The following is a 57,671-nucleotide window of genomic DNA, read 5'->3' on the forward strand; positions in this document are numbered from 1 at the left end:
TTATATAAAATATTTGGATTTTATATTTAGTTTGTTATATTTGTTTTAGTAAACCACTTATAAATCTCAGTTAGATTGTTGGGATAGGATTTTGGAATTTATAGCTGCTTTTTGGAGAAGTCCGTTGTAGTAAGCTATATAAGATAATTTGTTTATTCGTTATTACAGGTTCCATAATTGTTCAACTAATTTACAGAAAAATTGTGAGATTAGCATCGATAAATAGCTGTACAAAATTACTTACCAGTTAGAAATTTCTTTTTTTTATCAATGTACGTGTACGTACACGTCAATACTTTTTTTTTATAGTTTTTACTTTAATCTAAGTATTTATGAGAAGGGTATTTCACAACAATATTGCTTGCAAAAGACGGTTTATCCAACAGCATGTGATTTATTCGGCGGTCGTGTTACTAATGGTATTGTCAGTGCCCCTAGGGGCTGCTGCGCATTATTTTAGTGAAGGGAATAGGGGGCATCCCCTTTTTTCACCGATTTCGGTTACGTACACGATATTTAATGATGCCGCTCAGGAACTTACTGTTTCCGATGCCTATTCATATGTGAACGATGTGATGGCCGGAACAGCCACTATTTCCTGGATGGTAGTCTGGCATTATAAAAATTCGGGACTAAGGGTTCATATGTTATCTCCTAAAGGCAAGAAAATATTCCATTTCCGTTTCCCGTCAGTCCGATTGGCAGGCGAAGATGAACACAAGTTGGATAAGTTCTACCGTAACAGGATCATGCAGCGCCATTCCGGAAAAGCATCTACGTTCCTTGCGGTACATGAACCTTTCAAGAAAAAACCTTGGATTGAATCGGTGAGGGTGGAAGGAGAAGCTTTGTTAATACGCTATAAAGCGGCATGTGGGAAAGAATCAAAGATTTTGCTAAAGCTGCCGTTTAAACTGCAATTTGTCATGCACCCAATATTTGCATTTAATAATTTATGCGGTTATATTATTTGTTTGTAAAACCGCATGTAAAACGCATTTAATTGTTGTGTGGATTTTCGTAAGTATTGTACAATGCCTGATCGGGGCTTTGGTAGTTTGATAATTAAAATGAAGTTTTAGTATCATGATGATCATACTTATACGGGTTCCAACAAAGTAATTTGGACGGATCCATTCAATAAGCGTAATTATTAATCTTCACCTTAAATAATAAAACCGATGTATTATGAACAAAACACATTACAAAGATGAATTCTATGGTGTAGAAATAGGAAATAAGCTTTCTGTTTTCTTACCAAGATGGACCATGCGGATTTTTTTTTCGCCGCCATTGGGCGCTGCAAATTTGACGGCAGAAATCGTTAAGCATCGAACTACTGGAACGGGGGCGTATGTTTTCTTTTTTAGTGGTATCGGGTACGTGCATGAAATAATAAAAAGGGAGAAATTGCCCAGATGGTTAGACGGCTTTCACCAGTACATGTCAACTCTATTGCGATGAATATTTAACTACTCTATCAACGTTTTAAATTATGAAAAATGAAATTTACAAATACGTTATTTTTGTGATGGCAGCGCTGCTGCCATATCCCTCCTCGATTACACTTGGTGCGATTGAAGCCAACCCAATTCAACAGGAACGCACGGTTAAGGGTCGCGTAACTGATGCCAACGAAGCCGGTATCATCGGGGCCAGCATCAAAGTAAAGGGAACAACCATTGGTGCCGTTACGGACATGAGTGGATGGTTTACGGTCACCGTTCCGGATGAAAATGCCATATTGGAAATCTCGTATGTCGGGTATACGACGAAAGAGGTGCCAATCAGGGGGGTGACCGAGGTGCGGGTAATCCTGGAGGAGGCTGCCTCTGAGATGGAAGAAGTGGTCATCACCGCTTTCGGTACACAGAAAAAGGAAAGTGTGTCAGCCGCCATTACCACGGTAAAGCCTTCCGACCTGAAGATCCCGTCGAGTAACCTGACGGCTGCGTTGGCCGGCCGGGTGGCCGGTGTGATTGCGTACCAGCGATCGGGTGAACCGGGGCTGGACAATGCGGAATTTTATATCCGTGGGGTGACGTCGTTCAGTACGGCCGGTAAACGGGATCCGCTGATCCTGATTGACCGGGTGGAAATGACTGCGAATGACCTGGCGAGAATGAATGTGGACGACATTGCATCGTTCTCCGTGATGAAAGATGCCAGTGCGGCAGCGTTATATGGCGCGCGAGGGGCAAACGGTGTGATTCTGGTCACCACCAAAGAAGGAAGTGTAGACCGCTTAACGATCAGCGTAAGAGGCGAACAGTCCAATTCGTACAATACGAAGATGCTGGATCTGGCCGACCCGGTTACCTATATGCGGCTGCACAATGAAGCCGTACGGACGCGGGATGCGATGGTGCCGTTGCCGTATTCATCCGCGAAGATCCGGGGTACCGAACTGGGCCTGGATCCGCTCCGGTATCCGGCCGTGAACTGGTACGACTACCTGATCGATGACAAGGCCACCAACCGGCGGATCAACCTGAACCTGACCGGTGGGGGCCAGTCCGTGCAGTATTACCTGGCGGCCAACTACCAGAACGACCAGGGTATCCTTAAAGAAAGTGAGGACAACCAGCTCAAGAACAACATCGATATCGACCGGTTGCAGGTCCGCTCGAACGTGACGATCAAGTTTGCACCCACCACAACGGGGGTGGTACGTGCCTACGGATCGTTTGACGACCGGACAGGTCCTTTTATCCCAAATATGAGGGACGAATATGATAGACCCGTGACCGGTGGTGCCGCAGTATTCCGCACAGCACGGAATGCCTCGCAGGTGAGTTTCCTCCCTTATTACCCGGCAGATGAAGCGAACGAGTTTACCAAGCATATCCTTTTCGGCAGGGATACGGAGATGTCCATGACGAACCCGTGGGCTATCCTGGCCAGTTCGTTCCAGGAATCAAGGGAATCCATGATGCAGGTGCAGCTGGAAATGGACCATAAGTTCACCGGGAAATTAGAGGGGCTCACGGCCTGGGGACTATACAACGCGCAGCGGAAAGGCTATTACGACCATACCCGTTCGTCGTTTCCGTTTTATTACAGTATGGCGAATACCATCGATGGATCCTACCGGCTGCTGCCGCTGAACCCGGACTCCGGAACCGAATACCTGAATTATGTGGGCGGCGGCAGGAGGGTCGAAGCCACTCAGTACGGGGAGCTGCGGTTAACGTATAACAAGATTTTGAACGGTAAGCATGATCTCAGTGGCTCCCTGGTCGGTACGATACGGAATGCGACGGGTACGATTAACGTTTTTACGGATGTGGCGGATCTGCTTCAGATAGCCCTGCCAAGAAGGAATATTTCGACAGCCGGCCGGTTTGCTTACGGGTATGATTCCCGTTATTACGCGGAGTTCGCCTATGGACTAAACGGCACGGAGCGGTTTGCAGAACGTAACCGGTGGGGTTTCTTCCCCACGGTGGGAGCAAGCTGGGTGATAAGCAACGAAGCGTTCATGTCCGGTCTGAAGGACAAGATCACGACTCTGAGGCTGCGGGGAACATATGGTGAAGTAGGAAACGACCAAATCGGTTCGGACATCGACCGGTTCTTCTATCTTTCCCAGATCGATATGAATGCTGGAGCATCGTACCCGTTCGGTGTACCGGGTACCGTTAACCATTCCCGTTCAGGCATCACGATCAACCGGTATGCCAATGAACTGATCACCTGGGAAATTGCCCGGAAAGCCAACCTGGGTATTGAGCTGGGGCTATTCAATGACTTCACCCTGATTGCTGATTTCTTTCACGAAAAACGCAGCAATATCCTGCAGACCCGGCAGGATATCCCGACGACCATGGGTATCCGCGGTACTCCGCAGGCCAACGTAGGTGTTGCTGAGGGGCGGGGATTCGAAGCGGAGATGAAATACAACAAAACGCTGGCCAATGGCCTCTGGTTCTCGATAAATGGTAACTTCACCTATGCGACCGCCCGTTTCAAGCAGTATGAGGAACCGGATTACAGCGATGTTCCCTGGCGTACGCGTGTAGGCCTGAAAATCAGCCAGCCGATGGGACTCATTGCCGAACGGTTGTTCGTCGATGCGGAAGAAGTGAATAATTCGCCCGTGCAGGAGTTCGGGGAATACATGGCGGGTGATATCAAATATAAGGATATCAATAACGACGGCAAGATCAACTCAGACGACGTGGTGCCGATCGGCCATCCGACTACTCCCGAAATCATCTATGGAACGTCTTTTTCGATCGGGTATAAAGCATTCGACGTCAACTTTTTCATTCAGGGTTCCGGCAGATCCTCGTTCTTTATCAGCCCGGTTGCCCTTACGCCATTCACCGGTCGTGGGCAGAAAGCCCTGACCCAGCTGATCGCGGACGATCACTGGTCTGAAACCAACCGGGATATCTATGCGTTCTGGCCGCGGTTATCGGAGTATGCTATTGGTAATAACAACCAGCAAAGTACCCACTGGCTGCGTGACGGTACGTTTGTACGGCTGAAGCAGGCTGAAGTGGGTTACACCCTGCCGGAGGGACTGACCAAAAGAGTCCATGTGAACATGATGCGGGTGTACCTGAGCGGAACCAACCTGCTTTACTGGTCTACGTTTAAGTTGTGGGATCCGGAAATGGCCGGACTGGGATTGGGTTACCCGGTTCAGCGGGTGTTCAACGTGGGTGTGAATGTTAAATTTTAATAACTGCTGAAAGTTGGCAATAAACGATTTACGAATGAAGAGTTTAATCAGAATAATGGCAGTCTGTTTCCTATTGGGGATAACTAGCTGTAACTACCTGGATGTAGTGCCGAATGACACCGCCACGCTCGATCATGCCTTCTCGAACCGGTCGGTGATGGAAAAGTTCATGAGAACGTGTTATTCACATTTACCAGACCCCACAAATCCGTGGCATTATCCGGCTTATTTCACCAGCCGGGATGAGTTCGATTGGAGAGGGGAAAGCAGGGCAGCAGTGATGCCCGCAGCCCAGATTTCCAGGGGTCTTCAGAATACGAATACCCCGTATCAGGATTACTGGTCGGGCACAAATGGCGCTAAAGCGATGTACACTGCCATTCGTGACTGCAATATTTTCCTGGAGAATGCACATATACCCCGGGATATTGACGAAACGGAACGGTTAAGGTGGATCTCCGAGGTAACATTCCTGAAAGCATACTACCATTTCTTCCTGGTGCAGCTGTATGGTCCGGTGGTATTGGTGAAAGAAAACCTGCCGGTGTCTACCAGTCCTGACGATGTAAAAGTATACCGGGAGCCGGTGGACGAGTGCATAGATTACATTGTGGAACTACTGGATGAGGCGGCAGCAGGTTTACCGGATGTCCTCCTGGATCCGACAACCGAACGGGGCCGGATTACCAAAATTATTGCGTTGGGTATTAAAGCCAAAGCACTGGCTTGGGCGGCAAGTCCGTTGTTTAACGGAAACCAGGATTATGCCGGTTGGATAGATAACCGCGGAAAGCAGCTGATATCCAATACGTACGATCCCTCGAAATGGGAGCGGGCTGCCGTCGCCATTAAAGAGGCGATTGACCTGGCCGAAGTCACCGGCCACCGGTTGTACGAATTCAATAAGTTTGCCGGTGGTGCCAGTACATTTGCCATGAACGACACCCTCGAGACCCTGATGACCGTCAGGAAGGCGATAACCGAGCAATATGACCAGAATCCGGGCGTGCTGTGGGCCACCCAGGAACAGTTTGCCAGTGGGAAAGGAGGGCCCGGACTGTCCATTCTGGGAAACATGCTGGCCAGCACGTTTCCGGTATTGTACAGCACTGACCAGCCCCTGCTGATCAACTACATGTCTGCCTCCTGGCACATGGCCGAGCTATATTATACCAATAACGGCGTGCCGATCAACGAAGATAAGAACTACGATTATAACAACCGGTTCAGCCTGCGCCGCGCGACACCCGGCGATAAGCATGAATCGTATATCGCTACCGGCGAGGTCACTTCATACTTACATTTTTTTCGTGAACCGCGCTTTTATGCCAGTTTAGGCATTGACCGGGGCTATTTCGAGCTGGTTTCCACCACCATCAACGGTGGCGCATCATTTGGCCCGGTTATCAAGAGCCGGTCGAATGAAGTGGGACCGGCGAACGGGCATGCCGCCTACACCCCCAAGAAAATCATTCCGTTTGAGTCATCAGGCAGCCGGGGCATTGCCGGCCAGGTGTATACGCAGTACCAGTACCAGTTTCCGCTGCTGCGTCTTGCCGACCTGTACCTGCTCTATGCGGAAGCGCTGAACGAAGTGAAGGAGCAGCCTGACCAGGATGTATACGTCTGGATTGACAAGATCCGGGAACAGACCGGACTGGATGGCGTGGTGGAATCGTGGCAGCGTGCAGCCTTTAACCCGGGTGCGCCCAGCAATAAGAATGACATGCGCAGGATCATCCAAAGAGAACGCCTGATCGAACTGTCGTTTGAAGGCCAGCGCTTCTGGGATGTCAGACGGTGGAAACGGGCTGAGGAGTTCTGGATCCTGCCCCCTACTTCGTGGAAGATGAACACCCTGGTAACGGAAGAGTTTTATGTTCCAACCCCCTACGCGGCGCCTCGTCAAATGACGTTCAAGGATTACCTGTATCCGATCAGGCAGTACGACCTGCGGGTTAATACCAATCTGGTGCAGACCTATGGCTGGTAAACACCGGAAGGGATGTATTTGGAATGACTATAAAGATAATGAGTTTTATGAAAAAGTATAGTTTTATAATCACAGCCTTGGCGCTTATGCTGGCTACCTGCACGGAGAGCGACATCAAACGGCCAAGTGGCGGAACCTGGAGCACAGGGCCCCTGACTGGGTATACGGTAACACCGATTAATGGTGGTGCCACAATTACGTATGACATACCCCGGGATAATGATATTCTGTATATCATGGCGGAGTATGAACGGAACGGAAAAACATTTACCGAGAAATCGTCCGTTCACAAAAATGAGCTGACCATTGAAGGGTTCAATACGACCAGTCCGGTGAAAGCCAGGCTGTATAAGGTCAACAAACAGGAACAGCGGTCGGAACCGCTGGAGATTGAATTTGAACCCCTGGAAGGGCTGATCACTATAGCGAAGAACTCCCTGAACATGATTCCCGGATTCGGGGGAATTGTAGCTTCCTGGCAAAATCCCGGAAATACGGAATTCGGTATACGCCTGTTGGTGCCGGACGACCAGGGGGAGCTGGTGACCCGGGAAATGTATTTCTCGTCAACGGAGGATGACCGACGCTCTTTCAGGGGCTTCGAACCGGAGGAGACGACCTTCGGCGTTGCCTTCGAAGACAAATGGGGGAATATATCAGATACCACCTGGTTAACAACAACGCCGCTTTTTGAGACGGTAGTTCCAAAGCCCTATGTGGACTTCCGTGCGAGTATACCGTATGACAATCCGACGAACCTGGCAGGCCGTGATATCAACGTACTTTGGGATAACATTGTGAATACCAGTAGACACGGGTGGTTGACCCAACCCGGTGCGGGGAACGGTTTATCCATGACCATTGACCTGGGGCAGGTAGTGAAGCTCAGCCGTATTGTGATCCATGGTTATCATGTCAATTCTGTGTATGGCCAGGCGAATATGACGCAGTTCGAGCTGTGGGGCTCCGATGACATCGATTTCGCGAAGCTGTCGGACCGACCCTACTGGCTGGATGAGACCAGTGTCCGTGATGGTAACTTCAGTAATGCTGTTGCCAATCAACTTGATGTCATGACGCCCATACCCGACCATACGTTTAAAGACGACTGGCAATATCTAGGATGGCATGCCATTCCGCGTTTTGACCGGATGGTGCCGCCGGACCCGCAGGGCGCATTAAACCTGGCCGCAAACGGCACGGAATATGAGATGCCCCTTGACGCCAGACCGGTACGTTACCTTCGGCTGTTCGTTCGCGAGATCACCGGTTTAATGCCGCCGGCACCTAATAACTATTGGTCTATGGGAGAATTCACAGCCTACGGGGATAATACGGTGCCACAAAACTGATTATGGGAGTGAAATTCAAACAGATGAAACCTGCATGAACTGCTACTCACAAGTAAAATAAATAAGAGCTCATGCAAGCTTCATTGCCATTTTAAAACACAATTCTAATGAAAAAGATAGATAAACTATTTCCGGGCGCGCTGAGCTTCCTCGCATCCGTTATCCTGCTGTTTTCCTCATGCGATAAAATGAATGATATCCAGCAGGAGTGGGCGGGGCTGGCGGAACAGGTGTATTTAGGGAAAGTCGATTCCGTTAAGTATTTTCCGGGGTTTGGCCGGGCCAAAATTGTCTGGTATATTGGGTCTGATCCCAAGGTAGAGCGGACGATCATCTATTGGAACATGCGGCAGGATTCCATTGTGAAAGAGTTCGTCCGTCAAGGCCCGGGTGTACAGAAGGATTCGGTTATCCTGGACAACCTGCCGGAAGGCTCGACGCTTTTTGAGTTCCGCAATGTGAACGGCAACGGGGAAACATCCTTGTATTCAACTGCCACCGTAACCGTGTGGGGATCTGAATATGCGGGTGGCCTGCGCGCCAGGACGGTGAACGCATTTGATTTTGATTATAGTCAGTCGCTTTTTGAACTTGGATTTTCTCCCGCTACCGTGGGTGACAGCGTGGTGTATTCGCAGATTATTTATACCAATTCGCTGGGTCAGGAAAGGACACTCCAGGTTGAACGGGAGACCAATAGCATTGAGCTGACGAATTTTCCGGATGGGGGCGAGTTTCGCTTCCGGACGGTCTTTTTCCCGCCGCAAGGGATCGATACGGTTTTTAATGATTATAGTACCTTCAGGGCACCTACGGCTGTCAATGAAAGGGGTATGAAGCTTTCCCTTGTAGGAAATATGGCAAGCAAGTACTTTGAACGGAACGGCGAAAGCCTGTACGAATGGACGGCGTCCGGTGCGGTGCTCGCCTATCCACTGGCTGCCGACGGATCGCTGGCAGCTACCGGCAGCCAGGCGGGGATCGTGTCCCGCGCCACCTACCGGGATCTCTTCTTCTACGATGACGATAAATTTATTGGAATAACAACGGGCAATGCGGTACATCTGCTCCGGATTGAGGGAGATGGCGCGGTCATTGTTAAAACACCTACGGGAGCCGATGTGATGGGATCAGGCTTCAGTTTTCCGCTGTTTATTCCGAGCCGGGGGTACTTCTTTTCCCTGGATCCGGGTACCTCTTCGGGAGAGCTGAAAACCTGGCTGGCGCAGAATAATGCAACCTGGGGCGCGCCTAACGGAACGACGGCAGGAACGGGATTCGCGGTATATGAGCCGCTCATGTTGTTTAATCACCAGGCACTTTTGGGTATGGATGCGGATGGCTATTTATGGAGTATCCCTGTTAGCGTGAGCGGCACCATTGGCTCCAAAAGCCGGTTGGGTAGCGGTTGGAATCGATTCAAAAAGATCGTCAGTATTGGAACGAAATTGTTGTGTATGGAAGAGAACGGTGATTTTTACGTGTTTGATGATTTCAATACGACCGATACGTTTTGGATTGTAGATTAAACGACAGGGAATGATACACGCGTTGATATGAAAAGATTAATCTTATTCTTCTTTATTCCACTTTCTTTGACCGGATACGCACAGTATGTTCCATTCACAGCAGATTCAATTCCTACGGTTGACGGGAAAGTTGTTTTCAGCGTCGATTTTGACTTTGATTTAAATAAGGAAGAGTTCCATAAAAGGGCACATGCTTTTTTGAATGACGAATTGAATCCCTATTCTGGAACCTTTCGAATGGATAGCGATGATCATACCGTTTGCCGAATAACTGAATATATCGGTATCAGTGCCAGTTTTTTCCAAACGTTCGGTATGTATATGACCTATAGCTTGCAGTTGGGGTACCGGGATGGATCTTGTGCGATGGTGATTCACGATATTACGTATATGGAGAAAGAGTATTTTGAAGCGCAGGAAAAAGCTCAACGCAAGCTCAATATGCCGGCGTATTCGGGAGAAGATGTTATGATCGATAAAAAATACACATTGATGCTGATAGGCGGGGCTTCGGATAAAGTTGCAGAAGCATCGGTTGCGCGGATCAATGAGATCGTCAACGAGTTGGAAGCATCTTTTGCAGACAAATGATTTTGGTGTCGATACGGTTGGAAGTTTGCCCTAAAGGGTGGCAATAACAGGTAGCATGAGATTCCTTTTGGGGATGATTTTTTTTATATTTATGTTAAACGGATATGATGGATAAAAATGAATTAAGCCGCCGAAATTTTATCGGGAAAGTGGGATATGGCACATTGGCAGCACTTGCGGCGACGTCTGTGCCATCCTATGGTACTGTATTTTCTAAAGACGCCGGTAAACTGGCTATATTGGGAGGGAAGCCGGTCAGGGCCAACAAAGCATGGCCGAAATGGCCGCAGCCGGATGAAAAGATTGTAGCGAAAGTGCTGGAAACCACACGGAGCGGTATTTGGTGCCGCATCCAGTCAAAAACAGGTACCGTACCTACTTTTGAAGAGGAATACGCCAAGCTCCTTAATACGAAGTACTGTGTGGCAACCGGCTCCGGTACGCAGGCGTTGAGTACCTGTATGGAAGCGCTGGGTATCGGTCCTGGAGATGAAGTAATCACGTCTCCATATACGGATATGGGTACTGTTTCTGCAATCCTGACGAGCCGGGCACTGCCGGTATTGGCCGATCTGGATCCGGAGGCCTATCAGCTGGATCCGGACGATGTGGAACGTCGCATCACTCCGAATACCAAAGCCATTATGCCGGTCCATATGATGGGGCAGCCTTGCAACATGGGCCGTATTATGGAGATCGCCAGGAAGCATAATCTGAAAGTGATCGAGGATTCCTGCCAGGCGCAGCAAGCCATCTATCGCGGTAAAAACGTAGGAGCTATCGGAGATTTAGGGTGTTTCAGCTTCCAAAGCAGTAAGATAATGCCCTGTGGAGAAGGTGGCGCTATTATTGGAAATGATTTCGATCTCATGGAGCAGTGTTTCACGGTGCAGAACCACGGGACGAACCGGAAGGGAAAGCACGTAACGATCGGCCCGAAGTACCGGATGAATGAATTTGAAGCTGCTGTTTTATTAGGGCAAATGGACAGCATCGTAGACCGCTTCCATAAGCGGAATGAAAATGCCAGGTACCTGAACAAACGATTGAAGGACTTTCCAGGGTTGCGGTCTCAAAAACTATACGAGGGAACTGAAAGCGGTTCGTATTACCTGTATGCGATGTCATACAAGAAAGAGCATTTTAATGGGATCAGCCGCGAACAGTTCCTGAAGGTCATGGCCGCAGAAGGTATCGGTCTAAGTCCGTATATTCCGAACGGACTGCACCGGGAAGCCTGGATCGATCACATCGTTAACCTGAAATCATATAAGCAACTGTTCGGCGAAAAACGCCTGAAAGAATACCGGGAGGCCATGGATCTGCCGAATTGTGACCTCGTCTGCAGTGAAATGGCGATGATCTGGGCTTCCGGCCCGTTGCTGGCTGAAAAAGAGGATATGGACCACATTGTGAATGCGATTGAGAAGGTGTATGCAAATCGTGATCAGCTGAAAGCGATATAGTCGTTGTCTAGGAAGCAATTTCGCCAGATGAAAAGATACTCAAGACGACAGTTTGTTGCTGCAGCTGCGGCAGGGCCGCTGATGGCAACCATCGCCGGCACCGCTGTAAGAGCCGAACGGAAGGGGCATTTAGAAGCAACGCCCTGTCAGCAGCCAACCTTTATGAAGGTGAATAACCGTATATTTGGTGCAAAGCCTGATGATCGGGGCGATATAGGCGGATTCAATTATACGCAAACTTTCACAAAAGGTAATTACCTGGTACAAAGCCCAGAAAGTTTAATAGAGACCTTATCAAAAGCGAAAGCAGGGGACGTTGTTTTTATCCCCTCAGCTATAATCATTGACCTGACTACCTTCATTTATATTGATGGGTTTGTACTGGAGATACCGCAAGGGGTAACGCTTGCCGGAGATCGTGGTTACAACGGTTCAGAAGGGGCGCTGCTCTGCAGTGATGTGCTGAAAACAAAGGTGATGATCAGGGCTGCCGGTCCAAACGTACGTATCACCGGTCTCCGGATCCAGGGACCTAACTCAAAGCGGCATTCAGCGCATCATCGGAGAGCATTTGGGCCGGATGGACAAGGAAGTGAATATTATTATAAATTTCCGGTTTCCTCAGGAATAGAATCATCATATGATGGCTTAGAGATAGATAATTGCGAGATTACGGCTTTTTCTCATTCGGCTATCAGACTGGGCGAAGGAGTGAACCATCATATTCACCATAACTATATTCACCATTGCCAGTATCATGGGTTGGGATATGGTATTGCACATATTAAAGCATCCTCCCTGATCGAGTATAATCTTTTTGATAGTAACCGCCACTCCATAGCAGGTACCGGCGTACCCGGCTGTAGTTACACAGCACGTAACAATGTGGAGTGCGGGGTCTCGTTAAGCCATTGTTTTGATATGCACGGAGGGAGGGACAGAAAAGATAATACGGACATTGCCGGTACATCCATTAAAATTTACAACAATACGTTCAGGGCCCCTCAATATGCCGTAGCCATACGCGGCGAACCGGAAGAAGCATGTGAAGTCTTTTGCAATTGGTTTTCCCGGCATACGGAAGCGGCGAAGGCTGTGCTGGGTTATGAAAGGACCCATGTGTACGATAATTTGTACGGAACCGGGAACAGCGTAGTGAAATGAAAGAGTTTAACCACCTATATTTTTCCGACCCTGTATTTTGCAGCCGGATTATTGACGTAGGAGCGAAAGCTGGGTACGAAACTACTGAAACAAACAGATATAATGAGGATCATTCGTATTATTTTAATCTTAGGAATTTTTAACAGCTGCTTGCTTCACGCATCAGGCAATACGACATCGGATACACTGCGGGTTGCCGCATTTGATGTGGATGCAACACCACCAGTCGGCAGTTATCTGACATACGATCGCATGACCCACACCTGGGATATGGGGTTACGGGCGCGGGGCCTGGTCTTGCTTGGTGCCGGAAAGCCGATCGTGCTGTGTTCGGTTGACTGGATCGGGATAGCCAATGAAGGACAGGATGAGTTTAAGCGTGTACTGGCCGCGGCCGCCGGAACGGTTGCCGATCGGGTGGCGGTACATACGGTTCATCAGCATGATGCTCCAACCTGTGATTTCGGTGCCGAAGCACTGCTGAAAACAAAAGGGATGGACCTCATTAACTATGAGGGAAGTTTTGCCAGAACGGTTATCTCCCGCCTGGATTCGGCGGTGAAATTCGCTGTACAGCATAGTCAGCCTGTTACGCACGTGGGTCTGGGAAAGGCGGAAGTCATTGACGTGGCTTCCAACAGGCGGATCCTTGACAAGAATGGAAAGGCAACCATCAGCCGGACATCGTCTGCCCGCGACGCAGCCATCAGAGCAATGCCCCTCGGACTGATTGATCCGGAGGTATCGCTGGTCAGTTTCTGGAATAATGAAAAACCCGTCGCCGTGCTGAGCTATTACGCTGTGCACCCGCAAAGTTATTACCGCACAGGGAACGCTAACCCGGATTTTCCGGGAATAGCCCGGTTTATGCGGCAAATGGAGGTTCCTGATGCCGTGCATATCCATTTTAATGGTGCTGGAGGTGATATTACGGCTGGTAAGTACAACGATGGCTCGAAGGAAAACAGGTTGGAGCTGGCAGAACGTCTGGCTAATGGGATGAGGAGAGCGTGGGAAGATACCAGGAAGGAAAAGGTCAGCTCAGAAGATATTACCTGGGCTTCAGAGCCGCTTAAGCTACCTATTGCCGAATCTGCTATTATACTGGAGCAGCAGCTTGCCGAACATAACCCTATCTTTCTGGCCAACAACGTATATAAGCTTGTTCTTTCAAAGCGCCAGGCTGCCGGCAAATACATTCCGTTGGCGTGTCTGGGGATAGGTAAAGCCCGTATCCTGCATCTGCCCGGAGAACCATTTGTTGCCTTTCAGCTTGCGGCAAAGAAAATGCGCGAGGATTTGTTTATTGCGGTAGCGGGTTATGGGGATTATGCCCCGGGATATATTTGCACGGCCGAAGCCTATGAGGAGGGGGGCTATGAAGCAGGACCTGCATCGGGCGTCACCGCCGAGGCCGAGAAGGTGGTGCTGGATGCCATGGAAAAATTATTGAAAAACGAATAGAAAATTACTGGAAATATGTCTGATCAACACCAATCAAGGAGGAGTTTTATCAAAAAGACTGCTGTAGGCGGTATGACGCTTGCCTTAGCTAATTCGCTGTCATTGCCGGTCTGGGGAGCTGATGAGCAACCGTTGATGTTTTTTGATGGGTTTACCAACATAGGCCCTAAACGAAACAAACATCCTGCAGAGCGATGGAGCCTGAAGCATTTGGTAGACGAAATGGAACACTGTTCCATTTCGGGAGCATTAGTAGCCTCTATACTTTCGGTTACCTACGATCCGATGTATTCCAATCTGGACTTGAGCAGGTTGTTGAAGCCTTATCCTTATCTTTTTCCCATATGGAATTTAATGCCTGCCATCACCGATGAGTTTCCGGTTACGCAAGAGTTGGAAATATTGATGAAACGGCACGATGTACGGGCAGTGACCGTCCATCCCGCGGGCAATAATTGGGACTGGAAAACCGATGAAGCGGTTGAATTATTCCGCTGGTTGGAGAGCAGGCGAATATTGACGATTATCCGGGCGGAACAGTTCGGTGGATTGGGCGGGGTAAAGCAATTGCTGAATACCTATCCCAACTTGACGGTATTGTTGACCGGGGTCACCTGGAGTTTCCAACGGACAATCCTGCCCATGCTGGGCGTTTATAAAAACTTACACATTAGTTTTGATAACTTCCAGATCAATGAGGGGTTGGAAACGTTGTACCAAGATGGGTATATCGACCAGCTGGTTTTCGCTTCCAACGCTCCGACGATGTCTGCGGGCGCGCATCGAGCCTACGTGGATTATGCGGCGATATCCAAGGAGGCCAGGGATAAAGTTGCCGGCGGCAACCTAATCCGGTTACTGCATGGACAGCACCCTCCGGCAATCAGGGAGAACAAATCAGAAGACATCCTGATGAGCGCCGTTCGGCACGGAAAACCCGTTCCGACACCGGTCATTGATATGCACATACATATTCTTCACGAAGGCTTGAATGGAGCGGGGTGGCACTACCGCATGCATAATGGCGGCCCAAGTGGTGTGTTTAAATTGATCAAGCGACTGGGCTACGTAGGGGGAGGGGTTATGAGTTGGAACGGCGTGGTTAGTGTGGATTCAGCAGGAGGGAATGTCACGGCAACAGCGGCTTTGGATGCGGCTCCCGAAGGATATTGGGGTCTGGCAAACTTCGACGCGGTACACTATACGCAGGAAGAACTGGCGGTAATGATCCCCGAGGTTTATAAGGACAAACGCTTCATCGGGATGAAACCATACCTCCACTATGGGGTCCAGTACCATGATCCATCGTACGATATCTGGTGGAAGTACGGGAATGAACATCATTTGTACGGATTGTTGCATAACTCCCGTTCGGACTTGTTGGAAGTGGAGACCTTGGCACCAAAATATCCCAATGTCCGCTGGGTCATCGCTCATGCTGGGGGCAGTTTCAGGATGGCCGATATGGCGATTGCAGCGATGAAAAAACACCCCAATATTTATGCTGAAATCACACTAACCCCGGTACATCTTGGTATCATCGAATACCTGATCGAAGGCGCAGGTGAGAACCGCATTCTGTATGGGTCTGATCTGCCTATGCGCGATCCGAGGCAGCAGCTCGGATGGGCCGTATTTACCAGGCTCCCACTGACAATTAAGAAAAAATTGCTTGCGGAAAATGTCTATCAGGTAATACAGCCGAGTCTTAAGCGGTTGCCCGTGCATAATATTCCTGAGATATTCCGGAATAAAGGATAATATGATCGAATCAGTGCGTATTACGGGGTTTGTATCTGCATGAATATGAAAATTGGTTAAATGAGCCCTTATAATAATTGTCCCCAAATGAAACCGATATGATTGAAAATAATCAGTAAATCCACAGGGATATAATTATTCAATCATCCAAGCTTTCAACAGGCCATTGAAAATTAAAATTGAACAGATGAAACAAAATTTCACCAAGGTGCTGGCGGCCATAGTGCTGGCGCTATATACATTGGAAGCCACCGGGCAAAGCCCGACGGATATCAGCATACCTCCCTTCGTAAACGTAGCGCCGAAAGCCCCTCAGTTTCCCTTAAAGACAGACCGCTTGTTATACACGGATGAAGAGATAGAACAGGCGCGAAACAACATAAAACAGGATGCAACGGCAAAAAGTGTCGCAGATAAGATTGTCAGCGCAGCTGGTTATTGGCTGGACTGGCAGGATCAGGATATTGTCGATCTGATGACGGACGCACGGGTGCCACGCGCGTTTGATCTCAACGCAAACGGCTGTCCCATCCACGGTGCCGAAGTGTTTGCAAAAGGAGGTGCCTATCCATGGATTGTGGATCCGAAGAAACCCTTTCAGGTAAAATCGCCCATTGATGGACGTGTGTTCCCGGACAATGATTATGCAGCCTATTACAAAAGCGGGCTTAAGGAGAAGAAAGGATGGGACGCGAAATATGTGGATGATGGCTGGGGCTGGGTAGCGCCCGATGGCGAACGGTATTGGTTTGTAGCGTATGCCAATCATTGGATTTGGCACCGCCACATCATTCCCGGAATCGGCAATCTTAGTAAAGCATATTTATTGACCGGAGACAAAAAATATGCGTACAAAGCCGTGTTGATGCTCCATCGGCTCGCAGAAGTGTATCCGTCGATGAACCATGAAGACCAATCCCGGTACGGGTTGATGACCAGGGCGCGCGGAGGGGTGTACCGTGGCAAGATTATCAATGCGATCTGGGAAACCGCTACAGCTTCTGTAGCTGCTGCAGCCTACGACGCTGTATGGGACGCTATTGATGATCTTCCTGATCTGCATACTTCGCTGAACAAAAGCGGAATAGAAATCAGATCGTATATCGAAGCCAACTTCGTCGAAAATGCGTTGTTGGCGTATGAGCAGAACAAGATACTCGGTAATTTTGGTATGCATCAGGCCGCTGTACTGAATCTCATCATTGCGCGGCAATATGCCGAGCCTGAGCGGTACCTCAATCATTTGTTGGATGATGCCGGACAGAACAGAAGTAAAATGGGCCTGCGCTATGCCTTGTATAATCAGGTTTTCAGGGATGGGCTCCCGCTTGAATCACTCCAGTACAATTTTTTATGGATACGATACCTGACAAAAATCGCTGACCTGCTAAAGAAAAAAGGAGTTGACCTGTTTGACGAGCCACGGTTCAGGATGCTGCTGGACGGCCCGATTCATTCGGTGGCAATCGGGAAATACACGCCGGCGTTGGGTGACGGAAGTGATGTGTTAGGCGGTATTACCGGTCGTTCCGCGGAAACCTATCAGTCTGCTTACCATGCGTATCAGGACGAGCGTTATCTGTCGTGGCTGGAGCCCGCTGATGCGAGGGGCTTTCCGTCTTTTGAATCCTTGTTCCGGTCAGCAAGTCCTGCGAAGAAACAGCAAAACAATGATGTTCGCGTGGTGCAACCTTTGCCTTCCCGTGTCTTTGCGGGATACGGATTGGGCATTTTGAATGACCCGGAAGACGACGTTGCGCTGGCACTCAAATACGGGATGCATTACGCCCATTATCATTGGGATTTTCTGAATATTGAACTGATGGCCAACGGTCAGAAGATGATGCCTGATCTTGGATATCCTGATGCCATGAATAACTATGTCAAAGGGATCGCTACCTGGTCGACAAATACCATTTCTCACAATACCGTCGTCGTCAATGCTTCGCGCCAAACACAGAACATTCCAGGAAGGTTACATCATTTTGCAGATGGCACGTTCGCCCGGAATATGGATGCGGAATCAGGGGCTTACCGGCAGGCATCCCAGTACAGGCGGAATGTCGTGATGGTGGCGGCGAACGATCAGCAGCATTATGTGGTCGACTTTTTCCACGTGCAGGGAGGAAAGCAGCACGATTATTCGCTGCATGGGCCTCCGGGCGAGGTCCTGCCGGTGGAAGGCGTTTGGAGTGAAAAACAACCGGGTACTTTGGCCGGAACGGATGTGAGTCTTGGTGAGATCTATGATAACCGGTTGCTGGATACCGCGGGCGAAAGAATCGGGTATCGCCGGTATGTGGGATCAGGTTACCAGCATTTGTTCCATGTACAGCAACTGCGGCAAGGCAATGCATTGGTAGAATACCAGCATGTACTGGATTCAAATGCCCGTTTAAGGCTGCATATGCTTCCCGCTGAACACCAGGAGGTATTTCTGGCTGACGCCTACGATAAGCCACGTGCCAAAAACCATGTTGTAAAGTATATGATAGCGCGCCGCGCAAACCTTGCTCCCGAAAAGAGTGCCAGTACTTTTTCTGCTGTATTTGAAACGTACAAGACAAAACCTTACATCCGATCGGTGGAACATCATCCGCTGACTACCGGATCAGGTGCGTCTGTGAGGGTTGTAAGGAACGGTTTTTCAGACGTTATTATCTGCGATACCGTTGGCTCCGAAAAAGAGTTGCGGCAATACGGCATACAAACGGATGCGAATACGGCAGTAGTCACATTTGATGACAAAGGAAAGTTGACGCGTGTTTACTTCAGCGATGGAACGTATCTGAAATGTAAAGGACAATCGTTTGTCCGTAAACCGTTACGCGGCGAGGTGCAGGCAGTAGATATTGCCGCTAACCGGGTAACCATGACGTTCCCGCGCGGTACGGATCTCAAATCCATGGGAGGGCAGTCGGTCAGGACAGTGCATTTTACGAACGGACACCGCACCACGGTGCATCCGGCGTCTCTGCAGGTTGCGGTTGACGGGCAAGCGAGCCTGCATACAACTGATGACCTGCGTATGGGTTATTTCGGTGTGGCACAGGTTAAAGGGAATGCACTGACAACAGATACAGAGTTGAATTTTTATCATCATTATCGTGGATCAACCCTGGTAAATAAGGATTTAGAACCTGTTGGGATGATTGTATCGGCAGAAAAACAAAAACTCACTCTGGATAAGGATGTGTCCGGTAAGGTGAGGAAGGCCGATAAATTATGGGTATCTGATGTCGGTGTGGGAGATAAGGTGACGATAAAAACGGTATTCTCCTGGAGCCGTAAATAGTGATCGCTCCAGTGCGTACGATAATCTGGAAGTAGAATAGCGACCATGTTAATAAACCAGAAAATAAAGCGGTTGTGGTGTTTGTCGGTGATATTGACAGTGATAACTGTGGACGCTGTTTCACAGCACAAGCGCCTGTCAGTAAATCATCGGGCAACGCATCCGGTTTTTTCTCCGGATACAACAGGCATCATCGGTCTTAAACGATCGGTGGCCACGGTTATGGACCTTTCGGTTGATGAGCTGATCGGCCAGGTACCGGACGCCTCAGGGATTTTTTTTGTAGGTTGCCCCAACTGCCACGGCGGAGCGCAGGAAATGGGTGTACTGAGCTGGAAATCGGGTATGGGTGACCAGGTGCGTTGTAATTACTGCGATATGTTGTTCCCCAATGAGCATTTCCCCAATAATGGGAAAAAATTGATCATTGCACCAAGCGGGAAGCAACAGGTCTATCGCTATCATGAAGATGCCAACGGCCGGCAATATTTTTTTGAACCACATGCCTGGTATGACCGCTGGACATGGATACAAACCATGGCAGACCAACTGGCAAGATTATGGTTTGCCACGCGTGATAACGCCTATGGTGACCGGGCAGCTGCTATCGTCGGGCGTTTTGCACAGCTATATCCGGATTATGCAATCCGGTATGATTATCCGCATGCGCCGGTAAAATTCTTTCCGGCTGATCAGAAATGGCCTTATAAAGGAGTTGGGCCATACCGCGGTGCCAAATGGAGCTGGTGGGGCTATATGGATATTCCTGTCACATTGGCAATGGCTTATGATGTCTTGCAGACGGGCTATGACTGGCGGCGTATGGATGCAGTTATCGGGCCAGGAACGGATCAACTGATTGAAAAGGATCTGCTGCGGCTTGGTTATGAGTTTACAACCGCGAATCCGGAGGTGTATACCAACATGTCGCCGCGTACCTATCAAAGCATGATCCGCGTGGGCCGGGTATTGGGAGATCCTTCCATGGTGCATGAGGCTGTAAAACGTTTCCGGGAGTTCGTCTCTATGGTTTTTTTTGATGATGGCTGGTGGAAAGAAGGGACACCTTCTTATCATGATATGACCATTAACGGGGTGAAGGCGGTGGCCGATGCGCTGGCGGGTTATACAGACCCCCCTGGCTGGAAAGGGGAGCGTTTTGAAAATTTTGACCCGGAACAGGAAGTTCCGGTGTATAAAAAAGCACTGGCCGTCAGTAGGGAAGCCGTTATGCCAAATGGACGGAAGATCCCCATCAATGATACCTGGTGGCACACACGTGGAGAAGCAACGGACAGCGGCGTATCTCATTTGTGGCCGTCGTTGGGCAATGCTGTCATGGGTGTGGGTACAGGTGAGGACCAGGTTATGCTCAATGTAAACTGGAGCGGCGACTTCGGCCATTCGCACGATGATAACGGATCCATTATCTTGTTTGCCGCCGGGCAGGAACTCTTGTCGGATATCGGATACACCCACACCCGGTATCGTGGATGGACGGTACATACGGCATCCCACAATACGGTGGTCATTAATCAACGCGGGCAGGATAAAGCTTCCGGTGGGCAGCAAGTAACCGGAAAACTATTGTTATATGACGATAAGCATCCGCACGTGAAGGTCATCGATGTGGATGCATCTCCTGCTTACGCTTCTGCTGCCCGTGCTTACCGGAGGCAGCTGCTTTTGGTGCATGCCGCTCCGGGACGGGATTATGTAGTTGACCGCTTCGACGTGGAAGGGGGGCATGACCACGACTGGTTCCTGCACGGTATGTGTGAAGAGGAAGGGACATTGGAGACGAGTATTACGCTCGATAAGCCGTTAACAAGCCTGGTTCCTGCCTGGGGTGGGAATAACGGACCCAAAACACAATATGATACAGACCGGGAAGGCAGGCGTTTCCATGCCTACTGGCACTTACGTGATGTGCTCGGAGGGCAGGCCCTGCAACCGTGGACCGCAACGTGGCGCTATCGCAACGCAGGTTTGCGGACTCATTTGCTGTCCCCGGACAATACGCAGGTATTCCGGTTTCGTACCCCGTCCGTTAGGCGGGCCGGTGAAGACGGGAATAAACTGGATGACTTTTTCCGCCAGGGGCTTATGCAACGGCATTCGGGGGGCAAGTCCACATTCCTTGCCATACACGAGCCATTCCGCAAAGAAACGTGGATCAGCGGTGTGCAGAAGGACGGCAACATCCTAGTGGTGCGCTATATACTGAACGGAACGGCGATTGAAGACAGGATCACGCTGGGTGATGGAAACATCCGGGTTTCTTCTTCTGCCGGATGGGATTACCAGGCAGAAGAGAGGCTGATAAATGAATAGACAAAACACTAAATTACAACTATGAATAGGTGCATCATTAACAAATCCTGCAAAAAATTGCAGATGCTATTACTCATTGCGGTATGCTTGCTGCCGACCACGACCGTGTTGTCGCAGCCCGCTGAAAGCAGGTTCACGGATCATGGGGTAGTATCGCCGGCAAGTACATACCGCGGTGTCGTTACCACCGTTGACGGAGAGGGAAAGGATGTGCTGTTGGTGTGGTTGTTTGATGTGCGAGGCGGCTATGCGTTATTAATGATCGATGCCGAAACGGGCCATACCGAGCAGTTCCCTGTCCCTTTCAATAACCACAGGGGCGATAGCCCGTTTTCATCGCTGCTTTCGTCAACAGATAAGTTTTATAGCCATTTTAACGGTTACTTTGTGGAATTCGACCCCAAGAAGAGAGCCTTTACGTTCTGCGGCGAAAGCGCCCCCCAGATGGCTATGGGGATGACCGAAGACGACCAGGGTCGGATATGGGCGGTAACCTATCCAAACAGCGGTGTAGTAAGTTTTGATCCCAAAACCCGTGAATTTACCGATTACGGATATGTTCATAAAGAAAACTGGGCCCAGTACCAGCGGTTCGTAGCTACCGACGACGCAGGCTGGCTTTATTTCGCGATGGGCAATACCCATACGCAGCTTGTCGCCTTTCATCCCGGCACACACGAAACCAAAGCTGTACTCCCCCAGGAAAAAAGAAAGCGGGGCATGGCCTATTTGTACCGTAACCACAACGGCAAAGTATACGGACAGGCTTTAAGAGATGCAAAAGAAGACTGGTACGAATTGTATAAGGGAGAATTCAAATCTATAGGCACTGCGCACCAGGCTGATGAAAAACCCATACGCACCGGTATGCAGAACCTTTTTATCAAAGAGTTACCTAACGGGAAGTTGATCGAGCGGCTGGATCTTACAGAGCGGTTGCTGGTTATAGCAGATCCCAAAACCAGCACAACGAAGACCGTGCATTTTGATTATTCCAGTGAGGGGTCATGGATCATGGGGGTCGGCGCTTCGCCGGATGGTCAGGCGATCATAGGCGGCAGCTCGTTCCCCATGCGCCAATTCACTTATTATCCCGCCACGGAGCAATGGGGGCACCAGTCGGCATATGGGCAGTATAATGCCCTGGCCCGGCAAGGCCACCAGGCATTTTTTGGCTCCTATCCCGGAGGCAACCTGCTAGTTTGGGACGCGCAGAAAAAGCCGCAGCTCCTGGTCAAATGCGATCCGGTCATCTACCGCCCACACCGGGTGCTGGCGCACCCCGACGGCCAAACAATTGTCATGGGTGGGGGGCCGGCTTATGGTTATACGGGCGGCGGTTTGCTGTTTTATGACCTGAAGTCAAAGAAGCACACGTTATTATCGGATTCCAATGTTGTGCTTGACCAGTCAACCATGAGTCTGGTGCCATTGCCTGGGCGGAAATTAGTAGGCGGTACCACCATCGCGCCCGGCACCGGGGGCGAGCGCAAAGCCAAACAAGGCGAGCTGTATATCATCGATATGGATACCAAGCAGGTAGAGTGGCGTTCGCCCGTCATACCGAATGTACAGAGTTATACCGATTTATGCCTGAGTGCCGATGGTAAAGTATACGGTATTGCGGACCGGAAATGGTTTTTTGTTTTTGATCCCGACAGCAAAAAACTGCTGCACAGGGAAGATGTATCCGCGTTATTCGGATTATCAGTTGCCGAACAGTCGCCGCGTGTATTTGTCCAGGGGCCTGAGGAGGTTATCTATATATTATTTGAGCACAATATAGGCCGCATTGAACCGTCCGCACCGGCTGTTACTCTGGTCAGTAAATCACCGGTGCACATACGTGCGGGGGGCGATTACCTGGACGGGCGTATTTATTTTGTAAGCGGATCACGCCTGTATAGTTATACCTTATAAATTTTCGGGTAGCGGCGCCAGATGGATACCCTGCCCAACCGGGCTAAGCTGGCCAGCTACTTGGGAATGAACCTGTCTAAACTGAAATAGCTGCCGGTGGAGGAATTGAGGGAGAAGAAGCGATGATGGTTTGTGTTTATTGTTAGTTTCTTCTTATTATGAACATAGTGTCGTATTGTATTTTGGGTAACATTGAAAAAATATAGTTTCTAATAGAAAAAAGCAGTATAGTCGTTTTGCCGCATATCGGATTTTGGTTAACCCAAGCGTTGTTGTCGGGTGTTGCACTTAGTGTTCACGGAAGCTAGTTGCAGGAATCAACTCCAGTCCGCAGATTAAAGGAAGCTTATCTTTGGGTACACGAAGAAAGCGGTGGACCTATAGGTGCGCAGGTAATAAAGGGTGTTAACTATATCCATGAGTCGTTTTCTGATTACTTGTTTGCAACAACAGAGCTCGTCAGCCACATTAGCCCATCCGGAAAGGCATGGAAAAACAAATGCCACGCAAAAAATTGGAATTATAAATTATATTGTTGTATTTAGCGGGTACGTTACCGATTTAAATATGTCAATCAGAAAATGGTTAGTCGCCCTTGGCCCGGGCATCGTTACAGCGGCTATCGTATTTGGCCCCAGTAAAATTACTATTACGTCCAAGATGGGGGCGATGTATGGGTATGATTTGTTGTGGGTGGTGGTGGTCGCCATCTTTTTCATGATCGTTTTTACAAACATTGCTTCCCGTATTGGCGTGGCTACCAGACAATCACTGCTCAGTACCATACGGGAAAAGTATGGCAAATGGGTCTCAGGGTTGATCGGCATCGGCATTTTTATGGTAGCAGCTTCATTTCAGGCCGGCAATTCAGTTGGCATTGGAATTTCCATTGCTGAAGCAAGAGGCACCTCATCCGTTCCGTGGATCATCCTGTTTAACGTAATAGGTATTGCCCTGTTGTTTTTCCGTGATTTCTACAAAATACTAGAACGGCTAATGATAACCATAGTGGGGCTGATGTTGTTTGCGTTCCTTACTACAATGTTCTTGGCCCTGCCAGACATTAGTGGTATTTTGGCCGGTTTTGTCCCAACCGCACCGACAGGTTCGATTGGTTTGGTGATCGCATTTTTTGCGTCCTGCTTTTCCATTGTAGGAGCATTTTACCAAACTTACCTGGTGCAGGAACGGAAAAAGATCAGCCCGGGGCTGAATCTGGATAACAACAAAGGTGTGACCGGCATGATCATCTTGGGGTTGATGAGTGCCGTGGTGATGATCTGCGCGGCGGCCGTGCTACACCAGCAACAGATACCGGTCAACAAGGCGTCGGATATGGCAAAAGCGCTGGAGCCCCTGTTTGGCAGTTATGCCTCGCAGTTATTTCTGATTGGACTGTTTGGAGCTTCTTTTTCATCGCTGATCGGTAACGCTACCATCGGCGGTTCCCTCTTGTCGGATGGGTTTGGATATGGCAGCCGGCTGGATTCCAAAGTAGTGAAATGGCTGATCGCTTTTGTGATGGTCACTGGTAGCGTGATTGCCATCGGTTTTGAAAAACCACCGCTGGAGATGATCGTATTCGCCCAAAGCGTGACCATCTTCCTGGTCCCTTTTATTGGTGTGGCCATGTATGCAATATCCTGTAACAAAACCTTGATGGGCAACTACGTGAGCCCACCGTTTATCCGCATAGTCGGTTTTGTGGGTCTGCTGATCCTGATTATGCTCGCCGTTTACAATTTCAATGAACTATTTTTAACATAATACATGATGGATGATTTAACATTATTGGAGCAGGAAATACTAAAACCCTCACCGGTGCTGGTGGATGACATCAGCCGCATCCAGGGAGATATATTATTATTAGGCGTGGGGGGTAAAATGGGTCCTGCCATGGCCCGTGTAGCACGACAGGCAGCTGATATAGCCGGCAGTAGCCAGCGTATTATTGGTGTCTCGCGCTTCTCTGACGGGGATGCCCGCACGGCACTTGAAGCGGCGGGTGTGGAAACGATCGCAGCTGATCTGCTGAACGAAGCTGACCTTGCTGCACTGCCGGATGCCCCCAATGTGATCTACCTGGCAGGCCATAAATTTGGTACTACCGGGAAGGAGCCGTTTACGTGGGCCATGAACGCCTACCTGCCAGGCAGGGTGGCGGAAAAATATAGAAATTCTAATATCATAGCCTTTTCCTCTGGCAATGTGCTCCCCTTCGTACCGGTAACATCCGGCGGCGTATCCGAGGAAACCAACCCTGATCCCATTGGCGAATACGCCCAATCTTGCTTGGGCAGGGAACGGATATTTGAATATTTTTCGCAGAAGAATAATACTCCCATGCTCATTTACCGGCTGAACTATGCCGTGGACTTCCGGTATGGGGTAATGGTAGAAATCGCGAAATCGGTGCTCAGCGGTGAACCGATTGACCTGCGGACAGAAAACGTGAACGTGATCTGGCAGGGCGATGCTAATGAAATAGCGATCCGCTCGTTGCTCCATTGTGCATCGCCTGCAAAAATATTGAATGTAACGGGTCCGGAAACTGTTTCCATACGCTGGTTGGCCCAGCAATATGGCCTGCGTTTTCAAAAAGAACCATTATTTATCCATGAAGAACAGCCTACTGCATTGTTGAGTAATGCATCCGAAGCCCACAAGCTCTTCGGGTATCCAAGGGTCACACTGAAGGAGATGATTGATATGACGGCATCCTGGTTACTCCAAGGAGGTAAATTGATTAACAAACCCACTCATTTTCAAGAGCGAGGCGGAAAATTCTAAGCATATGAAGACGATTACATTAGCGCAGCACAAACATGACCTGCTTCACAAAGGAATGGTTATCCCGGCACATCCGCTGGCTTTGGATGCCCAACGGCACTTGGATGAAGATAGGCAGCGGATGCTGACCCGTTATTATATCGCTGCGGGAGCAGGCGGGGTAGCGGTGGGTGTACACAGTACCCAATTTGCCATACGCAATCCAGGAATTGGCCTGTTCGAACGGGTATTGCGGCTGGCAGCAGAGGAGGTAGACCGATCTGAGGCGGCCGGTCATTTCCTGAAAATCGCTGGAATATGCGGCGATTTGGAGCAAGCAGTCGGAGAGGCACAAACCGCCTATCAGTTGGGATATGATATGGGGTTGCTGAGCATGGGCGGATTACAGGGGTGGGACGAAACACAACTATTGGAACGCACGGCAGCTGTCGCCCAGCATATACCCGTCTTTGGTTTCTATTTGCAACCCAGCGTAGGGGGCAGGGTGTTCAGCTATGATTTCTGGACAAAATTTATCGAAATCCCCAATGTGTTGGCGATTAAAGTAGCCGCTTTCAATAGATACCAAACACTCGATGTGATGCGGGCGGCCTGTTTTGCAAAAAAAGACATTGCATTGTACACGGGTAATGACGATAATATCGTCGCAGATTTACTGACAGATTATACGTTTGAGGTGGAAGGCCGTCCGGTGCGGAAACATTTCGTTGGGGGGCTGTTGGGACATTGGGGGGTATGGACACATTGTGCGGTGTCGCTACTGGAGCAGATAAAATACTGTCGGGCTTCAGGTTTCCGTGAAATGGATCGGTTACTGCAACTGGGCGTGCAGGTTACCGATATGAATGCAGCGATTTTCGATCCAGCCCACGATTTTCAGGGCTGTATTCCGGGTATCCATGAAATACTTCGGAGACAGGGATTACTTCAGGGGGTGTGGTGTCTCGATCCGGGGGAAAAACTGTCGCCAGGGCAGGATACGGAGATCAGTAGGGTTTGTGGAAATTATCCAAATCTTGTCGACGATGATTTTGTCGTTGATTTTTTTGGAAATCAGTATAGCAGTAGTTGACCATACGAAAAATACAGCAGAATATGATACAAATCGCAAACACAGATTCCGCATTTGAAAGCGAACCTTTACGGATACCCTTCGGCTTCAAAGGTGCATATTTGACCACATTGTGGCAGGTCATATGCCGATTGGTCTCACCCACGGGCGATCAGGGCATCGGTCTGGCCACCCAAAGCGCATTGTATGCCGATGCCGAATTATTTGCACAACATGGGGAGGAGCAGAGCAATGCCTGGATGTATGCGCTCGTTGAAAAATCACTACAGCATTTGGGCAATACCCGTTTTGAACATCCCGTTGACATGATGGAGAAATTGCTGCCCCTAGCCATGCAAGAGGCTGTTAAACTTACGGGAAAACGAGACTTACATACCAACTTCAGTTACAATGCGTTGGTTAGCATAGACTATGCGGCCTGGCAGCTGTACGCAAAAGCGATCGGGCATCTAAATTTTTTTGAGATGATTCCCCAGGCGTATAAGGCTCCGTTTAGTTATCGGAATTCGAAGATTGGGATCATGTTTCAGATATCCTACGATATGCCGCTGGAAGCGATAGAAGCTGCAGTGGATGAAGGATATTTTATTTTCAAAATCAAAACGGGGCATCCCGGCAATCAAGCGGAAATGTTGGAAAAGGATATGGCCCGGCTTACCCAAATCCACGAAATATTGAAAGAACGATATACTCCACATACCCCGGACGGTTTTATCCGATATACCATGGACGCAAATGGACGTTATGAAAGGAAGGACACGTTGCTTCGGTACCTCGACCATGCCCGGCAGATTGGCGCACAAGCCCGGATATTGTTTTACGAAGAGCCTTTTTCGATGGCCGATTCGCAAACCGTGGATGATATTGATATGGCCATTGCAGGTGATGAACGGATATTCGACGAACAAAGCGCCTTGGAAAGTATACAGCTTGGTTATAACGTGATCGTGCTGAAGAGTGTGGCCAAAACGCTCAGCACAACATTGAAGATTGCAAAAATTGCCTATGATCATGGTATCCCCTGCGTTTGTTCAGACTTAACGGTAAATCCCATCTTAGTTGAATGGCAGAAGAACCTGATCGCCCGTTTAGCCCCATTCCCAGCAATCAATATGGCAATGATTGAAACCAATGGGGATAGTAACTACACACATTGGTTGCAAATGCTCACCTATCATCCATGCCATGAGGCACCATGGACGGTCCGCCATAAAGGCGCATTTTATTTGGATGATACGTATTATGCATGCAGTGGGGGTATCTTCAAACCCTATCCACACTATGAGCGCCAACTTGGAGGGTTCGACACGATTGGGGCCATTATAGATGAGTAACGTATTGAAACGTATGCCTCACGTTGGAGTAACTTGTAACCCGCACGATGAGCGGCACGCCAGCATTCATAGCCAGCAAAAGCCATTGTCAAAAAGCCAATTTTTGGAGGCTGAATAAGAAAAATAAATTAAAATAATATTTCAGAATATAAAATAGTTTACATATTTTCGTGTACGTACACGTAAACGAAAGTTGAGGAAATTTTCAATAGGACGGCAGGTGTGCAACATTATAACCGGATCATGAAAGAATCACCAAACTCAAGAAGAGATTTTATCAAAAAGACCGCTATCGGTGCCGCAGCGCTTTCTTTTGGTGGTGTACTCTCTGGTTTCAGCGCAAAGAGTTATGCCATATCCTGGGCGCCAATGAACGCGTCAGGGTAGCCATGATGGAGGTTAATGCACGTGGACTGGCATTGGCAACTAATTTTTCGAGCCAAGATAATTGCGAAGTGGCTTATGTTTGCGATGTGGACAGTCGGGCGACCGACAAACCCCAGTTGGAACTTATAGAAAAGGGAAGTGGTAAGGTCAAGATTCGCCTGAGCTGTAAGACTGAAGGGACCTCAATTGCTTATCGGACGGATAGCATGGCTACTTGGTCCCTATATATCGAACCTTTTGAAATACCTACTGATACCCAAATCCATGCAAGGGCCATTAGGTTGGGTTTTAAAGAAAGTCAGGAATTGGTATATCCACGCTAAGAACAATGCCGATAGTATGGATATGCCAGCAACAGATGTTAAGGTAAAGAAATGAACAGAAAACTACTCTTGGTGCTACTGTTATTCGGTGTTATTTCAACCGCTTTGTTGGCACAAACTGCGCTTGAAAGACAAAAGGAGTACCTGAATGACATCCTGCAGATTAATATTAAACAACGGTTTAAGGAAAATACAAGAAGGGTAACTTTCCAAGACAGTACTTGGGAAGACTGGTTATTACGTACGGGAGAATTACCTCCAGATTTTGCACAAATGCCATCTATACCAATGCTTCCAGCGCCCTTAACAATTATTCGTGATGGCAAAGAGCACCCCATAACTACATTAGGAGAATGGGAAAAAAAGCGTGAATGGATCAAAAAGGAGTACCAACATTGGATTGCGGGAAGTACGCCCCCCGCTCCGGAAGATATGAAGGTAGAAGTGCTTGCTGATGAAATAGAAGGAAAGACCCGTATACAGTTAATCAAATTAAGGTTCGGTCCCCAATACAAGGCCAGCATGACATTGGAGTTGATGATACCAATAGGTAATGGCCCGTTTCCGGTATATATGACCCAATGGACGCATCGGGGCTGGGCACAATTGGCAGTGAGAAGAGGATACATCGGTTGTGTATATGCTGCTGCCGACGCAAAAGACGATACAGAAGCCTATCAAGCATTATACCCGCATGATGATTTCAGCATGCTGATGCGTAGAGCTTGGGGCGCTTCGCGAGTTGTTGATTATTTATTAACCCGCAAAGAAGTTAATGACAAACAGATCGCCATCACCGGGCACTCCCGAAATGGGAAGCAATCATTATGGGCAGCAGCGTTTGATGAACGAATCGCAGCCGTTATTGCTAGTAGCTCGGGTACTGGAGGTGATGCACCTTGGCGGTACGGAGACCCCCAATATGCCAGTGAAACATTGGATTATGTAACCGCATTGAATGGCCATTGGTTTCACCCACGTTTGCGGTTCTTTTTCGGCAGGGAAGACAAATTGCCGATAGATCAGAATTTATTAGGGGCATTAATCGCTCCAAGGGCATTATTATATCATTACTCCATCGTGGAAAAAGGGTTGAATTCCTGGGCGAATGAACAATGTTACTATTCGGTAAAAAGGGTTTATGATTTTATGGATGTTCCTGACAATATCGGTGTATTGACCCGCATGGGTGAACATGCTGTCGCTGCCAGGGATGTCGAAAAGTCGATAGATTTCCTAGATATCCATTTTAAAAGAAGAAAGCTTACCTGGCAAAACAATCTATACTTTACATACAATTATGATGCGTGGGAGCAAGAACACCTATCAGATGAAATCGCTGCCGACACAATTTCTCCGATAACCTTGAAAGAAAGGTATCAGCATCTATCGGCTTTCCGTACCGATAGGGAGAAAATCATTGAAAACTTGAGGTGGTTATTAGGAAATGAACCTCCGGGGGTCAAAGCAAACAAACCCAGCGAAGCAATTGAAGCGAGGCATGATTGGATTAACAAGATTATAAGTGAACCGAAGGTTCGCGGAGCCAAAGCAATACATCTCGGGCCGTACGATGCTATAGGGGATCATATAAGTGGCATATTGTATTGTCCTGTGGACCAATCCGGCAATATTAAATATCGTGAAAACGGAAAGATACCCGCGGTGATTTACCTGCACCAATATGCATATTCTACGGGGTATGCCAAGGGTTACCACAAAGAAAGAAGCAATGGCAATGGTTTGCTATTTGAAAAGATGATTGAAAATGGTTTTGCCGTGCTCGCCATTGATATGTTAGGTTTTGGTACCCGGATTGAAGAAGGTACCAATTTTTATGCGCGGTTTCCACAATGGTCTAAAATGGGGAAAATGATCGCGGATGTAACGGGCTGTTTGGATGCATTGGAAATGATTGAATACGTAGATAACAAACAGATTTATTTATTGGGGAATACGATTGGAGGCAGTGTTGCATTGATGACGGCTGCTTTGGATGATCGGGTGGCTGGCGTTGCGGTAGTCGCCGCTTTTTCCCCGTGGAGAACATCAGATGAACAGTATCCAAGTTTAAAAACGTATGCTCACTTACATGGTTTTATTCCCCGTTTGGGTTTATTTGCCGAACGTCCAAAACAAGTACCTGTTGATTTTGATGAGATTATTGCAGCGATAGCCCCAAAACCAGTGATGATTATTGCACCTCAGCTCGACCGTTATATGGCAGAGCGCGAAGTAAGGCGAGTCTTGGATAATGCAAAGGGTGTTTATCGTTTATACGGGGCAGAAGATGAATTACTTGTGGAATACCCGCGCGAAATTAACAGGATGACAAGTCAGATGAATCACCAAGTCGGTCATTTCTTCTCGAAACTTTACAATAAAAACTGACCTGACCGCATAAGAAAATAAAATAAAATATGGCAATTAAAAATAAATCATTTACCTTCGTGTACGTACACGAAACACTTTAAGAGGCAATTTTCAATTGATGGGAAGAAAATAAGGCTTCAATATTATTATAAAACAATAACTAATCATGAAAAATCCGGTTGATACAAGAAGAGATTTTATTAAAAAGGCAACAATTGGTACGGCTGCCCTATCACTAGGCGGTATACTCCCCGGTCTCAGTGCCAAAAGTTATGCCAATATCCTTGGTGCGAACGAACGTTTTCAAGTTGCCATAATGGGGGTCAATGCGCGCGGATTGGCACTGGCGAACAATTTTTCTGCACAGTCGAATTGTGAAGTTAGGTACGTTTGTGATGTGGATAACCGGGCCGCTGAAAAGTGCATTTCCAGCGTAACAAAAATTCAACAGAAGAAACCCCAAGCGCAGCCTGACTTTAGGAAAGCACTGGAAGACAAGGAGGTGGATGCATTGATTGTTGCCACCCCGGATCACTGGCATGCACCCGCCGCTATTTTGGCTTCCAAAGCGGGCAAGCATGTTTACCTGGAGAAGCCTTGCAGCCATAATCCCAATGAAGGTGAACTATTGGTCGCAGTGCAAAAGAAGTACAACAACATCATCCAGATGGGCAATCAGCGCAGATCGTGGCCCAATGTTGTGCAAGCGATCCATGAGCTCCACAATGGAATTATCGGCAAACCCTATTTTGCTAAAACTTGGTATTCCAACAATAGGCCTTCAATAGGCATAGGCAAAAAAGCTGCTGTGCCTTCTTGGCTGGATTTCGATCTTTGGCAAGGACCGGCACCGCGAATGGCTTACAAAGACAACCTCATCCATTACAATTGGCATTGGTTTTGGCATTGGGGTACGGGCGAGGCGTTGAACAATGGTACCCATATGGTAGATCTTGCTCGTTGGGGCCTTCAAGTAGATTACCCCACAAAAGTAACTTCAGCTGGGGGACGATACCGTTACCAAGATGACTGGGAAGCCCCAGATACGCAGGTCATCAATTTGGAATTTGCGGATAAAAGCCTCATCACTTGGGAAGGACGCAGTTGTAATAGCCAAACTACAGATGGATCGAGCGTAGGGGTTCTCTTTTATGGAGAAAATGGCGCTTTGCAAATCGATGGAGGGAATGCGTACAAAGTTTTCGACCTCAAAAATAACCTGATAAAAGAGGTTAAAAATGATGTCACGATTGATGCACGCAACCTCACTAGCCCTTCCCAAGCACTGGATGCTATCCATATCCAGAATTTCTTTGATGGTATCAAAAATGGAAGCCAATTAAATGCAGACATCGTTAGTGGGCATATCAGCACCCTATTGGTACAGTTGGGTAATATCGCGCAACGTAGCGGGGGATTGTTAAATACGGATCCTTCAAATGGCCATATTTTGAACAACCAAGAAGCACTGAAATATTGGAGCAGGGAATATGAACCGGGATGGGCGCCGACCGCATAGCATAACCGACGGAATATCCATTATATCCCTTAATTAAATTACAAATGAAAAAAGCTACCGCTATGGTTAGCGTAGACTCGCTTTCAAAAAGAGACACTACGGTATCCATCATTATCATCGGAATCCTGTTCTTTATATTTGGTTTCCTCTCATGGATCAATGCCATCCTGATCCCTTATTTCAAGATTGCTTGTGAGCTCACGCATTTTCAATCCTATTTGGTTGCGTTCGCTTTTTACATTGCCTATTTCGTAATGTCTGTCCCCTCCTCATACCTGCTTAAGGCGATTGGTTTCAAAAAGGGGATGATGGTGGGTTTTATGGCCTTAGCACTGGGAGCATTCATCTTCATCCCTGCGGCCATGACCCGAACTTATGAAATATTCTTAGCCGGCTTATTCACCATTGGGGTCGGTTTGGCCATCCTGCAGACCGCAGCCAATCCCTACATCACCATATTGGGGCCCAAGGAACGTGCCGCTCAGCGCATCAGCATCATGGGTATCTGCAATAAGTTTGCTGGGATCGTTGCCCCATTATTATTTGCTGCGGCCGTATTGCGCCCTACGGACCAGGCCATGTTTGATAGTCTGGCTGGCATGACCGAAACAGCAAGGGCCGCTGCACTGGATGAGCTGATCAGGCGCGTCATTATCCCCTATGCCGTAGTAGGCGCGTCATTACTGTTAATCGGTATCGGAGTCAGATATTCCCCACTTCCCGAACTAAATACGGAAAATGAAAGTGAAGAAGTTGCCGTTTCCAACAGCAGCAAGATGAGTATTTTCCAATTCCCACACTTAGTACTGGGAGCGGTGGCTATTTTTATCCATGTGGGTGCGCAAGTGATTTCCATTGATACCATCATCAATTATGCCGGTTCGATGGGGATTTCATTGATAGATGCCAAAGTCTTCCCTTCATATACATTGTCTATGGCCATCGTGGGTTATTGCCTCGGCATTACCGTTATCCCCAGGTGGATTAGCCAAACCAATGTCTTGCGATTGGTTACTGTCATGGGGATTGTACTTTCCTTGCTTATTGTCTTTGCCCGGGGAGAGGTTACTTTCCTGGGCCATACGGCCGATATATCCATTTGGTGCGTCGTATTGCTCGGAATCCCTAATTCATTGACATGGGCCGGTATCTGGCCCCTTGCTTTGGATGGTTTAGGGCGGTTTACCAAAGTAGGTGCATCCTTGATGATTATGGGACTTTGTGGAAATGCGATTATGCCCTTGTTATATGGCTATTTTGCTGATTTACATGGATTACGACAGGCCTATTGGGTGCTGTTTCCTTGTTATTTATACCTCATTTACTATGCATTCTATGGCCATAAGATTCGGCGTTGGTCATTGAATTAAAAGCTGTTAAAACGAAAAATAGATGTCGGAAAGAAAAATAAAAATTGTGAATGGAACGGTGATTACACCGTATCGAATGATTAAGAATGGTTCGGTGTTGATTACCAATGGCGTCATCACTGCAATAAATGATGCAGACATTACGGCAGCCGACGCGATAGCGATCGATGCTAGGGGACAATATATAGCGCCAGGTTTCATCGATATCCATGTACATGGCGGTGGCGGCCATGATTTTATGGATGGTTCTGTGGCGGGATTTTTAAAAATAGCTGAAACCCATGCGCACTACGGCACTACAGCGATGGTACCCACTACACTGACCAGCGATAAAGGGTCGCTGCTCGATACGTTGGAAGTTTATGAAAAAGCACATCGGTTAAACAATGTTGGATCCCGTTTCTTGGGGATGCATATAGAAGGTCCGTATTTTTCCCTAAAACAACGTGGTGCCCAGGATGCGCGTTATATCCGGGACCCTGATCCTGCAGAGTATATGGAGATTTTAGAGGCTTCTTCTTCCATCGTGCGTTGGAGTGCTGCTCCTGAGAAAGCGGGCGCCATTCAATTCGGTCGCGTATTGCGTGATCGGGGGATTTTAGCTTCCGTTGCCCATACCGACGCGGTTTATGATGACATGATAGAAGCGTTTGAAAATGGCTATACCTTGGCCACCCATTTATATTCCGCTATGTCTGGCGTATCGCGTAGGAATGCGTTTCGATATGGGGGCGCGGTAGAAAGTGCTTTCCTTATCGATGAAATGGACGTTGAAATCATTGCTGATGGCAAACATCTTCCTGCAGAGTTGCTCAAACTGGTCTACAAAATCAAAGGCCCTGATCGGACAGCCTTGATTACTGATGCGATGCGGGCAGCGGCCATGCCATCGGGGAAAAGTGTATTGGGTAGCCTGCACGATGGTACAGAAGTGCTCGTGGAGGATGGTGTGGCAAAGATGCCCGATCGAAAGGCATTTGCTGGAAGTGTGGCCACGGCCAATCAATTGGTGCATAATATGGTCGATATGGCTGATATTCCATTGATTGATGCGGTGCGGATGGCCACGGCCACTCCGGCCCGCATCATGGGTTTGGGCAGTCAGATGGGCGGCATAGCGGTGGGTAAGCAAGCGGACATCGTCATCTTTGACAAGCATATAAATATACATACCACCATGGTAGGCGGTTCCGTAGTTTACCAACGGGAACAAACAACATGGAAAGAAACTATTTAGCACGTTAGTAAAAATGTCTCACATATCAAGTAAAGCAATTCAAGAGCGAAAAGTTGATTCATTAGTGGTCAAGGAATATGCTAATCGTATGGAATTGGGAGATGCAGCTGCTAGGGCAGTCATCGATACCATAAACCAACTCCTTGAGCATCGACAAACGGTGAATATCGTATTTGCTGCTGCGCCATCCCAAAATGAATTTTTGGAAGCATTGATACTGGCCGATGAAGTTGACTGGTCACGGATTAACGCATTCCATATGGACGAGTATATTGGACTGGCGGAAAGTGCCCCCCAAGGGTTTGGGAATTTTCTGAAGGAACGAATTTTCGCAAAGGTCCCATTCCATTCAGTACATTATCTCGACGGCAATAACCCAGATCCTCAAAAGGAGTGCTTGCGTTATGCAGACCTGTTGGATAAATATCCCACAGATATTGTTTGCATGGGAATAGGGGAGAATAGCCATATTGCATTCAATGATCCACATGTGGCCGATTTCAACGACCCTGAGCCAGTGAAAATCGTGGATCTCGACCTGGAATGCAGGCAGCAGCAGGTGAATGATGGGTGTTTCGCGGCCCTTAAGGAAGTGCCATCCTACGCATTGACATTGACGATTCCCACGTTGCTCGGTGCCCAGTATATCTTCTGCATGGTGCCGGGAAGCAATAAGGCTAAGGCAGTACGTCATACCCTAGAAGAAGCGGTCAACCCGGTTTATCCTTCGACTATTTTAAGGAGGCATCCACAGGCCGTTTTGTTTATAGATAAGGATAGCGGAGCGTTGTTGGAAAGTCATACAAATTTATAACGGATGGGTGCATTTCATATTGTCGCTTTTGACAACATCTTTCTGGCGTCATTGGTAGGCTGTGTCGGGTCGAGCGAGCCGAGGCAATCTTCGTCAGGGTTAGATTGGTTTCCTTCGGAGCTGCTTCGCGGTCACTCCATCGCTTATGCCTCCCGCGCTGGTTCGCAAAGACGAAGAACGACAATTTGGAATGCATCCTAGCGAACTTGTATATAAAAGCAAGTTTAGCTAAGTTTGTACCAGTCGAAGCTGGTAGCTGACGGCTGATAGCTGAAAAATGATGATAGCAACATTCGGCGGAGGATGCTTCTGGTGTACAGAGGTGATTTTCCAACAATTGGAAGGTGTGAACCGTGTACAGCCCGGCTATATGGGTGGCGCGCGCGCGAACCCAACGTATGAACAAGTTTGTACGGGGGCCACGGGGCATGCGGAGGTGACACAGATTGAATACGATGAAACGATATTGCCCTACAGGGAATTGCTGGCTGTCTTTTTCAAGACGCATGACCCCACCACGTTAAACAGGCAGGGCAATGATGTAGGGACGCAATACCGTTCGGTCATCTTTTACCATGATGAACAGCAGCATACCGAGGCGAAAGAATTTGTGAAGCAATTGGAAGCGAATAACGTATATGACGATCCGATTGTGACCGAGATCTCTCCGGCGCAGCCATTTTATGTGGCCGAAAACTACCACCATGATTATTTCAACAACAACCCTCAAAATCCGTATTGCGCAGCGGTAATTGCACCGAAATTACAAAAGTTTTTGAATGCATCGGGAAGTTGAGCGTCACGTTAATTTCAAGTTGAAGTAATCCTATTTGCACGCCGATGTGCCCATTGCTCCTTGAAATCCAGCCATTTTTGACCCTTTATTTTACGCATGGCATTGTCAATATTCCGCATTACAAAGACGTTGTAGAGCATGTTTGCAAAACGTTTGGGTGTTCTGGGCAGGGCTCGCAACGTCATAGAGAACCCTCCATCGAGGTAGGTGATGTAATGCCACCACCCACTCGGTATATAAAGCGCATCACCGTGTTTCATATATACCTCAAACCCCTGGGCGTGACCTAACGCGGGATATCGCTCGAAATCCGGATTGTCCATATCAATTTTGTCAATATTATGGATGGAAAGAGGAACCTTATAAAGGTTTTTGCTTTGGTTTGGGCCAAAGAGGACAACCCGTTTGTTACCCTCAAAATGGATATGCAAATTATCTGGCAGGTCGATATCGTAATGTGCAAAAACCTTGGACTGCCCACCACCAAAAAACAGGGCCGGCAGTCTTTTGAAAAATTTCAGCCCGATATCCGGATATTCGAATTCCTCCAATAGGTCTGGGCAATGATCCTTGATGGTATAGAAAAAAATCCTGAGGTCAGTGGGTTCGCTCTTAATCAGATCGATGTACTTCCCGAAATTCATCTTCATCACTGGCTCGTACACACTTTCTTTTCCTTGGGCGGGTTTGTTGTCATATAGCGGTACGGTTTGATCTCCCGCCAAGGATTTGATATGGTTGAGTGTCCATTTTCCGTTCCATGTATCAGTAAGGTTCTCAATAAGCACAGGTTGCTGTGGTCGGTAGTAGCGACTTATAAAATCCGCTTTAGTGACTTTTTGTATGCGTTCTAATTGCCTCAGGTCAAACGTTGCCATAAGGGATCATTTGTAGTTAACGATTCGATTTGATTAGCCTTGTTGATTTTTCCCATAAGGTACTCCTTGCCTAAAAGCTCGGCACAGGTAAGCACGGCGCTGATAGTCACCCCAAGGATCCCATGCATGTTTACACTTTGCCCAGTGAGCAAAAGATTTTTGATTTTGGTACGGGGTGGCAAATAATTTTTCAAGGGATGATTGGCATCTTTTACAAAACCATACATGCCGCCGGTCTCACTGCCTATATAGTCGCGGTAGGTGAGTGGCGTAGATACATAAGTAGCATGGATATGCTCCCTTAGACCGGGGAATTTCTTTTCCAATTCCTGGAGCATGATTTCGGTCTTTTCTTGCTTGAACCGTTCATAGCCCTCTCCCCGATACTCGGTATCAGCCACTGTATTGCGGCTGTTTTCCCATGCTTTCACCTCATCGTAACGCATGTAGGTAAATACGGTCATACCATCCGCCCATTGGTCGTTATCACTTTTGGCATTCATGGATACCATATAGCCTGCCGGCCAGTCCGCTGTGCGGTAATCGATGTTGCCCCATACGCTGGCTTCATCCTTGAAGTGATAGTAGTTTTTGTTGAGGTAAGGCATGCGCTGTGGTTCAAACACAATATACAGGCTGAACGACGACATGGTATTCTCCGCTTGCCGAATGTGGTTGACATATGACTTGCGTATCGGATAATTGCCTATGAGGTCGAGCGTCTTCTTTGGATCGATATTCGAAATGAAGGATGTCGCATGGTAGGTGCTTCCATCCAAGGTCGATATGGCACGGAGCAATCCATCTTCGACTTGAAATTTCACGACTTCCTTGTATTTCAATACTTTTCCCCCATGCTTACGTATTTCCCTGATGAGTAATTTGGCAATCTGCCCACCGCCGTTGATGCATCGCCAAGCACTTTCAATATAGGAATTGATGGACAAGGCATGGACATAGAACGGTGTCTTGTCTTCCATACCAGCATATAGAAGGTTTGTGCCGGCTAATACCGCCCTGAGTTTGGGATTGGAAGTACAGCTATTGATGACATCGCTTACCTTCAGGCCAAGGATGTCCTCGTTCCATTGGTAGGTGTCTTCGGCGTTGAGGCGGTATAACGGAAAGCTTTGACAGATTTCCTTCATCTTGCCATGGAATCTTTTAATACCTTCGTGCTCTTCTGGAAAATATTGGCTGAGTTGGGCCACGAAATTTTCCCCGCCCTGCGCATACGGATATTCGTTGCTGTCATTATCGAAGGTCACCAAATCGAACCCATTCACATCCATCCTTTTGAGACGAAGCCTATCGGCAATGCCGAGGTAATGGAAATATTGGTAAAGGTTTTGGCCAGTTTCCAAGCCGCCGATGTAGTGAACCCCGGTATCGAAGATACACCGATCGCGTACAAAAGTTTGCAGGTTGCCTCCGTATTGGTTGTTTTTCTCTAATACCAATACATTGAAGCCTTCTTTAGCGAAGATGGTAGCACAGACGAGTCCACCCAATCCGCTGCCCATGACCACGATATCAAACGATTCCGGCATTTTTTCTGTAAATCCTTATATCCTTTTCATGGAAGACCAATTGAAATTCCAACCCATCTAAGATAGTAAAATTATCAGATTCTGCTTGGTCGAAAACGATCCACTCCAAGGTTTCCAGGTATGGCGTCCAATCGAAAGTTACAGCCTCTGATACAATCAGGACACGATATCCTTGTATTTTCGTACGAATATGATGCATAAAATGCAAGGGATACCGATTTACGGAGTATGTGTTCCGGGCCGCACTTATTTTTTCTGGATTCCCATCCCATGCCGTTACATGGCGTTCCGCACTATCATATACCAACAAAAAATCCAACACCCCATATCCACAACCCAAATGTAAGATGGTGGTCTTGAGTGGAAGCTGCCGTACGAGTTGATGGTAAGCCGTTTTGTTGGCCGTGAAAACAGACTTCACCTCCCGTTGGATATGCTTCGGTTTATATAGGTAGTTGAAATAGAGTTTATTCTTGAAGTAATCGGGTGATTCACGTTCACGCCTGAACTCCCTAAACGCCTCCCTGTAATAAGCAGCGATTTTTTTGGTGCGTTCTACATAAGTGGTACCAAATTCCATATCATCATAGTTGATTTTAGGAAGGAATTTCATAGTGATGTTCCCCGTCTTCAACATATTATCGTTTTTAGGCAAGGCGTCGGCATTGCCATGGATCAATACCGGAAGGATGTCGAGCTGAAGCTGCTCAGAAAGGTAAAATGCCCCTTTATGAAAGCGGTTTATCTTCGCTGCATTGGACCGTGTTCCCTCCGGGAAGATGATGATGGAATATCCTTGTTTGATCTTATTGGCTAGCGCATCAAGACCATCGGTATGGTTTTCAGATGAAGGATAGAATCCCGCCATCTGAATGGCTTTGCCAAAGAATTTTGAGCGAAGCACGCGGTCATTCACCATGAAGATTTGTTTAGGATGGAGCATGCCCATGGTGGGAGTATCTAATATGGAGGTATGGTTGGCGATGACGACGACCGGCCGATCATAGTTGGCGGTTTGCTGACCGATGACCTCCATCTTCACAAATGGCGTCCTGTACATGAGGTTATGGAAGAAAAGTCGCACAGCCCGATGAAAATAGGCAAACTTCTTCTTTTTACTCATGGGTACCAGTGGGATGAGCACTTGCGACACAAGACTCAATGTCAACCCACCAAGGAAAAAATAGCCAAACGTAAAGCCGGTGAGGCCAAGGTTTAAGATGCGCCAAGGGGTATTCCCCTGTTCTTGTGGACGGCTGATGAATGTACGGAAAAGCCATGGCTGTATGGAAAACGACATCAATACCACCGCCAACAAGCCGATGAGTGGAATAATGGATATGGATCGAATGGCGGGATGTTTGGCGAAAACCAGGATGCCAAAACAGCCTATCGTCGATAAAGCAGACATGATAATACCCGATTTGTATGCTGCCATGTCTTTTGTGCCATAAGTATATTGTTCCAAAAGCCCCTTGGTCACAAAAATGGCGTAGTCTACACCCAATCCAAAAATCAAGGTCGTGATGATGATGTTGAACGCATTAAACTGGATACCGAATGCGCCCATCAATCCCAAGGTAATAAACCAGCCCAAAAAAATGGGGATGTTGGTGATGAGTGTCAATTCCAGGCTTCCAAAAAAGAAGAAAATGACAACAAAAACGGCGACTGAAGCGATGACAAATAGTTTATTGAAATCGGCCTTCAGGTTACCCAATAGTTTTTCTTGCAATTGTTTGCGGTCAATCACCAGTATGCCCTCACCATCGGTTGACAATGTTTCTATCAGTTTGGTGCTATTTTCCAACTCCGTTTTGATGATGGATGTCACGGTGACAAGGCCCTTACCCGTGGAAATGAATTCATCAAGAAACCAGCTATCCAGCTGCATATAGCTTGTTGAATCCAGAAGTGTGAATTCCGTGTCCATTAACTCAAAAAAGGGGTGGAAGGTGTTTTCTTTGAAGCCGACTTTGCGACCTTCGTCGATAAGCGTTTGCGCCACATGTTCCTTTTTGCCATTGGACCAGAAATCGTTCCATTGCTTGATTTTATGGTGTTGATGCATGCTGGACGACGCAATCCCACCCACCGAATTGAAACTGAGGATAGTGCCTTCATGCTCCTGTTTCTCCAATTGCCGATACAACTGGGTGTTTTTTTCCAGCGCCTCATCGTAGGTGTCACCGTAAGCCACTACATAGATGGACTTGGCCCCATGGTTGGTTAGTTCATGCAGGTTTGCTTCGGCCTGTTTCAGGTATTGAGGCTGATAATTCAGTGCGGCGAGATCATTGTCAAAACGGACGTTTTGAAAGGTGAACAAGCTGATGACTGCTAGTATGATACCTGCGCCTAGTATCCACCTATTTTTGCTGAATGGATACCTTGCCAACGCATCTACAAAAGTTTGTTTCCTCAACGACGTATGGCGGTGCGGCACATACACCTGGGGGATGAATAGCAAGGCGAACACTACTGCTCCGAAGACACTTACCGTAGCAAAAATCCCAAGGTCTTTCAGCACATCCGAGCGAAGCAGGAGCAGGCAAAGAAAGCTTGCAGCTGTAAATACGGCGCACATAAGTAAGGGTTTGGTGATGCTTTCGAAAAGCTTTTTCACATGGCCCGTACTGCGGTAGTGGCTGAGGATGTGCAGGGAATAATCGAGCGTGATACCCAACAGTACCGAACCGATACCAATGGATATGGCGGAGATCGTACCTTTAAGCAGGTACAGCACAGTGATGCCCAGCAAACAGCCAAAAGCAGATGGCAATAAGATAATGAGCGGCGTATAGATGCGCCTATAGAAATAGATGAAAAATGACAAGAGGATAATCAGGGCAATAGACAAGGTGATTTGGATGTCTGCCTTGATTTGCCTTGCATTTGAAACCGCCACTGCCGTGGTACCAAAATATTCCGCTGTTGCTTGTCCGTTATATTTGCTATTCAACTCCTTGATGGTGTTATCCAGTAAGTGGATGAATTGCGTATTTTGAGCAGTCTCACTGGCACCTGCAACTGGTGTGATGAATAGCAGCAGATTTTTACGGCCATGGGCAACAAGGTAACCGTCTTCTAACGTAAAATGGTCGCCTGATTGCAGACGTTGGAATTTACGCAAGCCCATAACAATCATACCCAATGGATCTTGCCGGACAAACGGGGCCGTAATCAAGCCTTGGGGTGTTGTGATGGCCCGGTAGGATTCTTGTACTTTTTCGGCTACGGCTTGAGGCTGTAGCAAGGAGTCGATTTGGCGGTAATCACCATCATCCAGGAAAAGCGGAAGGTTGTCGGCTACAATATCCATCAACTCCGTAAGCTGGTCATCCTCCATGCGTACCTGCAAGCGTTGGATGTATGGCCCGGCATCCCGTTCTATCGTTTCCGCAAAGGCATCGGCATATTCCTGTAGCGAGGCAATGCCGTTTTCATGAGGAGTGGATACATTGACAATGATTTTGTCTGCAAATTTTACAGATTGAAATACTTCATTAATCCGTTCGGAGCCTTCACCCATCGGGATGAGTTTGGCGATATCCTCTTCGAAACGAATGCGACTACCTAAATAGCCCAACAGGATGAATACCAGTGGTATGGAGAGGAAAAAAGCCTTCCTATGTTTTTTTAGATAACGGTATATGGAGTAAAACAGTGCTGCCAATGCCAAGCGTTTGGTGTACAAAGTTAGTAGATATTAGGGATTTGCCGTCTTTAAAGTGAATAGAACGGCCAACAATTGGAAGCTTAGGAGGCTCGGTCTTCATAAAACTGTACTAATCGGCTCTTCGGTCCTTCCTGCTTGCTTTGATGTTAAGTAGCAGATAAGACAAGATTCCGAATACCATGGCGGCGAAAACAGCCAGTACCAGACTTCCCACGATGTATTCGGTAAGGTGTTGCTGGATGAAGGTTCGGTAAGTACCAAGCTCCCACCATTGGAAAGATGCCTCGGAAGGCTGCCCCATGATAAACGCCCCGATTTGGAAACTGGTATAGATAATGAGTGGAATCATGGGAGGGATGCTCACATTTGAGAAAGCGAAGGCGATGAGTTTGTTGAGGCGCAGGACGAAGGCGAGGAAGAGAACGATTACCATATGGAAGCCCCATAATGGTGAAAGACCTACTAAAACTCCCAAGGCAACGGATGAGGCCTTCTTCCATGCAGGATCATCGCTGTGGAGCAGGTCTTCGAAAAAAAAGCGCCTGAATCCCTTTTCCTTGAATGTCCGGAAATAATCCCGTGGTCGGATATAAAACAGCGTGACTAATACCAGCCAAGTATTGAGTATGCTGATGCGGGTGAAATCACGGAATGGGCGGAAATGAGAGACCCTTTCGTCAGGGTCGTATAATACACGCACCGGAATGTTCCGTATAGGGATGCCGCGCCAAGCCGCCTTGACAATAACCTCCACCTCAAACTCAAACTTGTTGGTATAAAACCGGATATCCTGAATTTTTTTTAAGGGATATAGCCGAAATCCCGATTGCGTATCTGACAAGGCAATGCCGGTTTCAAACCGGAACCAAAAGTTGGAAAACCGGTTGCCAAAACTACTTTTCCGTGGTACACCCGCTTGGTCCATATTTCGGGCACCGATGAGTAAGGCCTCTCCTTTTTCCTCAATTTCCGTGACGAACCGCGGGATGTCATCGGGAAAATGCTGACCATCAGAGTCGATGGTAATGGCATAATCAAAGCCCCGCTTGTAGGCTTCATTAAATCCGCTCCGCAATGCATACCCTTTACCCTTATTACCTGTTAGGTGGATTATGTTCAAATCAGGGTAATTGGCCAGTATTTCGGTTGTCTCATCAGTAGACCCGTCGTTCACCACGATAATGGATGAGGTATAGGTGCGCACACCATCCAGTACCCGTTTAAGTGTTTTGGCGTTGTTGAAGGTGGGAATGACCACACAAGCGTTGATGGATGCCAATACCTCGTTGCTGGCCATTACCATAGCATCAGTTGTTGTCGGAAAACTCAGCGATATAGCCTTCGATCATGGCCCGAAGTTCCTCGTCTTGGATACTTGGCAAAGCCCCCAGCACAAACTGCTTATCGGTTTCGATATGCTGGTTATATTTCAGGAATTTCGGAAGATTTTCCTGCACGCTGAGGCGGATGAGTCTGATCTCGGCATTATTGGGTTCGTCAGCCACAGCTTGTTCAATCCATTGCACCGCTTCCTTGATTTTCGAGCCGCGAGCCGCGAGCTTTTCGTATCGGGCCAAAAGGGTGAGCGCCGACCCTTTATAGGCTACTAAGACGGGTTTATCCGTTTTGTTTACGGCTTGTAGTTGCTCATAAAATTCTTGTGCCTGCTCCTGTGATTTGGTGGCATCTCTGTATTGGTGCCTGATGGAAGAAAGATTTTGAGCTTTGGCAAGTACTACGGCACATAATAATACGATGGCGATCGGAATGAATCTGTTCATTAGCTAAACTTTTTGGAAAACACCACTGAATTTAAGCGCCACGGTATCTTCAAATGAAGTGGTACTTTTAATGGAAATCAATCCGTTTTCTTCTTCAATATCCAATTCTACCTGAATGTTTAGGTTATCTTCGGGATTGATGATGGCCATGAATTTTACATTCCTTGCCTTTTTTAATATCAATGCACATTTCGCCCATTTTTCGGTTAGCTCTTTAATGATCTGCATCATGCAGACACCTGGTGTAACCGGATGGTTTGGGAAATGGCCCTTAAATATCGAGTGTGCCTTATTGATGGAAATCAACGCCGATACCTTTCGGTCCTGCGCCGTGAAATCATCTACCGAATAAAAATCATGTAATAGCGACATGTATATAGTTGTTTTATGGCAAAAGTAAAAAAACCAGTTGGATATAAGCTGCGCTATTTGATGACGAATTTATCATCCGACACAGCGGTATTTCTGCGCTGATTCTCAAACTTGATTAATGTGTAATCCAACGTGGGATCGGTGATTTTGACACGCTTGACCAAATACGTGCTAGTATCGAATGCCAATTCGACCTGCTTGATATATTTGGCGATTGCCTTATCTTTGGGAATCAATATAGCCGAATATCCTGTGCCATCGCGATGGTATGAAATATTGAATCGACTTTCGTCGAAGATATTGCCGCCCTGTACAGTACCTATCAAAATATCATTCAGACCTTTGAGCCGTCTGTTGGTCGTAAGGTCAATGTCTTTTTTAGCGTTACCATCGTATAAATGCATTTTTTGCTTGTCAAAGACTACTACATACGTTGTTGGATCGGTGTATTCCCAACGAATTTTGCTGGGTGACCTGAAATACAGCTTACCTGTAGACTTGATGTCATGTTCCATGTAATCCAAGTGCTTAGTCTGCGTGAAGTCGCTTACGAGCGATTGCAGGGTTTGGGTGTTGGCTGCCACTTTTTCCTTCAACGTGACGACTTCAGCAGTGGACAAGGTCTTACTTTGGCCAAATGCGGCCGAAACCACCATCATGGTAATCCCTAATATACTATAGTTGAGCATACGCATTTCGTCGGATAAGTTTTTCCACGGTCACCATTGTGAAATTCCGCTTCTTAAGTTCAGGCAACAACTGTTCCAAAACGGGTACGATTCGCTCATGGGTATCGTGTAATAGGATGATATCTCCTGCTTTGATTTGGTGCAATATTTTCCGAATGATGCTCGCCGGTTGCTGCCGGCGTGTGTCGTAAGGCCGCACACGCCAACCGATGGCAAGGTGCCCGCTTTTCTTAATGGTTTTTGCCAGGTGAGGCGTGGTGACCCCATACGGCGGACGGAAGAATAGCGGTTTTTTGCCAATGGTATCCGCAATAGCGGCATCCGTTTTCCGGAGCTCCTCCAGCCATTGTGCCTTCGAATGAAAATCTATCGTAGCAGCATGCGTAAAGGAGTGGTTCCCAATGATATGTGCTTGTTCGTCAAGTTCTTTAATGAGCTCTGGATAGTGTAAGACCCGTCTGCCAATACAAAAAAAAGTAGCTTGGACGCCGTGTTTTTTGAGTAATGCGAGTACTTGTTTTGTATAGATAGGATGGGGGCCGTCATCAAACGTCAAGGCAATTTGGCGATTGGATGTATCCCCTTGATGGATGGCATTTAGGAAAAAATTCCATTGCACATTGAATGCACCTAATGCGGTGATCACTAAACCGATCATCAATGGTACGGCTATTAGCTGCCAAGGGATGAGGTCGAAATAATTCAAGAGTATGGTCGCGCTAAAATTCATCGTTCCACTAAAATCAAACTATGGTTTTTCCCTCGGCGTTGGGTATAGAGTAAAATTCGTTGCAAACCATGGTGTTGTGGGCCATTCATATGGAGCAGCTTTGGGATTTGCTGGCGCTTGAGCATGTGCAATGCCAGCATAAGAGCGGCAGCCACCACGGTATCGTATTCACCCAGCACCTGTTTGAAGCCTACCTGAGGTATTCCCTGGAATAGCGTGCGGCATACCGTTTCGTAAATCCCATCATAGCGGACATCACCATTATTGCCCATTAACACCGCATCGATGGCTTCTATGTCCAACCCATTCCGTTGCAGAAATTGGTTGATGAAGGCCGCCGCATCTTCCGTTTTATGTCGGGTTTCCACGGCGATGATTTTCCCATATGCCTGTTTTCCTTCTTGGTGTGACGCCACAAAAAAAGCTGCTCCTTCGGCGGAAATCTCGCCAGGGCCGCTATCCACATTCATGGGGCTTGGAATGATGGAGTTCCCATGTTTTAGGTACCCTGCGATGTTCCAGAATTCGGGCGACCGAGATCCAAGCTCATCCACGCCGCCTAGTAAGATGGTTTTACTGGGGTGCTCTTGTAGGTAAAGCATGCCATCGAGCAAAGCTGATTCGAACGAATTGGCATTGTTTACGTAGGTCATGTTATAGCCTTTGCAACCCAAGGCCAAGGCGATAGCTGCAGCAGCCATATTATGGGTAGATTGGATGAATGGCGTGGGGTTTAAGAGCTCGGCCTCATCGGCCAGGATGGTTTCCACAAAACGTTCCGAATCCCGTAAGCAACCTTGCCCCGTGCCTGTAATTACAGCATCGATGTCCACATTCCCTGCCTCCTCTAAAGCCAACTTCGAAGCGGAAATGGCCATCTTCATGCTTTTATTCATGCGTCTCAGTTGGAGGGGAGGTATCCGTGCTTTATAGTCGGGATCGAGGACCGGTATCGGATTTTGGGCATACGTATGGACGGTTTCGAAGAAATAGTTGGTTTCGAAAGTCGGCTGAATGGAAATGCAACCATGGCCATGGATATATATAGGCTTAGTCATCTGCTTTTGAAAATATCAATGCACTGCAATTGCCCCCGAAACCGAAAGAGTTTGATAGGACGTGGCTAATTCGCTTGGATTTCAAGTTGGTTTGAGGAACAATGCCTAGCGATGTAATAGGTTGAGAAAAGTTCAAATTGGGAAAAACAAGCTGATGCTGTAAAGCAAGCACCGAAAATATGGCTTCGATGGCACCTGCCGCCGCCAAGGTGTGCCCGGTGAATGCTTTGGTTGAGCTGAAATCCGGCAAGTTGTCCATTGATCCAAATATGCGGAGCAAGGCATGGCCTTCGGCAAAATCGTTGTTGGGGGTAGCTGTGCCATGCGCATTGACGTAATCGATATCTTCGGCGGTCAGCCCTGCAATCTCCAGCGCTTGCTTCATGGCGAGGTAGGCACCTTCACCATCATCCGAAGAGGCGGTTTGATGATACGCATCGTTGGCATTGCCATAGCCTGTGAGGTAGGCTATCGGTTGTTTTTTGCGCTCCTCAACCAATTTGGGTGATTCCAGCACGATAAAAGCCGCCGCTTCTCCTAAATTCAACCCATTGCGGTTTTCGTCAAAGGGGCGGCAATGGCCATCGGTATAAATCATCAAGGAATTAAAACCGTTGATGGTGAATTTCGATAGACAATCCGTACCGCCCACGATTGCCTGATCCAGCAGGCCGGCTTTGATCATCCTCGCCCCCAACATGATGGCATTAGCGGCGGAGGAACAAGCGGTACTGATGGTGGTGACGAACCCATTTATTCCAAAATAATCGGCTAATTGTTCGGTGGAATATCCGCATGGATGTGTAGGTATGAAATGCCGATGGGTGTCGGAGTCTAGGTAATCGTCATAGTATTGTTCCGTAGCGTCCATGCCACCAACGGTGATGGCGGAGATGATGCCGGTTCTAAGAGGACTACCCAAATCGATTCCAGCAGCATCGATAGCCTCTTTTGCAGCCACCAAAGCCAATAAGGTACTCCGCGTATAGGCTTCGGTGCGAGGGATGCCTAAACGATCGTAAAGCGCTGCGTTGTTCATGCTTATTTCGCCCACCAGCAACCGGTCTCGATGGAAGGTTTCTAAATGGGTGATTGGCCCTATTCCATGTTTGGATTGCTGTAGGGAGTTGAGGTTGGCCGCTACATCTTGCCCTATGGCGGAAATGGCCCCCATTCCTGTAATGGCTATCGGGGAGCGATTGGTCATTTGCGATTTGCCTCAATAAAATCGGCCATCGTTTGGATGGTTTCAAATACTTTGCGCCCCTCCTTGGGATCCGAAAGTTTGATGCCATAACTCTTGTCAAGCATCACAATCAACTCCAATGCGTCAATGGAATCCAAGCCCAACCCATCGCCAAATAATGGAGTGTCGTCTTCCAGATTATCTACGTTGATATCTTCCAAATTTAGCTGGGTGATAATTTTTGCCTTCAGCTCTTGTGTCAATTCACTCATGTTCGTTGTGATATAATGTTTTTAAATATGCTACGGTATGGGGCGTTTTGCCCGATTTTCCGATGAGGTACAGAAACAAATCGCACCCCTGTTCGCCTACTTCCGCCCAACCGCTGATGATATTTTCGGTCTTTTGATTATCCAGTACCGAATCGTTATAAGGGACTAGGAATTCAGGCAAATAGCTGTCAAAAATAAAGAAAACATTTTCGCTGTGCAATTTGTGCCGGATACTAATCTCACCCATAGCAATATTCGGTAATGTATATACAAACGTGGCGGGGCTTGCCATGGGATTATCTGCACTAAAAAGATCCATTGCATGCTTCTCATCGGAGAGGTGGCTGGAGGAATAATTGGAAAAAATGAGAGCGGTATCCGGTTTGATAGGCCCTGCTTTCCGGGCCATCAGTTCCACAGCGATGAAAACGGCTTTGCAAAGTGCATCCATCTTATAAAATTTGGGATAGTCGATGCCCAATTGCCTATAGGCGGATTTGAGGAAATCATTAAGCGTGGTCAAAGCCTCCGTTTTCAGAACGGTTACCCCATCCATATGGATAGACCGCTCCCGGATAATGCAATAGGACTGGATATGGTATGTATGCATGTCCATGGACTATATTTTTTTGAAAACCGAAGCGATGTTACAACCACCGAAACCCGAAGCTGTTTTCAGGAACGTGTTCAATAGTTGCGGCGTGTTTTTCTTGATAATATTCAACCGTTGGGTCGTGCCTTGGTGCTCAAAGCCAATGGATGGAATCAACAGGTTGTTTTTGAGAGCGTGGATGCCAAGGATGGTCTCCAGCAGGCCGCTCGCGCCTAACGTGTGGCCATAGTAGCCTTTGAGGCTATGCAAAGGAATATCTGAGAGCTTGCACCGTTGTAGGGCTATAGCTTCCATTTCATCATTGTAGGGAGTGGCTGTGCCGTGGGCCGAAATAAAATCGACAGTTGGTTCTCCTGCTTCTATTAGGGCAGCCCGGATGCTCTGGTACAATCCTTCTCCTGTGCGGGATGGGCCTGAAATGTGGTTGGCATCATTATAAGAACTCGTACCCGACACGTTGATGGCACCATCAGTGGGCGACTTGGAAAGGTACATGGCCGCAATGGCCTCCCCAAGGTTCAAGCCGTTTCGATCACGATCAAAGGGACGGCAGGGTTCATCAGCCAGCGCTTGGAAGGCATCAAAACCTGATACGATGAATTTGGATATTTCGTCACCACCTACCACAAGGGCTCGTTCGTAATCGTTGCCTTGCAGGAGCTGCCGTGCCACTGAAATGGCCAAAGATCCAGAGATGCAAGCATTGGAAATCGTGATAATCCGGTTTTCCAATCCGAAATACCGCTGGATTTCATCGGCCATAACAGCTAAATGTACGCGTTCCTTAGGGAAAGTCCTGCCCATAGGGCTGTGCAATAAGGAAACATTTCCCTTGGTGGTAGACAGCAAGACCAACGTACGCCTATCCAATGGGATTCGATATTGGTCAATGAGTGCTTGCAGCGAAAGAATGAACAGTTTTTCGAGGCGGGTATAACGTTGGGTGTTTTCGATTTCGCCATCCCATTGGCTATCGTCAATAAGCGCTGCAAAAAACGGGTGGGCGCAAAGCTGTTGGTCGTCAACACGGCGGATGGCGGTATTGCCGGCCGTGATTTGCTCAACATTCACCTGGCTTCCAATCCCTAAAGGAGAGATGATATGGTCGCCGACGACAAATACATCTTTCATGTTAATCCATGTTTTGCTTTCCAATCCACAAAAAACGATGGATTAGACAGTACGAGTTCACCATTGGAATCCGTGAAGACCTGTATGGTCTCCCCTGTGGCCACTACCAGACGATCCTTGTTTAGTATGGTATAGCGGAATATCATTTTTGCCGCGGGATTGTCCACGAAGACCGTTTCGACTTCGGCCCAATCGCCATGCCGAAGTGGTGATTTATATTCGCAGGTACATTTGACCATCGGAGCAAGGAAGCCACTATTCCTGATGTGTTGGTAGGAGATGCCAAATGCTTCGCCGAACGCTTCCCTACCGTCCTCGAAATAGGTGATGTAGTGCCCATGCCACACAATCCCCAAGGGGTCTGTTTCACTGAATCGTACACGGAATTTGGTGGTGTGCTTGAGCATGATTTTATCAGTTGGCTTGGTGGCGTTTATCATAAAAAATAGCGGCCGTCATGGTAACGGCGAAAAACAAAAGTAAATAGCAAAGGGGTTGTGCGATATCCGCAGCTGTACCATTGCGTAGGATAACATCATAAAAAGCCGATATACCCCAGTTCATGGGCGAAAACGCGGACACCTTTTGCATGATTTCAGGCATGATGAACGTAGGTACCCACACGCCACCGAGTGCAGCTAAGATAATGACGAAAATGGCCCCGAAAGGCGCAGACTGTTCCTGAGTCTCAGCAACGGTACCAATGAGGATACCCAGTCCGATGGCGGCAAGGCCAGAGACAAAAGCGATTAGCACCATCACTGGAAGTTTCGGGCCGGGATCGAATTCAATGAGCCCGATGAGTGGGAAGATGTATTTGGCGATAAGCAGCATCAAGACGAATTGGATGAGGCAGATGACGGTGTATGTGATGATTTTTCCACCCAGGATGATGGCGTAGGAAACAGGGCTGGTTCGTAGCCTGATGTAGGTTCCCAGATTTTTCTCTTTGACGAGGTTTATCCCTAAAGGTACCACAATGAAGAATATGCCAAACAAGATCCAGGCAGGCACATTATGCTGCACGGCATTAGGGATGATACCATCTTTACCCTTTTGGGCAATGACTTCCCGGAACGTGATGATTTCGTCGTTCAACAAAGCCGGGTCATTATCCATACCCATTTGACCTTGGAAGACGGCGTATATCTTTTCGACTTCCACCTTTGACAGCATTTGTTCGATGCTGTTTTTCATCGAATTTCGAAATGTTTGGCCTGCGGCGGGATCAAAATAGATCGTGATTTCCTTGACCTCCCAGGTCGTTTTTTCTTGTTTCTTGGTGCTGGTATCTGCTTCGGTCAGCGAAAATTCGCCCAAGATTTTGTCCACATTATGATTTACCTTCTCATTCAATTCCTCACTGATCCCTTTGGGGATGACAAGGGCAATCTGATATTTGCCGTCGCTCACCAAGGCGCGGGCCTGTGCATCGGAAAGCGGCTTGCCATCGATTTCATCAATCAACTGTACATTGGGTGCTTTTGCCATGTTTTGGGCTATCAGGCTGCCTATTTCGCCCTGATCCTCATCGACTAACACAATAGGTAATGCCGATTCGCCCACCGCTTTAAATGTGCTTTCCTGGATAAGAGTGATGGTGATGATAAGCACGGAGGGCATGAAAAACAGAATGGCCAACCCTCCCCAATCGCGCAGGAGCAACATGATTTCTTTATAAGCGGATACCATGAGTTTACGCATAATCCCTAAGTTGGCTTCCGGTGAGGTGGATGAATACATTTTCCAGGGTGGTAGCGCCAGCGACAGCTGAGATAAGCTGTTGTGGTTGGCCTTCCACTATAATTTTCCCTTCATCTATAATCGCGATTTTTGTGCAGAACTGCTGGGCTTCATTGAGATGATGCGAACTATAAATAATGGTGGTGCCCTGGGTATTGAGTTCCTTGAGCAATTTCATGATGACTTCTTTGGAATGCACATCGACACCTACGGTAGGTTCGTCGAGAAACAATACATGGGGTTGGTGCAGGATACCGGCTAAAATGTTGACCCGCCGTTGCATACCTCCAGAGAACGTTTTGATGGGCCTTTTCGCGAAATCCGATAGTCCAACGCGCTCCAACCCATCAGCTATGCGTTGCTTCAAATCTGACGAGCGAAGTCCGTATAGGCTTCCGAAGTAATATAAGTTTTCTGTGGCAGTAAGCGTAGGGTATAGGGCATATTCCTGTGGTACAACACCGATTTGCTGTTGTATCCTTCGACGGTGTTGTCGGTAGGGCATGCTGTCGAACCATAGCTCCCCGGATGTTGGTTTAACCATCCCACATAAGATGGAAATCAAGGTGGTCTTGCCTGCTCCGTTAGGGCCAAGCAGGCCAAAAATCTCATTTTTCGCGATGGAAAGCGACAGCTTGTTCAAAGCATACCTACCGCTGCCAGCATACCTCTTTGATAAGTCGCCTACCCGAATGATTTCCTCCATCCGGCGAAAATAACGAAAGTTGATGAATTTATGGTAAAATCACCTAGGTACCTCTATCCCTTTAATGATTTGTTTGACCACGTCATCTGTAGTCACGCCTTCCATTTCGCGCTCCGGTGTAAGGATGAGGCGATGGCGCAATACGGCCGGCGCTACCCTGATGATATCGTCAGGTGTAATGAAGTCGCGGTTATCCATGACCGCTATCGCTTTTGCACTGTTGGCAATGGCCAATGACGCACGCGGCGATGCTCCGAGGTAGAGTGATTTATGGTTGCGTGTTTCGTGTACGATACGGGCGATAAATTCCAAGAGTTTCGCTTCCACATGGAGACCTTTCACCGTTTTACGGTACGCATCGATAGCGGAGGTGCCAAGTATCGGTTTTATTTCGGCGATTTTCTCATCCAGTTTTTGAGCATGGTGACCTGCCAATATCAGGGCTTCTTCTTCCAGTGTGGGATAGCCAACCTCTATTTTGAACAGGAAACGGTCTAATTGCGCTTCCGGTAGCCGGTAAGTACCTTCCTGTTCAATGGGGTTTTGGGTGGCCAGCACTACAAAAGGTTCCTCCATCTTGTAAGTATGCCCATCCATGGTCACCTGCCGTTCTTCCATCACCTCAAACAATGCCGCCTGCGTTTTAGCGGGCGAGCGATTGATTTCATCCACCAGGATGATGTTGCCGAAGATGGGGCCGCGTTTGAATCTGAATTCGTTTTCCTTGGGATTGAACACCGATGTACCCAATACATCCGAAGGCATGAGATCTGGCGTGAATTGTATTCGGGAAAACGTCGCATCTATGCATTTAGCAATCAACTTGGCACTGAGTGTTTTGGCAACACCTGGCACACCCTCGATAAGGATATGCCCATCTGCAAGGATGCCCGCAATGAGCAGGTCTACCATTTCCCGTTGTCCTACGATGGTGGTGGCCAGTGTCTGCCTTATTTGTTCTACTGCTTCGTTGAGCCGGCTAAGGTCCGTGCGTTGTTCGAAATGTTGTTCTTCCATAATGTCTGTTGATAAAAATCTTCGATATACCGGTTATAGGCAATCAGTGTATTGTCGTCAATCTTATTACCGCTATGCACATCGTGCATGCCTTGTATGATGCGTAGCACGACACGTTCATCTACGCCGGATCGAGCACTAAGCTGCTGCACGAAAGCCATATCGGGTTCATTGGTTTTCATTTGCGAATATGTGCCTTCAATACGGTAGGTAGTACGCAAATACTCCATGAAATAGATGTATTGCTTGGCAAGGATGTCGCGGTTGTCACGTTGGTGGTAGTATACGGAGCTTACCACCTTGGCAAACTCGATGCTGGTATTTTTCAAGGGGTCTGCAATGGGGATGACCCGTTGGCGCCGTTTGATGCCATAAAGTACGAAAGCCAGCAGGCTGAATAAGGCAATAAAATAGGCTGGACGTAAGTTCCTGTCATTGAGGAATACCCGTATAGGTGATTGTTGCCCCAGATCCCCCAAGGTTTGGTAGTCGTCCCAAATGATCTGCTTTGTGGGGTGTAGGTATGAAAGTGCCTTTGCGGCAAATTCAGCGCCGTCGGTGGTAAGCAATGCGTAATTGGTGAAATAGTCAGGAGAGGAAAGCAAATAAAGATTTCCCTGGCCTATTTTATAGCGCAGGAATATGGCATTCCCTTTATCATTGGAGGCCAACACCACCGTCCTTGTTGTGTCAAACTTAGCGAAGTAATCGGATCCGATATGCCTATCATAACGGTACTTTTTAGCAGGATTGAGGTTGGGGTTAGTGAAACTTACTGCCGTGAGGCTATCATCCCCCAACGAAAACCCACCCGATGGTCGTAGGCCAAGGCTGTCGGCAAAGACAGGGCTATATTCATAAGTGGCCATGAGCATATCATTTCCCTGTTCCACATAGTTGATTATTTTTTCATAATCTGGTACGTCGGTATCTATTTGGGGAGCTATAATCATATAGCCATCAGCGGAATCACCAAACTCTTCAATGGTGTTATATACCCTCTTTTGATAAGGCTTCACACTGATATCGCCAAAAAGGCGCGGTAACTCTTGGTGTAAGATATAAGTACCATAGGGAATTTTATCAGTTCTCACATACGTTTTACTCCAATTTGTAGGAGATGGTCTATTATACTGGATATATAGGAAACCTCCCAATGCCAACAAAGCAACCAGGGTATATAGCTTCAGATCCTTCATTTCAGTTGCTTGTCGAATTGCTGGAACGCTTCATGCACTTGCATGAAGCGTTGCTGGTCAATACCGAAATCACCATACCAGACGTATTCAAATTGACGGGTAAGTTGTTTAAATCCAGTATGTAAATCGGCGTCACTCAGTTCGTTTACATAGGCGGTATTGGTTTTGGCGGGTTGCCAGTCGATGAGCTGGTAGCTGCTGAGTTTCTTCAGGCAATCAAGGTATAATAGCCGTACGGCCAACCGGTAATTGCGTGTTTCGATGGCCTTTGACAATTCCGCATCAAAATCGATACCGTGGATGTCCTCGATGTGCTCCGTATACGCTAAGCCGGTGGATTTTGCATTTCGGGAGAATAGGCTGGCCATATCCATTCCAAGCAGCTTCATGATCAGGTAAAGCAGGGCAACAATTCCCAATACAATGATGGTGTTTTTCAACAACGACCAAGAGCCTTCTTTGGTCATCAGTTCAAAAATTTTATACTTCACCCACCGCTTGAAGCGTTGCCACCACGATAGGTCAAGTTGCTGTTTGTCATATTGGAAGTCGGGGTTGGCACGAAATCTGTCTATTGCAGCTTTGTCAAACTCGCGGATGGTTAGCGCAGAAGAATCATGCACAATCGTAGCCGGTAGGCTATCCTTTTTCGCTGTATCAGCATAGGCCGGATGGGTGGCATTGCCGCACAACCAAAACAAGAGCCATAAGTAATACAGGTGATTCCGCATATCAATATTCTTCGTCTGGGTGGTTTGTGTCTGTTCTGGTGTCCGTGCCCAAGGTTTCGATACGTTCCATCAAGCCGGTGCCTTCTTTTTCTTCGCTGAGGCTGAAATAGCAAATCGCTGCCGTGATCGTGGGTAAGGTATAGAGCAGCATCCCGAATGACTGTGCCACCACGTTGATGATGGATCCGGTGAGCACGAGATGGGGCGATTCACCAAAGAAAAAACCACTCAGCGTGAGCACGGTTCCCGGTAGGGCAAAAAGGCTTACAGCGAAATAGGCAATAAGTCCTACGACAAACAGCGCCCCGAATGTTTTCCACCAGTTGTCTTTGATTAGGGTGAAACCCCGGCTAAACGCCTGCTCAAAGCCGGCATCATCCATGATGATCATGACGTATATTAGGCTGGCGATAGGGAAGAAGTAAATTCCTGGCAAGATGCACAACGCTATGGCAATTAATTGTAGGACAAATAAAAGGAATGAGAGAAAGACAAAGCGGAGCAGATGTATTTTGGACAGGGCCCAAACCGCTTCTTTGGTCGGCGCGGTATTGTCGCCCGATTTATACAAGCGGATATAGCACAGGGTGACCAGCTGCACCATGGTGTAGGTGAGAAAATAGAACAAAATACTCAGCAGGTAATCAATCCCGAATACGGAACTAAAATCACCCTCGCCACCTAACCCCGGAAATACGGATGCCCTTGTTACACCGAATAAATTGGTTAACCGTATTTGCAAGACAATACCGTTGGCTATGG

Annotated in this window: 46 protein-coding genes (1 of these 46 only partly in view); 26 read left to right on the forward strand and 20 right to left on the reverse strand. The window is 47.7% G+C overall.

Annotated elements, in window-relative coordinates; genetic code table 11:
* Window positions 1–332 precede the first annotated feature (332 nt).
* The 26 genes from NF543_RS11765 to msrA all read left to right on the forward strand — a co-directional run bounded on the left by NF543_RS11765 (window position 333) and on the right by msrA (window position 37,574).
* Window positions 333–980, forward strand: a complete 648-nt coding sequence (locus tag NF543_RS11765) for a hypothetical protein (RefSeq protein WP_257668325.1) — start codon at window positions 333–335, stop codon at window positions 978–980.
* Between the two features lie 208 nt (window positions 981–1,188).
* Window positions 1,189–1,464, forward strand: coding sequence for a hypothetical protein (locus NF543_RS11770; RefSeq protein WP_257668326.1), 276 nt, complete (start codon window positions 1,189–1,191; stop codon window positions 1,462–1,464).
* Window positions 1,465–1,495: 31 nt separating this feature from the next.
* The gene (locus tag NF543_RS11775) at window positions 1,496–4,690 is read left to right on the forward strand and encodes a SusC/RagA family TonB-linked outer membrane protein (protein ID WP_257668327.1); all 3,195 of its coding nucleotides are present in this window, start codon (window positions 1,496–1,498) and stop codon (window positions 4,688–4,690) included.
* Window positions 4,691–4,724: 34 nt separating this feature from the next.
* A complete protein-coding gene (locus tag NF543_RS11780; protein WP_257668328.1) occupies window positions 4,725–6,683 on the forward strand; it encodes a RagB/SusD family nutrient uptake outer membrane protein in 1,959 nt (652 codons plus the stop codon).
* A 47-nt stretch (window positions 6,684–6,730) separates the two neighbouring features.
* Window positions 6,731–8,035, forward strand: coding sequence for a DUF4959 domain-containing protein (locus tag NF543_RS11785; RefSeq protein ID WP_257668329.1), 1,305 nt, complete (start codon window positions 6,731–6,733; stop codon window positions 8,033–8,035).
* A 107-nt stretch (window positions 8,036–8,142) separates the two neighbouring features.
* The gene (locus tag NF543_RS11790) at window positions 8,143–9,564 is read left to right on the forward strand and encodes a DUF4998 domain-containing protein (RefSeq protein WP_257668330.1); all 1,422 of its coding nucleotides are present in this window, start codon (window positions 8,143–8,145) and stop codon (window positions 9,562–9,564) included.
* 27 nt (window positions 9,565–9,591) lie between these two features.
* Window positions 9,592–10,155, forward strand: coding sequence for a DUF4468 domain-containing protein (locus NF543_RS11795; RefSeq protein ID WP_257668331.1), 564 nt, complete (start codon window positions 9,592–9,594; stop codon window positions 10,153–10,155).
* A gap of 104 nt (window positions 10,156–10,259) precedes the next feature.
* Window positions 10,260–11,621 (forward strand): DegT/DnrJ/EryC1/StrS family aminotransferase, encoded by a 1,362-nt coding sequence (locus NF543_RS11800; protein ID WP_257668332.1) that lies wholly within the window; start codon window positions 10,260–10,262, stop codon window positions 11,619–11,621.
* A gap of 27 nt (window positions 11,622–11,648) precedes the next feature.
* The gene (locus NF543_RS11805; protein ID WP_257668333.1) at window positions 11,649–12,785 is read left to right on the forward strand and encodes a right-handed parallel beta-helix repeat-containing protein; all 1,137 of its coding nucleotides are present in this window, start codon (window positions 11,649–11,651) and stop codon (window positions 12,783–12,785) included.
* A 150-nt stretch (window positions 12,786–12,935) separates the two neighbouring features.
* Entirely contained in the window at window positions 12,936–14,249 is a 1,314-nt protein-coding gene (locus NF543_RS11810; RefSeq protein ID WP_257668334.1) for a hypothetical protein, read from the forward strand.
* Between the two features lie 15 nt (window positions 14,250–14,264).
* A complete protein-coding gene (locus NF543_RS11815) occupies window positions 14,265–16,010 on the forward strand; it encodes an amidohydrolase family protein (protein WP_257668335.1) in 1,746 nt (581 codons plus the stop codon).
* A 187-nt stretch (window positions 16,011–16,197) separates the two neighbouring features.
* A complete protein-coding gene (locus NF543_RS11820) occupies window positions 16,198–19,305 on the forward strand; it encodes a heparinase II/III domain-containing protein (protein ID WP_257668336.1) in 3,108 nt (1,035 codons plus the stop codon).
* A gap of 45 nt (window positions 19,306–19,350) precedes the next feature.
* Complete coding sequence (locus tag NF543_RS11825) at window positions 19,351–21,639, forward strand: heparinase II/III domain-containing protein (RefSeq protein WP_257668337.1); 2,289 nt, start codon at window positions 19,351–19,353, stop codon at window positions 21,637–21,639.
* Window positions 21,640–21,660: 21 nt separating this feature from the next.
* Window positions 21,661–23,559, forward strand: a complete 1,899-nt coding sequence (locus NF543_RS11830; RefSeq protein WP_257668338.1) for an NHL repeat-containing protein — start codon at window positions 21,661–21,663, stop codon at window positions 23,557–23,559.
* Window positions 23,560–24,126: 567 nt separating this feature from the next.
* On the forward strand, window positions 24,127–25,326 hold the full coding sequence (locus NF543_RS11835) for an Nramp family divalent metal transporter (protein WP_257668339.1): 1,200 nt from the start codon (window positions 24,127–24,129) through the stop codon (window positions 25,324–25,326).
* A gap of 3 nt (window positions 25,327–25,329) precedes the next feature.
* Entirely contained in the window at window positions 25,330–26,349 is a 1,020-nt protein-coding gene (locus tag NF543_RS11840) for an NAD-dependent epimerase/dehydratase family protein (RefSeq protein WP_257668340.1), read from the forward strand.
* A gap of 4 nt (window positions 26,350–26,353) precedes the next feature.
* Window positions 26,354–27,421 (forward strand): dihydrodipicolinate synthase family protein, encoded by a 1,068-nt coding sequence (locus NF543_RS11845; protein WP_257668341.1) that lies wholly within the window; start codon window positions 26,354–26,356, stop codon window positions 27,419–27,421.
* Window positions 27,422–27,444: 23 nt separating this feature from the next.
* Window positions 27,445–28,755, forward strand: coding sequence for an enolase C-terminal domain-like protein (locus NF543_RS11850; RefSeq protein ID WP_257668342.1), 1,311 nt, complete (start codon window positions 27,445–27,447; stop codon window positions 28,753–28,755).
* A 243-nt stretch (window positions 28,756–28,998) separates the two neighbouring features.
* Window positions 28,999–29,142, forward strand: coding sequence for a twin-arginine translocation signal domain-containing protein (locus NF543_RS11855; protein ID WP_257668343.1), 144 nt, complete (start codon window positions 28,999–29,001; stop codon window positions 29,140–29,142).
* A 2-nt stretch (window positions 29,143–29,144) separates the two neighbouring features.
* Window positions 29,145–29,465 (forward strand): chitobiase/beta-hexosaminidase C-terminal domain-containing protein, encoded by a 321-nt coding sequence (locus NF543_RS11860; RefSeq protein WP_257668344.1) that lies wholly within the window; start codon window positions 29,145–29,147, stop codon window positions 29,463–29,465.
* Window positions 29,466–29,516: 51 nt separating this feature from the next.
* A complete protein-coding gene (locus NF543_RS11865; RefSeq protein ID WP_257668345.1) occupies window positions 29,517–31,856 on the forward strand; it encodes an alpha/beta fold hydrolase in 2,340 nt (779 codons plus the stop codon).
* Window positions 31,857–32,004: 148 nt separating this feature from the next.
* Complete coding sequence (locus tag NF543_RS11870) at window positions 32,005–33,357, forward strand: Gfo/Idh/MocA family oxidoreductase (protein ID WP_257668346.1); 1,353 nt, start codon at window positions 32,005–32,007, stop codon at window positions 33,355–33,357.
* 44 nt (window positions 33,358–33,401) lie between these two features.
* On the forward strand, window positions 33,402–34,727 hold the full coding sequence (locus tag NF543_RS11875; RefSeq protein ID WP_257668347.1) for a sugar MFS transporter: 1,326 nt from the start codon (window positions 33,402–33,404) through the stop codon (window positions 34,725–34,727).
* Window positions 34,728–34,749: 22 nt separating this feature from the next.
* Window positions 34,750–35,964 (forward strand): N-acetylglucosamine-6-phosphate deacetylase, encoded by a 1,215-nt coding sequence (gene nagA, locus NF543_RS11880; RefSeq protein WP_257668348.1) that lies wholly within the window; start codon window positions 34,750–34,752, stop codon window positions 35,962–35,964.
* Between the two features lie 13 nt (window positions 35,965–35,977).
* On the forward strand, window positions 35,978–36,778 hold the full coding sequence (locus NF543_RS11885) for a glucosamine-6-phosphate deaminase (protein WP_257668349.1): 801 nt from the start codon (window positions 35,978–35,980) through the stop codon (window positions 36,776–36,778).
* A gap of 280 nt (window positions 36,779–37,058) precedes the next feature.
* Complete coding sequence (msrA, locus tag NF543_RS11890) at window positions 37,059–37,574, forward strand: peptide-methionine (S)-S-oxide reductase MsrA (protein ID WP_257668563.1); 516 nt, start codon at window positions 37,059–37,061, stop codon at window positions 37,572–37,574.
* 14 nt (window positions 37,575–37,588) lie between these two features.
* Here the strand turns inward: msrA and NF543_RS11895 are convergent, their stop codons facing one another.
* From NF543_RS11895 to NF543_RS11990, 20 genes are all read right to left on the reverse strand, one after another.
* Window positions 37,589–38,452, reverse strand: coding sequence for a cupin-like domain-containing protein (locus NF543_RS11895; protein WP_257668350.1), 864 nt, complete (start codon window positions 38,450–38,452; stop codon window positions 37,589–37,591).
* Window positions 38,434–40,002, reverse strand: a complete 1,569-nt coding sequence (locus tag NF543_RS11900) for a phytoene desaturase family protein (protein ID WP_257668351.1) — start codon at window positions 40,000–40,002, stop codon at window positions 38,434–38,436. The genes NF543_RS11895 and NF543_RS11900 overlap by 19 nt, the downstream gene beginning before the upstream one ends.
* Entirely contained in the window at window positions 39,986–43,699 is a 3,714-nt protein-coding gene (locus NF543_RS11905; RefSeq protein ID WP_257668352.1) for a 1-acyl-sn-glycerol-3-phosphate acyltransferase, read from the reverse strand. Before NF543_RS11905 ends, NF543_RS11900 begins: the two co-directional genes overlap by 17 nt.
* Before the next feature lie 91 nt (window positions 43,700–43,790).
* Window positions 43,791–44,978: a DUF2062 domain-containing protein gene (locus NF543_RS11910; RefSeq protein WP_257957480.1), complete on the reverse strand. Its 1,188-nt coding sequence runs from the start codon at window positions 44,976–44,978 to the stop codon at window positions 43,791–43,793.
* A 10-nt stretch (window positions 44,979–44,988) separates the two neighbouring features.
* Window positions 44,989–45,462, reverse strand: a complete 474-nt coding sequence (locus tag NF543_RS11915; protein WP_257668354.1) for a hypothetical protein — start codon at window positions 45,460–45,462, stop codon at window positions 44,989–44,991.
* Window positions 45,463–45,465: 3 nt separating this feature from the next.
* The gene (locus NF543_RS11920) at window positions 45,466–45,834 is read right to left on the reverse strand and encodes an ApeI family dehydratase (protein ID WP_257668355.1); all 369 of its coding nucleotides are present in this window, start codon (window positions 45,832–45,834) and stop codon (window positions 45,466–45,468) included.
* Between the two features lie 53 nt (window positions 45,835–45,887).
* Window positions 45,888–46,529: a flexirubin biosynthesis/transport protein LolA2 gene (lolA2, locus tag NF543_RS11925; RefSeq protein WP_257668356.1), complete on the reverse strand. Its 642-nt coding sequence runs from the start codon at window positions 46,527–46,529 to the stop codon at window positions 45,888–45,890.
* On the reverse strand, window positions 46,510–47,253 hold the full coding sequence (locus NF543_RS11930; RefSeq protein WP_257668357.1) for a polysaccharide deacetylase family protein: 744 nt from the start codon (window positions 47,251–47,253) through the stop codon (window positions 46,510–46,512). The genes lolA2 and NF543_RS11930 overlap by 20 nt, the downstream gene beginning before the upstream one ends.
* Window positions 47,250–48,311 (reverse strand): beta-ketoacyl synthase chain length factor, encoded by a 1,062-nt coding sequence (locus tag NF543_RS11935; protein ID WP_257668358.1) that lies wholly within the window; start codon window positions 48,309–48,311, stop codon window positions 47,250–47,252. The genes NF543_RS11930 and NF543_RS11935 overlap by 4 nt, the downstream gene beginning before the upstream one ends.
* Entirely contained in the window at window positions 48,304–49,518 is a 1,215-nt protein-coding gene (locus NF543_RS11940; protein WP_257668359.1) for a beta-ketoacyl-[acyl-carrier-protein] synthase family protein, read from the reverse strand. The genes NF543_RS11935 and NF543_RS11940 overlap by 8 nt, the downstream gene beginning before the upstream one ends.
* On the reverse strand, window positions 49,515–49,769 hold the full coding sequence (locus NF543_RS11945; protein WP_257668360.1) for a phosphopantetheine-binding protein: 255 nt from the start codon (window positions 49,767–49,769) through the stop codon (window positions 49,515–49,517). The genes NF543_RS11940 and NF543_RS11945 overlap by 4 nt, the downstream gene beginning before the upstream one ends.
* Entirely contained in the window at window positions 49,762–50,385 is a 624-nt protein-coding gene (locus NF543_RS11950) for a hypothetical protein (RefSeq protein WP_257668361.1), read from the reverse strand. The genes NF543_RS11945 and NF543_RS11950 overlap by 8 nt, the downstream gene beginning before the upstream one ends.
* 3 nt (window positions 50,386–50,388) lie before the next feature.
* Complete coding sequence (locus tag NF543_RS11955; RefSeq protein WP_257668362.1) at window positions 50,389–51,513, reverse strand: beta-ketoacyl-[acyl-carrier-protein] synthase family protein; 1,125 nt, start codon at window positions 51,511–51,513, stop codon at window positions 50,389–50,391.
* On the reverse strand, window positions 51,510–51,920 hold the full coding sequence (locus NF543_RS11960) for an acyl-CoA thioesterase (RefSeq protein ID WP_257668363.1): 411 nt from the start codon (window positions 51,918–51,920) through the stop codon (window positions 51,510–51,512). The genes NF543_RS11955 and NF543_RS11960 overlap by 4 nt, the downstream gene beginning before the upstream one ends.
* 7 nt (window positions 51,921–51,927) lie before the next feature.
* On the reverse strand, window positions 51,928–53,217 hold the full coding sequence (locus NF543_RS11965; RefSeq protein ID WP_257668364.1) for an ABC transporter permease: 1,290 nt from the start codon (window positions 53,215–53,217) through the stop codon (window positions 51,928–51,930).
* The gene (locus NF543_RS11970) at window positions 53,210–53,962 is read right to left on the reverse strand and encodes an ABC transporter ATP-binding protein (RefSeq protein ID WP_257668365.1); all 753 of its coding nucleotides are present in this window, start codon (window positions 53,960–53,962) and stop codon (window positions 53,210–53,212) included. Before NF543_RS11970 ends, NF543_RS11965 begins: the two co-directional genes overlap by 8 nt.
* Window positions 53,963–54,001: 39 nt before the next feature.
* Window positions 54,002–54,979, reverse strand: a complete 978-nt coding sequence (locus NF543_RS11975) for an AAA family ATPase (protein WP_257668366.1) — start codon at window positions 54,977–54,979, stop codon at window positions 54,002–54,004.
* Window positions 54,922–56,178 carry a DUF4350 domain-containing protein gene (locus NF543_RS11980; protein WP_257668367.1) on the reverse strand — a complete coding sequence of 419 codons (1,257 nt, stop codon included), beginning with the start codon at window positions 56,176–56,178 and terminating at the stop codon, window positions 54,922–54,924. Before NF543_RS11980 ends, NF543_RS11975 begins: the two co-directional genes overlap by 58 nt.
* Window positions 56,175–56,909, reverse strand: coding sequence for a DUF4129 domain-containing protein (locus NF543_RS11985; protein WP_257668368.1), 735 nt, complete (start codon window positions 56,907–56,909; stop codon window positions 56,175–56,177). The genes NF543_RS11980 and NF543_RS11985 overlap by 4 nt, the downstream gene beginning before the upstream one ends.
* Window position 56,910: 1 nt before the next feature.
* On the reverse strand, window positions 56,911–57,671 hold the 3' portion of the coding sequence (locus tag NF543_RS11990; protein ID WP_257668369.1) for a hypothetical protein. 136 nt of this gene lie beyond the right edge of the window; the window shows 761 of its 897 coding nt (coding positions 137–897); its start codon lies off the right edge, out of view; it ends in the stop codon at window positions 56,911–56,913.

Origin of the sequence: Parapedobacter tibetensis, assembly GCF_024704835.1 — a bacterium.
GTDB lineage: Bacteria > Bacteroidota > Bacteroidia > Sphingobacteriales > Sphingobacteriaceae > Parapedobacter > Parapedobacter tibetensis.

Excerpts from the sequence above, each read along its gene's own strand:
- NF543_RS11875 (WP_257668347.1), top strand. The coding sequence starts at position 33,402 with ATGAAAAAAGCTACCGCTATGGTTAGCGTAGACTCGCTTTCAAAAAGA.
- NF543_RS11860 (WP_257668344.1), top strand. The coding sequence starts at position 29,145 with ATGATGGAGGTTAATGCACGTGGACTGGCATTGGCAACTAATTTTTCG.
- NF543_RS11975 (WP_257668366.1), bottom strand. The coding sequence starts at position 54,979 with ATGGAAGAACAACATTTCGAACAACGCACGGACCTTAGCCGGCTCAAC.
- NF543_RS11980 (WP_257668367.1), bottom strand. The coding sequence starts at position 56,178 with ATGAAGGATCTGAAGCTATATACCCTGGTTGCTTTGTTGGCATTGGGA.
- NF543_RS11950 (WP_257668361.1), bottom strand. The coding sequence starts at position 50,385 with ATGGACATGCATACATACCATATCCAGTCCTATTGCATTATCCGGGAG.
- NF543_RS11790 (WP_257668330.1), top strand. The coding sequence starts at position 8,143 with ATGAAAAAGATAGATAAACTATTTCCGGGCGCGCTGAGCTTCCTCGCA.
- NF543_RS11915 (WP_257668354.1), bottom strand. The coding sequence starts at position 45,462 with ATGAACAGATTCATTCCGATCGCCATCGTATTATTATGTGCCGTAGTA.
- NF543_RS11955 (WP_257668362.1), bottom strand. The coding sequence starts at position 51,513 with ATGAAAGATGTATTTGTCGTCGGCGACCATATCATCTCTCCTTTAGGG.
- NF543_RS11865 (WP_257668345.1), top strand. The coding sequence starts at position 29,517 with ATGAACAGAAAACTACTCTTGGTGCTACTGTTATTCGGTGTTATTTCA.
- NF543_RS11795 (WP_257668331.1), top strand. The coding sequence starts at position 9,592 with ATGAAAAGATTAATCTTATTCTTCTTTATTCCACTTTCTTTGACCGGA.
- NF543_RS11835 (WP_257668339.1), top strand. The coding sequence starts at position 24,127 with ATGTCAATCAGAAAATGGTTAGTCGCCCTTGGCCCGGGCATCGTTACA.
- NF543_RS11930 (WP_257668357.1), bottom strand. The coding sequence starts at position 47,253 with ATGAATTTTAGCGCGACCATACTCTTGAATTATTTCGACCTCATCCCT.
- nagA (WP_257668348.1), top strand. The coding sequence starts at position 34,750 with ATGTCGGAAAGAAAAATAAAAATTGTGAATGGAACGGTGATTACACCG.
- NF543_RS11850 (WP_257668342.1), top strand. The coding sequence starts at position 27,445 with ATGATACAAATCGCAAACACAGATTCCGCATTTGAAAGCGAACCTTTA.
- NF543_RS11970 (WP_257668365.1), bottom strand. The coding sequence starts at position 53,962 with ATGGAGGAAATCATTCGGGTAGGCGACTTATCAAAGAGGTATGCTGGC.
- NF543_RS11785 (WP_257668329.1), top strand. The coding sequence starts at position 6,731 with ATGAAAAAGTATAGTTTTATAATCACAGCCTTGGCGCTTATGCTGGCT.
- NF543_RS11940 (WP_257668359.1), bottom strand. The coding sequence starts at position 49,518 with ATGACCAATCGCTCCCCGATAGCCATTACAGGAATGGGGGCCATTTCC.
- NF543_RS11815 (WP_257668335.1), top strand. The coding sequence starts at position 14,265 with ATGTCTGATCAACACCAATCAAGGAGGAGTTTTATCAAAAAGACTGCT.
- NF543_RS11845 (WP_257668341.1), top strand. The coding sequence starts at position 26,354 with ATGAAGACGATTACATTAGCGCAGCACAAACATGACCTGCTTCACAAA.
- NF543_RS11935 (WP_257668358.1), bottom strand. The coding sequence starts at position 48,311 with ATGACTAAGCCTATATATATCCATGGCCATGGTTGCATTTCCATTCAG.
- NF543_RS11830 (WP_257668338.1), top strand. The coding sequence starts at position 21,661 with ATGAATAGGTGCATCATTAACAAATCCTGCAAAAAATTGCAGATGCTA.
- NF543_RS11900 (WP_257668351.1), bottom strand. The coding sequence starts at position 40,002 with ATGCCGGAATCGTTTGATATCGTGGTCATGGGCAGCGGATTGGGTGGA.
- NF543_RS11910 (WP_257957480.1), bottom strand. The coding sequence starts at position 44,978 with ATGGCCAGCAACGAGGTATTGGCATCCATCAACGCTTGTGTGGTCATT.
- NF543_RS11825 (WP_257668337.1), top strand. The coding sequence starts at position 19,351 with ATGTTAATAAACCAGAAAATAAAGCGGTTGTGGTGTTTGTCGGTGATA.
- NF543_RS11870 (WP_257668346.1), top strand. The coding sequence starts at position 32,005 with ATGAAAAATCCGGTTGATACAAGAAGAGATTTTATTAAAAAGGCAACA.
- NF543_RS11960 (WP_257668363.1), bottom strand. The coding sequence starts at position 51,920 with ATGCTCAAGCACACCACCAAATTCCGTGTACGATTCAGTGAAACAGAC.
- lolA2 (WP_257668356.1), bottom strand. The coding sequence starts at position 46,529 with ATGCGTATGCTCAACTATAGTATATTAGGGATTACCATGATGGTGGTT.
- NF543_RS11985 (WP_257668368.1), bottom strand. The coding sequence starts at position 56,909 with ATGCGGAATCACCTGTATTACTTATGGCTCTTGTTTTGGTTGTGCGGC.
- msrA (WP_257668563.1), top strand. The coding sequence starts at position 37,059 with ATGATAGCAACATTCGGCGGAGGATGCTTCTGGTGTACAGAGGTGATT.
- NF543_RS11920 (WP_257668355.1), bottom strand. The coding sequence starts at position 45,834 with ATGTCGCTATTACATGATTTTTATTCGGTAGATGATTTCACGGCGCAG.
- NF543_RS11895 (WP_257668350.1), bottom strand. The coding sequence starts at position 38,452 with ATGGCAACGTTTGACCTGAGGCAATTAGAACGCATACAAAAAGTCACT.
- NF543_RS11965 (WP_257668364.1), bottom strand. The coding sequence starts at position 53,217 with ATGCGTAAACTCATGGTATCCGCTTATAAAGAAATCATGTTGCTCCTG.
- NF543_RS11945 (WP_257668360.1), bottom strand. The coding sequence starts at position 49,769 with ATGAGTGAATTGACACAAGAGCTGAAGGCAAAAATTATCACCCAGCTA.
- NF543_RS11770 (WP_257668326.1), top strand. The coding sequence starts at position 1,189 with ATGAACAAAACACATTACAAAGATGAATTCTATGGTGTAGAAATAGGA.
- NF543_RS11805 (WP_257668333.1), top strand. The coding sequence starts at position 11,649 with ATGAAAAGATACTCAAGACGACAGTTTGTTGCTGCAGCTGCGGCAGGG.
- NF543_RS11855 (WP_257668343.1), top strand. The coding sequence starts at position 28,999 with ATGAAAGAATCACCAAACTCAAGAAGAGATTTTATCAAAAAGACCGCT.
- NF543_RS11800 (WP_257668332.1), top strand. The coding sequence starts at position 10,260 with ATGATGGATAAAAATGAATTAAGCCGCCGAAATTTTATCGGGAAAGTG.
- NF543_RS11820 (WP_257668336.1), top strand. The coding sequence starts at position 16,198 with ATGAAACAAAATTTCACCAAGGTGCTGGCGGCCATAGTGCTGGCGCTA.
- NF543_RS11765 (WP_257668325.1), top strand. The coding sequence starts at position 333 with ATGAGAAGGGTATTTCACAACAATATTGCTTGCAAAAGACGGTTTATC.
- NF543_RS11775 (WP_257668327.1), top strand. The coding sequence starts at position 1,496 with ATGAAAAATGAAATTTACAAATACGTTATTTTTGTGATGGCAGCGCTG.
- NF543_RS11840 (WP_257668340.1), top strand. The coding sequence starts at position 25,330 with ATGATGGATGATTTAACATTATTGGAGCAGGAAATACTAAAACCCTCA.
- NF543_RS11885 (WP_257668349.1), top strand. The coding sequence starts at position 35,978 with ATGTCTCACATATCAAGTAAAGCAATTCAAGAGCGAAAAGTTGATTCA.
- NF543_RS11780 (WP_257668328.1), top strand. The coding sequence starts at position 4,725 with ATGAAGAGTTTAATCAGAATAATGGCAGTCTGTTTCCTATTGGGGATA.